The following is a 55,127-nucleotide window of genomic DNA, read 5'->3' as shown; positions in this document are numbered from 1 at the left end:
GCCGCCGGAGACCTGCTGGCGGTGCGATCCGCCGGGGCCTACGGCTTCACCATGAGCTCCAACTACAACACCCGTCCCCGGCCCGCGGAGGTGATGGTGGACGGGGACCGGGACTGGCTGATCCATCGCCGCCAGACCCTGGACGAACTCCTGGCCGGGGAAACGCTGCTGCCCGGTTGATCCTCCACATCGACGACCAGAAGGAATCTCCCATGTCCCGTGAAATCATCGCCACCGACAAGGCTCCGCAGGCCATCGGTACCTATTCCCAGGCCGTGAAGGTGGGGTCCACCGTCTACCTGTCCGGCCAGATCCCCCTGGTGCCCGAGACCATGGATATGGTGGAAGGCCCCATCGAGGCCCAGATCCGCCGGGTGTTCGACAATCTGCAGGCCGTGGCCGAAGCCGCCGGCGGCACCCTGGACGACGTGGTCAAGCTCAATGTCTTCCTCACCGACCTGACCCATTTCCCCACCGTGAACCAGGTCATGGCCGAATACTTCCACGAGCCCTATCCGGCCCGTGCCGCCATCGGCGTTGCCAGCCTGCCCAAGGACGCCCAGGTGGAGATGGACGGGATCATGGATCTGTCCTGACGGAATCCGGCGGCCCCTCCTCCAGGGGGGGGGGGAGGGGCCATCATGGCCAGGGACATGGCATCATCGGGAAAGGAATCAAGCGGATAGCGTCATGACCGAACCCGTCACCACTCTCAAGGGCGTCGGCCCGAAACAGGCGGCCCGGCTGGAAAAGCTGGGCATCCATACCCTGACCGACCTGCTGTTCCATCTGCCCCTGCGTTACCAGGACCGTACCCGGGTCCTGCCCGTTGCCGGTCTGCGCCCCGGAGACGAGGCGGTGGTGGAAGGGGAGATCGCCCTCGCCGAGGTTCAGTCCCGCGGTCGGCGCATGCTGATCCTGCGCCTGGCCGACGGCACCGGCGCCCTCAATCTGCGGTTTTTCCATTTCTCCGCCGCCCAGCAGCACAACCTGGTGCGCGGGGTGCGGCTGCGCTGTTTTGGTGAAGTGCGCGGCGGCCGGCAGGGGTTGGAGATGGTGCACCCGGAGTACCGGGTGATCCAGGATGACTCGGCTCCGGTGGAGGATTGCCTCACTCCCGTCTATCCCACCACGGAAGGGCTGCATCAGATCAGTCTGCGCCGTCTCACCGACGAGGCCCTGGCCCGCCTGGAACACCTGCCGGACTGGCTGCCGCCGGGGGTACTGGATCCCGCCGGCCTGCCGGATCTGGAATCGGCCCTGCGCACCGTGCATCGGCCGCCACCGGATGTTTCCGTGGCGGCACTGCTGGCGGGCCGTCACCCCGCCCAGCGGCGTCTGGCCTTCGAGGAACTGGTGGCCCATCACCTGAGCCTGTACCGCCTGCGCACCCGCACCACCGCCCGGCCCGCCCCGGTGATACGGGTGGACGGCAATCTGCTCGGTCGTCTGCGCCGGTCCCTGCCGTTTGCACTCACCGGCGCCCAGGACCGGGTGATCCGGGAACTGGAACGGGACATGGCGCGGCCCAGTCCCATGCTGCGTCTGGTACAGGGGGACGTGGGTTCGGGCAAGACCCTGGTGGCGGTGGCCGCCTGCCTGCACGCGGTGGAGGCCGGTCATCAGGCTGCGGTGATGGCCCCCACGGAGATCCTGGCGGAACAGCATCACCACAACTTTCGCGCCCTGCTGGGGCCATTGGACATTCCGGTGGCCTGGTTTTCCGGCAGACAGGGGGTGCGCGCCCGCCGGGAGTCCCTGGCGGCGCTGGCCGAGGGTACCGCCCGGGTGGCGGTGGGCACCCACGCCCTGTTCCAGGACGAGGTGAGCTTCGAGGACCTGGCCCTGGTGATCGTGGACGAACAGCACCGATTCGGTGTGCATCAGCGCATGGCCCTGCGGGAGAAGGGTGCCCGGGACGGCCGTCTGCCCCATCAGCTGATCATGACCGCCACCCCCATTCCCCGCACCCTGGCCATGACCGCCTACGCCGACCTGGACTATTCGGTCATTGACGAGTTGCCCCCGGGGCGTACCCCGGTGAAGACGGTGGCGGTGAGTGATGCCCGTCGGGCGGAGGTGGTGGAACGCATCCACCATGCCATCGGCCAGGGGCGGCAGGCCTACTGGGTCTGCACCTTGATCGAGGAGTCCGAGGCCCTGCAGGCCCAGGCGGCGGAGGACACCCATGCCCTATTGCGGGAGGCCCTGACCGGTATCCGGGTGGGGCTGGTGCACGGGCGCATGAAGCCCCGGGAGAAGGAGACGGTGATGGCCGCTTTCAAGGCCGGCGAGCTGCAATTGCTGGTGGCCACCACGGTGATCGAGGTGGGGGTGGACGTGCCCAATGCCTCCCTCATGATTATCGAGAACGCGGAGCGCCTGGGTCTGGCTCAGCTGCATCAGCTGCGGGGCCGGGTGGGGCGGGGAACGGCGGAAAGCGCCTGCGTGCTGCTCTATCATCCCCCTCTGTCCGACACTGCCCAGCGCCGCCTGGAGGCTCTGAGGGCCACCACCGACGGGTTCGAGATTGCCCGCATCGACCTGGAGTTGCGGGGGCCGGGGGAGGTGCTGGGCACCCGGCAGACGGGGATGATGCAGTTTCGCATTGCCGAGATTGTGCGTGATCAGGATCTGCTGGATACGGTGAAGGCGGCGGCGACCCGGCTGATGCGGGATTACCCCGACCATGTGGAGCCGCTGATCCGGCGCTGGCTGAGCGGGGCGGAGGAATATGGTCGCGTGGGTTGAGACGGCCCCACGCGACCGGTGGATCAGAACCGGTAGGACACGCCCAGGCTCAGGACGGGCCAGTATTTGAAATCCTTGAGTTCGTCCTTGAGGTCCTGCTCTTCCTGCCTGAGGTCGTTACCAAAATCCAAAGCTTCCTGGCTATCATCTCCTTTGTACTCACCCCTCAACCGTACATCCGGCGATCCTGTGAACATCACCCCGGCATCCATGGCGAAGGACCAGCGGCTGCCGCGGATGGCGTTGCCGTAGCCGATCCCCACATAGGGGGCAAAGGAACGCCAGTCGATGGTGGCGTCGAGGCTGGCGTCATAAGTGTTATCACCGATGTCCAGGCTGCCGTCCGCCTTCCCCTTGAGTTCGTTGCCGTTGTGATAGGCCCCGGCGCTCACCCGGAAATTGCCGCCGAAGGGATGCCAGTCCGCCAGCAGGGCCGCGCTGCGCAGTTTCAGGTCACCGTCGTAGTCGATGCCTTCCTCTTCGAAGTCCTTGCTGTAGTCAAAGCCGTACAGGCCGGCTCGCAGGTTCACCCGCTCGCTCAGCCCGACCGTGCCTTCCAGGCCCAGGCCGGTAGTCCCCACCTTGGCCGCCATCCCGAAGCGGGAGTCGGCCGCGGCCGTCGTGCCGGCGGCGAGCAGTGCCATGGCCAGGGTGCCGGCCAGGATGGGACGGGACATTCCTTGGTTGTGCATGTGTTTCCCCCAAATCTCTTCTTGACTTGTGTGTGCATGGAACGAATCGGTGCAAAATGACACCAAACCCCTTCAGGAACGGATCACGATGTTCAGCGGATCCTTCCTGTCCTTCAGTGTAGTGCCCACGGACCCGGAGGGGGCGGCATTCGTCGGTGATATGCGTCCGTCGGTTCCGCCGCCCCGCCGTTTCGTGGTCAATGCCTTCACAAGATCCAATAAGGAGACTCAGATTCATGCAGTTCAACAGCCAGACCCTGCTTTTCGGCGGTACCACCCCCGCTTCCGCCCTCGCCGATGCGGGCATGACGGTGCTGCGGGTGGCGGCCGGCCTGATGATGGCCTTCGGGCATGGCCTGGACAAATTGCCCCCGTCCGCGGGCTTTGTGGGGTTCGTGGAGAGCCTGGGGTTTTCATCCCCCCTGTTCTTTGCCTGGCTGGCGGGACTGGCGGAGGCGGTGGGGGGGCTGTTGCTGGCGGCGGGACTGCTGACCCGGGCTTCGGCGGCCGCCATCCTGGGCGCCATGATGGTGGCGGCCTTCATCGCCCATGGGGGTGACCCGGTCTTTGCCGCGGGTGGTTCCGGCAAGGAGCTGTCTCTGCTCTACGGCGCGGTGATGGTGGCGTTCCTGTTTGCCGGTGCCGGGCGTTTCAGTGTGGACAGCGTGTTTCGGCGGTAATGTCCGTGGCCTGCCCGTTCGCGGGCAGGCCCGCTCCCACAGGAGTCCATGCATAGGGGAGTGCCCTATGGTCGGTCCTTGCCACCGGGTTCATTGAAATGTCATCTACATCGGCGTTAATGGCGGCGCTTATTGACCATTGGATGAACGGTGATTCATGAAAGAAAGTCTGGCGATCCAGCCTGCGGCCCGCGTGGTGCGTGATCTGGCTCGAAAGTATCTCGATCAGGCCGCCCAGGCCGCCCAGCGGCTGTCGGACCCGCAGGATACGGAAGCCCTGCATGATTTTCGCGTGGCTCTGCGGCGATTGCGCAGTCTGCTGGCGGCGCACAAGACCTTCGTGAAGTCCTGGTTACCGAAAAAACTGCGTCGCCGGGTGAAGGAACTGGCCGCCGGGACGGGTCCGGCCCGGGACACGGAGGTACAGATTGCCTGGATGGAACAGCAGCGCGGCCAGGTGAAATCCCACCAACGGCCCGGCTACCAGTGGATGATGGGACGCCTGGAGCAGCGGCTGCAGGAAGAGTATCAGGATCTGCACGAAACCCTGCCCGATGCCCTTGGGCGCCTGCACAAGCGGATGCATGAGCGGCTGGACCTGATTCGTGATGATGAGAGTCCGCCCTTTGGTGCCGTCACCGCCGCACGGCTGCTGGAGTCTGCGGAGGATTTTCGTCGGCACCTGCTGCGGGTGGCGGGGGATGACGGTGAGGCGGACGAGGCGGTGCATCAGGCCCGTATCAAGGGCAAGCGCCTGCGCTATCTACTGGAGCCGGTGGCGGCGGAACTGGACGGGGGCAAGGAGCTGATCCGTGAACTCAAAGACATGCAGAACCTGATGGGGGAGATCCATGACATTCAGGTTTTTTCCCAGGAGTTGGGTCAGGCCTCCGAGGAGGCCGGGGCCGAGCGGCTGCGACGACTGATCGACCTTTCACTCACGCTGAGTCCCGACCATCCGGACGTGGAAGCCGCCCGCCGTCAGGATGAGAGGGCCGGACTCATGAGCCTGGCCCGGGAGCTTCACGATCGACATGAGCACCTGATGTCCCGGCTGCGGGCGAAGCTCACGGAAGGAGAGGGCGCCCGTTTTCTGGAGCATCTGGCCGCCGCCGTGGCCCAATTGCAGCAAATCAGCGCCAATCCCGCCGCGGATGACTAAGGAATTCGGCGTTTGGGGATGACCCGAATAAGTCATTCCCGCCCAAGCGGAATTCCAGGACGGTGGTAATGCAGCCCTGATCGAATCGCCGTCATTCCCGCGCAAGTCGGATCCAGCATGTCCCGGAAGTGCGAGCCCGATCAAATTGTCGTCATTCCCGCGCAAGCGGGAATCCAGTAACAGACTGAAAATCCTGGACTCCCGCATTCGCGAGCATGGCGGCAAGGGGCTTTTTCAGCGCTTTCCCGGATTGCTTCCCATACAGTTCCGCCATGTCGGGCAAGGTGCTGATGCCGACCGATGTCAACGGAATCTTACTTCAGCGTGAAAATCCTCCTGCGGTCTATGCTATCTTCGGGAACGGGCTTGGCCGGCTGGGACATGGCGGTCTCTCGGGATGGCCCAGAAGATCTCAAACCATCAAGCAAGACATCCCAGGTAGCCCTCGAAGGTTGCCCATACTCCCAGGAGGAGTGTTGCCATGTTGAGAAGTTATTTCCGCTGGGCGGGTGTTGCCGCCCTGAGCTGCATGCTGATGACCGCGGGAGCGGTATCGGCACAGGATCGTACCGGGTGGCCGAATTCGGTCAACATCGGCACGGCATCCCAGGGTGGGACTTACTTCATCTACGGTGCCGGTTGGGGCGGCCTGATTCAGGAAATGGTGGGCGTCAACGCCTCCGCCGAAGTGACCGGCGGTCCGACCCAGAATATGGTGCTGGTGCACCAGGGTCGCCTGGAATTCGGCATGACCACCATGGGTCCGGCCCGCGAAGGCTGGGACGGCGAGCTGGAAGTGGCCCGTGGTCTGCAGACCCGTGATGTCCGCGCCCTCTTTCCCATGTACCAGACCCCCCTGCAGGTGGTGGCGCTGAAGCGCTCCGGTATCAGCAGCATCGCCGATCTGGACGGCAAACGCGTTGGCGTGGGTCCCCGCGGCGGTACCGCCAGCGTGTTCTGGCCTCGTTTCTTCAGTGACCTGGGTCTGAACGTGCGCGTCCGTTACGGCGGCGCCGCCGACCAAGTGGGTCAGGTGCAGGACGGCATGCTGGACGCCTTCGCCTTCGCTGCCGGTGTGCCGATCTCCGCCTTCAGCCAGATTGAGGCCCAGCAGCCGGTGAATATCTTCTCCCTCAATGAGGAAGAGATCGCCAAAATCACCGAGAATCATCCGGTGAGCCGCTTCGTCATCCCTGCCAACACCTATCGCTCCGTGACTGAAGAGCAGCCCACCGTGGCCCTGTGGAACTTCGGTATTGCTAGCAAAAACATGCCGGAGTCCTTCGTCTATGAGGTCATGAAGGCGGTGCTGGACAACAACGATCGCATGGTGACCATCCACCGCTCTGCCGAGGAAACCCTCGCCGAGAACATGGTGCACAACACCTTCATGTGGTTCCACCCGGGTGCGGTGCGCTACTACAAGGAAAAAGGCATTGAGGTGCCCGAGCACCTGATTCCGCCCGAGTACAAGGACTGATCGAGGACTGATCGAGAACCCGGAAAGGTTCACTGCTTTGGGCCGCGCCGAGCGCGGCCCAAAGTGTTTTATCCGGAAAACCGGCTGACTCAACCTGTACGTTCAGAAGATCCTCCCCATGACGAGCTCCGAAAAATCGGGCCCTATTGATGCTGCGTCCCTTGCCGATGCCGAAGAGGGCATGTCATCCCAGCGCAATCTCACCCGCTGGCAAAAGTTGCTGTTGTTCCTCCTTGGTCTGACCTATACCAGTTTCCACCTCCTGGTTCTCAACGTCATCCCGATGGAAACCTGGGCTTTTCGCATCGTCCACGTGGCGGGTGCCCTGGTGATCGGTTTTGCCATCGTGGCTGCCTGTGTGCCGCCGGCAGATCCGCGAAAACGACGATGGGTCCTGGAACTGCTGCCCATGGTGCTCACCGTGGGGTTAGCCCTCTATGCCCTGGTGGCCATGGCCATCGCGATGTATATGAAACTGCGCCTGGGCCACGACACCTACAGTCTGCCTGAGTGGATATTCCACACCTTTAGCTGGGCGCTGTTGGCCAGCGTTGTGCTGGGGATTGTCTTTGCGTGGATGTTCAAGCCCCGTTCCGACCGCATCGGCTGGTATGACTGGTCTCTGATGGCGGGGAGCATCTCGGTCTGTGCCTACCTGCTGTTCAATCTGGATGTCCTGCAGTTCCGCATGGGCGTGATGCCTGCGCAGACCGATTTCTGGGTGGCCACGGCCGGTATCCTGCTGATCCTGGAACTGACCCGGCGGGTGGCCGGCATGGCCTTGGTGGTCATCGCCGGTATCTTCATCCTCTACGGTTTCGTCGGTCCCTGGCTGCCGGGTGTCCTGGAGCACAGCGGCTACGATGCCGACCGTTTCATCACGTACATCTATACGGACAACGGTATTCTCGGCCCCACCACGGCGGTGTCCTCCACCTATATCGTGTTGTTCATCGCCTTTGCCGCCTTCCTGCAGGCCTCAAAGGTGGGTGACTACTTCGTGAACTTCGCCTTTGCCGCCGCCGGTCGTGCCCGCGGTGGTCCGGCCAAGGTGGCGGTGTTTGCCAGTGGTCTGATGGGCATGATCAACGGCACTTCCGCAGGTAACGTGGTGGCCACCGGCTCCCTGACCATCCCCCTCATGAAACGGGTGGGCTACAAGCCTCGCAGTGCCGGTGCCATTGAGGCGGCGGCTTCCACCGGTGGCCAGATCATGCCGCCGGTGATGGGGGCGGGGGCCTTCATCATGGCGGAGGTGACGGGGATTCCCTACACCGACCTGATCATTGCCGCCCTGATCCCGGCCCTGCTGTACTTTGCCTCCGTCTACTTCATGGTGGACATGGAAGCGGCCAAGACCGGCATGAAGGGTCTGCCCTCCAAGGACCTGCCCCAGATCGGCAAGTTGCTGCGGCAGGTCTATCTGTTCGCTCCCATCATCATCCTCATCGGTGCCCTGTTCATGGGGTACTCGGTCATTCGCGCCGGCACGGTGGCCCTGATGAGTGCCGTGGTGGTGAGCTGGCTGACTCCGTTCCGCCTCGGGCTGTTCGGCTCCGCCCGCGCTCTGGAACTGGCGGCCCGGATGTCCATCCAGTTGATTGCCGTCTGTGCCTGCGCCGGGATCATCGTCGGTGTGATCGGCCTGACCGGGGTCGGTCTGCGGTTCTCCTCGCTGCTCCTGGGCGTAGCCGAGAACAGCCAGCTGCTGGCCCTGCTGTTCGCCATGTGCATTTCCGTGCTGCTGGGCATGGGCATGCCCACCACGGCGGCCTATGCCGTGGCGGCATCGGTGGTGGCACCGGGCTTGATCCAGATGGGCGTGGCCCCGCTGGTGGCGCACTTCTTCGTGTTCTACTTTGCGGTGATGTCCGCCATCACGCCGCCGGTGGCCCTGGCGGCCTATGCGGGGGCAGCCATCGCGGGCTCAGAGCCCATGCGAACCTCGGTGACCGCCTTCAAGGTGGGCCTGGCCGCCTTCATTGTGCCGTTCATCTTCTTCTATCATCCGGCCTTGCTGATGGAAGGCGAATGGACGGAGATTGCCCAGAGCTTTGCCACCGCGATGGTGGGTGTATTCATGCTCGCGGGTGCGGCGCAGGGCTGGTTCTTCGGGGCGGCGGGATGGCCCGTCCGCGTGCTGCTGTTTGCCGGTGCGCTGATGGCCATCTCCGGGGATCTGCTTACCGACCTGCTGGGTCTGGGGCTGGCCGTGGTTCTGTTCCTGTGGCAGCGCAGGATGGCGAAGGGCAAGCCGCCTGAGCCAGCCGTCGACGCCTGAGTCGTTTTGCCAAGGATCGGCCCCCTCCCGGGGGGGCCGGCCCTTGGTCACGGAGGAGGCGGTGTTGCGCTGAATCGAAAAAAGGAGGTGCGCGATGGTGGACAGGGCCTATCTGGTGGCCGTGACCGGCAAGCCCATGGAGGGCGTGGATGTGGCCACCGTCAAGGCCAGGTTGGCGACCCTGTTCCGGGTGCCGGAAGCCCGGGTGGAGGGGATGCTGGCCGGCAAGCCGGTGGTGGTCAAGAAAGGGGTGGATGAGGCGACCGCCCGGCGTTATCTTGAACTGCTGCGCGAAGCCGGTGCGACGGCCCGGATCATGGCGTGTGCCGCCGAACCGGCGGCCGATGCGCTGGATGACACCCCTGCTGCGATGATCGGGCTTGCGTCCACCGCCATCCAGGCACCGGAGCTGACCCTGGCGCCGCCGGGGACCGATCTGAGTGACCGGGTGCCGACACCGGACCTGGATGTCGACTTGTCCGGCCTGACCCTGGCTGAGCCCGGGGCGACCCTGGGTGAACCCCGTGATGTGCCCGAGCCACGGATTGATACCCGTCACCTGAGTCTGATTCCAGGCCCGAAGCCAAAGTCAGAACCTGAGTCCCCGGATCCTTTTTGAGTGGCCGCTTGTTTTCCTGAGTAAAAATATCAACTATGATGCGGCATATCCCGTTCCCGAGGTGTGCCGAGATGTTTTCCTTTCTGCGCAAGACCGCCCTACCTGCGCCGGAGCAGGCCCTGCCAGGACGGCAGGAGGCCATGCCGGTACCCGAACACCACCATGTCCTGGGCACCCCCCTCAAGCCCCCTTTCCCCGAGGATATGGAAACGGCCCTGTTTGGCATGGGCTGTTTCTGGGGTGCTGAGCGCCGGTTCTGGGGGCTGGCCGGCGTCTACAGCACGGCGGTGGGCTATGCTGGCGGCTTCACGCCCAACCCCACCTACCGGGAGGTCTGCAGCGGCATGACGGGTCATAACGAAGTGGTTCAGGTGGTCTTTGATCCCGCCCGGATCAGTTATGCCGATCTGCTCAGGACCTTCTGGGAATCCCACGACCCCACCCAAGGCATGCGCCAGGGCAATGACCTGGGCACCCAGTACCGCTCGGGCATCTATACCCATGGCACCCGGCAGGCGGAGCCGGCGGAACACTCCCGGTCCGTGTTCCAGGCGGCCCTCAAGGCCCGCGCCCTGGGCGATATCACCACCGAGATCCTGTCTGCTCCGATCTTCTATTTTGCCGAGGCATATCATCAGCAGTACCTGGCCAAGAATCCCGATGGCTATTGTGGTCTTGGCGGCACCGGGGTGACATGCCCCCGTTGGAACTCCTCTGACCTTGAGCGGGCGGTTTAGGACTCAGGCTGTCCGTGGGCCGGGTCCGCGCACCGGGTCACTTCCAGAATTGCGACACCTCGTTCCTCCGTCAACGGCCGATCCAGGATTGCCACCGACCGCAGCGGCCCGCCGCACCCCCGGGCCGCCAGGCGGCGGGCGGCCTCCATCCAGCCCATGCCCAGCGCCAGTTGCAGCAGGTACTGGGCGGCGCCTGCATGTCCCAGCACGGCCCCCAGGTCCATGATGGGAGGCAGGAGTCCGTCGGGTATGGGATGCTCCGGCCCGGTCGATCCCTCGGGGGGGTGGGTATTCCTTAGCGGCCAGACCCTGGCGTGGCAACCGTACCATTCCATGGCGGCATGCCTGTCCGGATTGCCCGGCAGGACCACGCCGTCCAGTGCGAAGGCATCCAGGCTTGCCTGTTCCAGGCTGCTGTGCAGGGCCATGGCCCAGGCCAGAAATTCGCCACCCTCGGGATCGACATCGCGGGGCTCGGGGCATGTATCCCAGGCACGGACCTGGTGACCACCCGCAGACAGGGAGACGGGCATGAAGATCGCCGCTTCTCCCGGCACCAGGCCATCGGCTTCGTCCCAGGCCGGTGTTCTGCCTGCTGCCGGGAGCGCCGACAGCATCTCCGGTATCAACAGGCTGTCCACGCAACCCAGTACCCAGTGATGGTCCGGTTCCTGGTGCAGTGCTGCCAGTGCCCTGTCCATGAGGCCTACGGCGGAACCTTCCAGTAACACGATCTGCAGCCGGGTTCGCGGGTGCCGGAGTGCCGCCTTGCCCATCCAGTCCCAGATCCGTTCCGGCGCCAGCCAGGGATGCTCCAGGGTGTCGGGTCGGCAGGGCCAGAGCACCGTGCAGTCCGCCGGCAAGGGATCTTGCAGCGCGTGCGCCAGCATCCGCCGGACACGGTCACGGCTGTCCGGCATGCCCTCAAGGGCCGGAGATACCCGTATGCGTCCCCGGGGGTGATCCCCGCCGGCCATGAGTGCCGCCAGGTGATCGGAAAACTGCTGTGTCCCCATCCCGGCCCGTGCCGCCGCCCACAAAGCCAGGTGATCTCCACCGGCGGCCGTCCACAGGCGAGGGGTGTGCAGTCGCAGGTAAAGGTGCTGGGGCTTGCTCATGCTGCGGGCGTCCGGTGCAGGGGATGGTCCCGATGTCCCACCAGGATCCAGCCCCGGCCGCCATCGACGGCATCGGCAGGTATCCCGGCCCGGTGAATGTGATGCACCAGGCCGGCATCCCCGTCCAGCCAGAGGGTGTCGCAGACCGGGGTCAGGGGCTTCATGCTCCGACCTCGAACCCACCATGCACCGATGGTCTCGGCCGGCAGCCTGAGTCTGAAGTGCTCGGATTCCGTACCGTCCGGGATCGGTTGCAGCGTCAGGGTTTCATGGCCCGTAAGGGGTTGCGCCAGTCGTTGATCGAGCGGTGCCTGATTGAAGGTATCGGCGGGCAGAGGTCCCTGAAAGGGCAGGGTCATGAGTCGGGTCGGCAGGGGTGTCAGTCCGAGCAGCGTCCGGGTCTGAGGGGCGGCGTGGCCGGGCACGGGACCCGGCCCCGGGGCGTGCGATGCATGCCCGGTCCAGGGGCGTAGCCAGTCACGGCGCCGGGACTCCGGCCGCTGTCGGTGCAGGGTCTTGTCCAGCAGTACCCGGCCTTCACGGCTCAGGAGCAGCCTCAGCGCGCGTGCGCCCCTGCCACCCAGGAGTCCGTCCAGGCCGGTGATCAGGACATCGGTCCCCTGTTTGAAGGGGACGGCCTCCGTGGCCCGCAGCAGGGGGCTGTCGCCCGGCTCACCCTGATAGGTGTCGGCGGTGATCAGCGGGGCAGGGGGATGCAGGGGTTCCGGCTCTTCCCGTGAAGAAAAAAACCGGTGAGTACGCTTGATGACCAGGGTATACCGGCCCTTTCCGTCGCGGTCCCAGCCGGGGAACAGGCCTGCGGCCCAGGGACTGTGGTTGCACAGTTCAAGCATGGGCGCGGACCTGTCTCAGGGTCTGTCGCCGCCGATCCTGCCAGCCATCCTGTGGCATGCCTACGGGGCGGCCCAGGCCCAGCGACAGCAGCAGCTGCGGGCCGTCCAGCGCCTGTCCGGTATGGTCTTCGAGCCAGTCCAGCAGCTTCCCATGGCTGCGTGGCCGCCCCTGCCACAATGGGTGCGCGGCCAGTCCGGCGCGGTGGACCTGTCGCCACCAGGCCATGGCTTGAGCATGGGGAGACGGTGTGGACAGGGGGCGCGGACCTTGGGTCCCGGGTAGTGTCAGGCCGCTTAGCGCCTCGAAGGCCGGCAACGCGTGGGGCAGGGTCCGGGGATCGGCAAGGGCGCTGATCAGGGCTTCCGTGGCGGTATGGGTCCCGTGCAGCGCCAGCCCCCAGGCGGCGGCCGGGTGTTCGGGCAGGGCCTCCAGCAGTCGAGGCAGGACCTGCGGCAGACCGCCGGCTCCCAGCAGATGCAGTCCCGGGGTGGATCCGGCCAGCACCGCCGCGTGAGCCTTCACCAGCGACGGTGCAAGCAGGCCTCGAATCAGACCGCCGCGCAGTTGCCAGCAAAGGGCTTCGGGCGGCAGACTCGTATCCAGGTTCCTGAACCAGGTCTCCGGTGCCCATGGGGCGTCGGCGCCCCAGCGCAGGGCCGCCAGGGCCTCATCAGGATCCTCAGGGGCGCGGGCCGGGCAGAGTTCCGGGGCGGGTGTGACCAGGTGTGCGGCCACCCGCCAACGCCGGTGACTGAGGGGCGGACATGCCGCCAGGGCCTCAAGCCAGGGGCGAGGTTGTTCCGGCGGCAGGTGTTCCAGAAGCCAGCCCCAGGGATGCCCGGGATGATCCAGCAATGACCGACAGACTTCTTCCGGTGCGGGCGGCCACCGGGAGAGCCAGCGGGCGGCGCAGCGGGTGAAGTGGGCCTGGTCGCCGTGATCGTCCGGGCAAACCGACGACGGGTCCTGTGCCAGCAGCATCCAGTGGGCCAGCAGACGCCGCTCCAGACGGGCCAGGGGCGTGGCCGGGGTGCAGGCCAGGGCACGGTAATGGCGCAGCATCCGGTAGCACTGGCCGGCCAGCCGTTCATGGTCATGCCAAAGGGGGCAAGCCATGGTGATGACTCAGTTGAAATGAATGCGGGCCGCGAGGAAGTGCATCACCCGCGCCATGATGCCGTGCAGCTCCCGCCCGCGCATCTCCATGCGTCCTTCCGGGTCGAGACTGATGGAGGCGGCGCCGCAGCGTAGGTAGAGACCCTGTTCCGCACGCAGATGGACCCGACCGTCCCGTTCCGTGAGCCCGGTACAGGGGGGGGCTTCACCATGACGCCGCAGGCGGTCGAGGACGATGGGGCCGGTGGTGGTCTGGGTCAGGACCAGGACCCGGTCCCCCGGCCGTAGGGCGGGTACGCCCTGCGCATGGGCCATGGGGGCCAGGGTGGCGCCGTCCGGACATTCCACCCAGCGGGCTTCACCGGACTGGGCCTCCAGGACCCGGGCGAGAATGAAGGGGCCGACCGGCTCCATCGTGGCCGGCACCATCGGCCGGGTGGGGTTCACCTGAGCTGCCTCCATGGCATCTTCTCCCTGTGATGACGGTCATGCCGCCGAATACATCCATGGGTTCAATCTTGGACCCGGTGCCGGCCAAGATCAAGGGCCGCCGGCCCCGGCGGCTGCCACCAACCCCCGGAACAGGGCCTGATGCCGGTCCTTGTGGGGCAGGAACTCCGGGTGCCACTGTACCCCGATCAGCATCGGCTCGCCTCCGACCTCAATGGCCTGGACCACGCCGCTGGGTTCCCGGGCGGCGATGATGACCCCTGTTCCCAGCCGATCCACCGCCTGATTGTGCAGGGCATTCACCGCCAGAGGGGTTGGACCCGCCAGCTGTGCCAGGCGGCAACCCGGCTCCAGGACCACCTGTTTGCGGGGCAGGATGCTGCGCACCTGCGGGCACTCCTGGTAGAAACCGCTCAGTTCCTGGTGCAGCGTGCCGCCATGGACCACATTCAGCAGCTGCATGCCTCGGCAGATGCCCAGCAGCGGCAGGCCGCGCTCGCGGGCCATTCGGATCAGGGCTTCTTCCAGCCGGTCTCGGCCCTGATCTTCGCCTTCCAGACGGGTGAACAGGGTTCGCCGCAGCAGCCACAGCAGGGGATAGAGGACGAACCCCAGTAGTCGCTGTCGTCCCCTGCGTTCAGTGGCCTCGATTTCCTTCATCAGACTCAGCGGATCCTGACCGTAAAGGCCCGGATCCACGTCGGCGCCGCCGCCGATCACCAGGCCATCCAGCTCGCTGCCGTCATGGGGACGGGTGGGGGTGATCCGCACCGGTCGGCCGCCGGCGCGCAGGATGCACCATGCGGTCATCAGCCAGGCTGCCATGCCCCCTTGGTCGGGACCAGTGACGCCGATGCGTGGTTTTCGTGCCATGTTTACCTCCTCAGCCAGTCGCTCACCTGGGTGGCCCAGCGGCGCCCCTTATCCGCCAGGGTTTCATCCGGTCGGTCCAGGTACGCCCGGGCCACGGCCATGAGTCGCTGCGGATCTGCCGCCAGACGTTCCACCGCCACCCAGCCGTTCCAGGGCATGCTTAGGTTCCAGTCCGGCTCGTCGATCCGGCAGTCCGGCAGGCGATAATGGAAGGTGGGCCGGGGCCGGATCAGGTGGTGTTCCACCGGTGCGGCCTCGATCCGCCCTGGGGACAGATGGGCGAACAGGGGGAGCATGTCCAGGGGACGGTTGCGGGTGGGGTTGTCCGTGAGGTAATCGTCGATGAGCTGTTCAAGATCCGGGGCATAGTCCGGCCGTAGGATGCGTTGCCCCCATTTCGCCGGAAACGGTTCCACGAAAGGCGTCAGGCGTCGGGAGAGGTCGGTCTGTGCCTCTTCCAGCAGCCAGTCATTAAGCAGCAGGAAGGCCTGCAGGTGTCGCAGGATATAGTCTGCATCATGCCGGGCCAGTTCCAGATTGAGCTGCAGGCCGAAGGCATAGACCAGGGAGGCGTGTGTGCCCTTGGCCCCGGCCGCCTGCAGACGTGCCCGCAGGTGGTCCAGTTCCGGCAGGGTATCGTGGGGGATGGGCGGGGCGACCACCTCGTGAGGGACGATGAGGCCCGCCACCCCGGCCAGGGTGTGTTCCAGGGTGCCGGGTTCCGCGTCCCGATCCACCGACACACCCATGTTTTCCAGATAATCCAGATATTCACGGCGCTTGAGCAGGCTGCTGTCCAGCTCCAGCTGGAAGTCGCCGAGGCGGGTACCGGTGATCTCATGCTCGAACGGGGAATGGCGGTGCTGTTTGCCGCCGAAACAGTCGATGATGATCGCGGCGATGGCATCCAGAGAGATGTCGGCCATCTCCAGTTCGACACCGACCCGGCGCAGACTGCCGTCCGGGGTCTGGCGGTGAGGCAGGGGGGCGAATGCAGTCATGGGAAACTCCCTCGATCCGGGCCTTTTTACAGGGTGACAAAATTGAGGGCGGGCGTCACCTTTTTGCCCTGCTCAAGTGCTTCCCAGCAGCCCGACAAGCCTTTAATCTCACCACCATGATGATCCGATTCACGAAAATGCATGGCCTGGGCAACGACTTTGTCGTCATCGATGGTGTGCGCCAGCAGGTCAGTCTCACGCCGGACCACGTCCGGTTCCTGGCCCATCGACGTCTGGGCGTAGGCTGCGATCAGGTGCTGATGGTGGAACCGCCGTCCGATCCGGGCCGGGCGGCCTTCCGCTACCGCATCTTCAATGCCGATGGCAACGAGGTGGAGCAGTGCGGCAACGGCGCCCGCTGCTTTGCCGTGTTTGTCCGGGACCAGGGGTTGACCCGGGAGACTCGGGTTCCCGTGGAGACCGCCGCAGGAATCATTACCCTGCAGGTGGAGGCGGACGGGCAGGTGACCGTGGATATGGGCCCCCCGCGGCTGGCGCCCTGGGAGATCCCCTTCGAGGCCGACAAGGCGGCGCCCTGGTACAGCCTGGCAGTGAATGATCAGACCCTGGAAATCGGCGCCGTCTCCATGGGCAATCCCCACGCGGTGCTGCGGGTGGATAACGTGCAGACCGCAGCGGTGGCCCGGCTGGGGCCAGCCATTGAGGGACATCCCCGATTTCCCCGGCGAGTGAATGCCGGTTTCATGGAGGTGGTGTCTCCCACCCATGTTCGCCTGCGGGTCTACGAGCGTGGTGCCGGTGAGACCCTGGCCTGCGGCACTGGCGCCTGTGCCGCAGTCGTGGCCGGTCGTATCCAGGGTCTGCTGGAGGCCCGGGTGGACGTGGATCTGCCGGGCGGCCGGCTTGTGATACAGTGGGCGGGTCGCGAAGACGACCCGGTCTTCATGACCGGTCCCGCCACCTCGGTCTTTACGGGTACCATCGAACTATGAGCATATCCGACAAGGGGGCTCTCGCGAGCGAGGCCCTGTCCGACGAGACCCTGTCCGAAGCGGTCGTTGAGTCCTATCTGATGGCCCGTCCTGATTTCTTCGAACGTCACCTTGCCCTGCTGGAGGTGATGCGTGTACCCCACCCCTGCGGGGACGCGGTCTCCCTGATCGAGCGTCAGATCGGGCTGCTGCGGGAGCGTAACCGGGGGTTGGAGCGCAAGCTCATGGACCTGGTGCAGGTGGCGCGGGAAAACGAGCGCCTGAGTCAGCGCCTGCATCAGCTGGCCCTGGGGCTCATGGAGGCGGACAGCCTGGATGCGGTGCTGGCCACCACCCAAGAGCAGTTGCGCAACGAATTCCGGGCCGATGCGGTGGTGGTGCGCCTGTGCGGTGATCCGCAGAAGGGCCTGCACTTCACGGCCTCCGATGATGCGGCCATGCGCAGCTTCGACAAGCTGTTCGAGACCCGTCGTCCCCTGTGCGGACGCCTGTCCGCTGTCCAGTTCAAGGCCCTGTTCCCCGAGGATGAGGATCTGTCCCTGCAGTCCGCCGTTGCCGTACCCCTGATGGAGGGTACCCGCCCCCTGGGCGTGCTGGGACTGGGCAGTCAGGATGGCGCCCGCTTCCATCCCGGCATGGGTACCCTGTTCCTGGATTATCTGGGCGAGATCCTCTCCCATGCGGTGGGTCATCGTTTGGCCACGGGATGAACGCCCCCGAGGCCGCCCTGACGGATCGCCGTATCCAGGCCTATCTGGGCCATCTGGCCCGTGAGCGGGCCTATTCCCCCCATACGGTGAGCAATTATCGCCGGGACCTCATGGTGCTGCGGGGGTATGTCCCTTTCCACGGTGCCGAGCCGGACTCGGACTGGTCCCACGTGACCGTCCATGACATTCGTGCCCTGGTGGCGGCCCGCCATCGGGCCGGGGCCTCCGGGCGCAGTCTGCAGCGGCTGCTGTCCTCTGTGCGGGGGTTCTTTAATTACCTCATCCGCGAAGGTGTGGTGGGGGCCAATCCGGCCCAGGGGGTGAGGGCGCCCAAGACCCCTCGCAAGCTGCCCGAGGTGCTGGACGTGGAGGAGGTCGGACGGTTGGTAGAGATTCCCGGCGACAGCCTGCCGGCGCTACGGGATCGGGCAATTCTGGAACTGTTCTATTCCTCGGGGCTGCGGCTGTCGGAGCTGACCTCTCTGGACTGCACCCAGCTGGATCTGGCCGACGGCATGGTGCGGGTGCTGGGCAAGGGCCGCAAGGTGCGCCAGGTGCCGGTGGGCCGCAAGGCCCGGGAGGCGCTGGCGGCGTGGTTGCGGGTACGTGCCCAGTGGGCCGCGGTGGACGAGCCGGCGCTGTTCGTGGCCCGCCATGGACGGCGCCTGACCCCTCGCGCCATTCAGAAGCGCATGGCCCGCCGTGCCCTGGCTCAGGGGCTGGAGCGGCATGTGCATCCTCACCTGCTGCGCCACTCCTTTGCCAGCCACATGCTGGAGTCGTCCCAGGATCTGCGGGCGGTGCAGGAACTGCTGGGGCATGCGGACATCGGTACCACGCAGATCTACACCCATCTGGATTACCAGCACCTGGCCCAGGTCTATGATGCCGCCCATCCCCGGGCGCGGCGCCAAAAGCAAAACTCCTGACCGGCCGTCTCCCCTCGCGCCCGAGTTCCGTTACAATGCCCCCTCAGTCGTCGGCATCAAGACGTGAGGAGTTTCCCCTTGGAACAGTTCCGCGGTACCACCATCGTCTCCGTGCGCCGTAATGGGCAGGTCGCCCTCGGTGGGGATGGTCAGGTCTCTCTGGGCAATACCATCATGAAGGGCAATGCCCGCAAGGTCCGTCGCCTACACCATGATCGGGTGGTGGCCGGTTTTGCCGGGGGCACCGCCGATGCCTTCACCCTGTTCGAGCGTTTCGAGGGCAAGCTGGAAAAATACAGCGGCAACCTGCTGCGGGCCGCCGTGGAACTGGCCAAGGACTGGCGCACCGAGCGTTCCCTGCGTCGTCTGGAAGCCCTGCTGGCGGTGGCCGACAGGGACAACTCCCTGATCATTTCCGGCAATGGTGACGTGATCGAGCCGGAAGACGGCATCATCGCCATCGGCTCCGGCGGCCCGTTCGCCCAGTCCGCTGCCCGTGCCCTGTACGAGAATACCCAGCTGTCGGCCCGGGAGATCACTGAAAAGTCTCTCAGCATCGCCGCCGATATCTGCATCTACACCAATCATCACCTGACCATCGAGGAGCTGTGATCAGGCCCCGTCCGATCACAGCCCCTTTGTCAGCGTAAAGAGATGTGCCATGACTGAAATGACCCCCCGCGAAATCGTTCAGGAACTGGACCGTTTCATCGTCGGTCAGGATGCCGCCAAGAAGGCAGTGGCCATTGCCCTGCGCAACCGCTGGCGCCGCCAGCAGCTGCCCGCGGCCCTGGCCCGTGAGGTCACCCCCAAGAACATCCTCATGATCGGCCCCACCGGCGTGGGCAAGACCGAGATCGCCCGCCGTCTGGCCCGCCTGGCCAATGCCCCTTTCATCAAGGTGGAGGCCACCAAGTTCACCGAGGTGGGCTACGTGGGCCGGGACGTGGAATCCATCATTCGCGACCTGGTGGACGCCGCCGTGAAGATGCTGCGGGAGCAGGAGATGGACAAGATGCGCCACCGGGCCGAGGAGGCCGCCGAGGAACGCATCCTGGACGCCCTGCTGCCGCCGCCGCGCGGCAGCGGCGGCTTCATGGCCGACGACACCCCGTCTCGCGGTGCCGATTCCGAGACCCGGCAGAAATTCCGCAAACGCCTGCGGGAAGGCAAGCTGGACGACAAGGAGATCGAGATCCAGGTCCAGGCCCTGCCGCCGGGGGTGGAGATCATGACCCCGCCGGGGATGGAAGACATGGCCAACCAGCTGCAAGGCCTGTTCCAGAACCTGGGCGGGCAGCGTACCCGCACCCGCAAGCTCAAGATCGCCGAGGCCTTCAAGCTCATCACCGACGAGGAGGCCGCCCGTCTGGTGAATGAGGACGACATCAAGCTGCGGGCCGTCTCCCATGTGGAGCAGAACGGCATCGTCTTCCTCGACGAGATCGACAAGGTGGTGCGCCGCGGTGAATACAGCGGTGCCGACGTCTCCCGGGAAGGGGTGCAGCGGGACCTTTTGCCCCTGGTGGAAGGCTGCACCGTCTCCACCAAGTTCGGTTCAGTGCATACCGACCACATCCTGTTCATCGCCTCCGGTGCCTTCCATCTGGCCAAGCCCTCGGACCTGATTCCGGAGCTGCAGGGGCGCCTGCCCATCCGGGTGGAGCTGGAGGCCCTCACCACCGAGGACTTCGTGCGCATCCTCACCGAGCCCCGTGCCTCCCTCACCGAGCAGTATGCGGCCCTGCTGGCTACCGAGGGTGTCACCGTGGAATTCACCGAGGACGGTGTGCGCCGTCTGGGCGAGATCGCCTTCCAGGTGAACGAGCGTACCGAAAACATCGGTGCCCGCCGCCTGCACACGGTGATCGAGCGGGTGCTGGAGAAGATCTCCTTCGAGGCCCCGGACTGCAGCAGCCCCCTGGTCATCGATGCCGCCTATGTGAGTGAGCGCCTGGGTGAACTGGTGCAGGACGAGGATCTGAGCCGCTATATCCTGTGACGACCGCGGGAGGAACGCGCCCATGAAGCATCGCCCGACCGATATCCGCCTGCATCGGCAGGCACGAATGCTGGAAATGGTCTACGCCGATGATGAGGCCCATCGGCTCAGCTGCGAATTCCTGCGGGTACACTCCCCTTCCGCCGAGGTGACCGGCCATGGTCCCGGGCAGGAGGTCCTGCAGGTGGGCAAGGAAGACGTGACCATCACCGGCATCGAACCGGTGGGCAACTACGGTATCAAGCTGGTGTTCTCGGATGGACACGACACCGGCATCTACGACTGGAATTACCTCTATCATCTGGGCGTCGATCAGGCCCGGATGTGGCAGACATATCTGGAGCGACTGGAGGCTGCCGGCCACCAGCGCCAAGGCTGACAACGGGAGCATGCATGTCCGACGACAACACCACTGATTTCGGCTACGAACGTGTGCCGGTGAAGGACAAGGTCAAACGGGTGGGACAGGTATTCCATTCCGTGGCCGGCCGCTACGACCTCATGAATGACCTCATGTCCATGGGCATTCACCGGGTCTGGAAGCGTTTCACCATTGAGGTGGCCGCCGCCCGCCCCGGGCAGAAGATCCTGGACCTGGCCGGCGGCACCGGCGACCTGACCTCTCGTTTCTCCCGTATCGTCGGCCCCACCGGGCAGGTGGTACTGTGCGACATCAACGCCTCCATGCTGTCCTGTGGCCGCGCCCGGCTAGTGGACGAGGGGCTGGTGGGCAACATCAACTATGTCCAGGGCAATGCGGAATGCCTGCCCTATCCGGACGACTATTTCGATCTCATCACCATCGCCTTCGGGCTGCGCAATGTCACCGACAAGAATGCCGCCCTGCGCTCCATGCTGCGGGTGCTGCGCCCCGGCGGCAAACTGCTGGTGCTGGAGTTCTCCCAGCCCACCACCAAGCCGCTGCAGTCGGTCTATGACGTCTACAGCTTCAAGGCCCTGCCGCTGATGGGCAAGATGGTGGCGGGGGATGCGGACAGCTACCGTTATCTGGCGGAGAGCATCCGCATGCACCCGGATCAGGAGACCCTGAAGCAGATGATGCAGACGGCCGGTTTCGAGCGCTGCGATTACCACAACCTGACCGGCGGCATCGTGGCGCTGCACAAGGGCTACAAGCTCTAGCGCCGCGGGTCCGGCCCCACGGGAGAGATGCCCATGCCTACACCGCCGACCCTGGTCACGGCCCTGCTGGAGCGGGCCATCCGTCGTTACCTGGCGCTGGATCCACATAGCGACGAGCGCCTGACAGCCCTGCGGGGCGGGGTGGTGGCGCTGCAGGTCACCGGCGTTGATCTGTGCCTTTACTTCGTGCCGGCACAGGAGTACCTGCAGGTGCTGGGGCAGTATGACGGTGAACCGGGGGTGACCATCAGCGGCGCTCCCGCCACGCTGGCGATCCTGATGGCGGGCGAGCCCGGCGCCCGGTTGCCGGAGGGGGTCAACGTGATCGGCGACCCCCAGCTGGCCCGCCGGTTCAGCGACCTGCTGCGTCAGGTGGATCTGGACTGGGAAGAGCTGCTGTCCGGCATCACCGGGGATCTGGTGGCCCACCGTGCCGGTGAGGCGTGGCGCGGACTGTCGGTCTGGCTGCAACGCAGCCGTGAATCCCTGCGCCTGGATGTGAAGGAATACCTGCAGGAAGAGACCCGCAGCCTGCCCACCCGGGGCGAGGTGGAGGTCTTCATGGACGAGGTGGACCGTCTGCGCAGCGACGCAGACCGCCTCCAGGCGCGTATCCAGCGCCTGGAACAAGCCCGGGCACGGGCCCAGCGATAAGAACACTCAGGACACTCGATGCGTCACCTGCACCCCTCCCAGTTGCTTCGACTGATTACCATCAATCGCGTCCTCATCCGCCATGGGCTGGATGACGTGGTGCTGACGATCCGTCTGCTGCGCTCCGTGCGCTTTTTGCGCTATCTGGGCCCGTGGAACTGGTTCCGTACCGTGCCCTACGGTCGCGGCGAGCGGATTCGCCGCGCACTGGAAGATCTCGGCCCCATCTTCATCAAGTTCGGCCAGATGATCTCCACCCGGCGTGACCTGCTGCCCGAGGATATCGCCATGGAGCTGGCCAAGCTCCAGGACCGGGTGCCGCCGTTCCCCAATGAGCAGGCCCGGGCCATCATCGAGAAATCCCTGGGGCGTCCCATCGAGAGCCTGTTTGCCGCCTTCGAGGAGGCCCCGATGGCCTCCGCCTCCATCGCTCAGGTGCATGGGGCGGTGCTTCATGACGGCCGCCGGGTGGTGGTCAAGGTGGTGCGGCCCAACATCGAGAAGGCCATTCGTCGGGACGTGGAGCTCATGTACGTCATCGCCGAGCTGACGGAGCGCTACTGGCCCGAGGGGAAGCGGCTGCGCCCGGTGGAGGTGGTCGCCGAGTACGAGCAGACCATCCTGGACGAACTGGACCTGCTGCGGGAGGCCGCCAATGCCTCTCAGATCCGTCGCAACTTCGAGAATTCCAACGTCCTTTACATGCCCGAGGTGTTTTGGGATTACTGCCGCAAGGACGTGATGGTGATGGAGCGCATCCAGGGGGTGCCGGTATCCGACGTGGCCACCCTCAAGGCCCTGGGGGTGGACCTGAAGCTGCTGGCGGAGCGGGGCGTGGAGATCTTCTTCACCCAGGTGTTCCGCCACAACTTTTTCCATGCGGACATGCACCCGGGCAACATCTTCATCGATGTCTCCGACCCGGCGGACCCCAGCTATCTGGCGGTGGATTTCGGCATCGTCGGTACCCTGTCGCCGGCGGATCAGCGCTATCTGGCGGAGAACTTCTACGCCTTCTTCAATCGGGACTATGCCCGGGTGGCGGAGCTGCACGTGGAGTCCGGCTGGGTGCCGCCGGATGTGCGGATCACGGAGCTGGAGGCGGCCATCCGCACCGTGTGTGAACCCATTTTCGAAAAGCCCCTCAAGGACATCTCCTTCGGTTACGTACTGGTGCGCCTGTTCCAGACCGCTCGGCGCTTCAACATGGAGGTCCAGCCCCAGTTGGTGTTGCTGGAAAAGACCCTGCTCAACATCGAAGGCATGGGCCGGGATCTCTATCCGGAGCTGGACCTGTGGCAGACCGCTCGCCCCTTCATCCAGCGCTGGATGGACGAGCAGGTGGGGGTGCGGGCCCTGGTCAAGGGCCTGCGGCGCAATCTGCCCCTGATCCTGGAAAAGGCCCCGGACATGCCGGGTCTGATCCATGAGGCCCTGCGACTTCAGGCCCGCGGCGTGGGGGTGCGTGGCATGGACAAGACCCAGTTCAAGGCCCTGCGGGCGGAGGTCAGGGAGGGTAACCGGGCCGCCATCCTCGCAGTGGCCGGGGGTAGTTTGCTGATCTGCGCCGTGCTGGTCCTGACCCTGGCGCCGACGCTACCGGCGGTGATGGGCGCGCCCTGGCTGGCCTGGCTCACCGGCGTTGCGGGGTTGGGGATGCTGTCGCTGGCCTGGCTGCGCCAGGCCTGAGACACGGGCAAGGTGGTTGTTCCGCCCCTGACCGGTGAGGGGCGGGGCAGGTAGGGTTTGAATGATGTGCCTTACCATGTCGGCAAATCTGCTAAGGTAAATTCGTGGTTCCCTCTTAAGGTGGATCTCTCTTGGCAACCCCGGTGAACGCCTCGTTCGACGCCGAAGACAGCAAACCGACGGATTCTTCCGGCCTCCCAGCGATGCTGGACGAGATACTCCGGCTGTCTCCGGCCGTGGTTTATTACACCGAAGCCGTCCCTCCTTACCGCATCGAGTACATTTCACCCAATCTACGCCTGTTCCTGCGTATCGATGACGAGAAACTCACCGCCTCCGGGGGGTGGTTCCATCTTGTGCATCCCGATGACGTGGCGCCCACCCTGGCTCAATTCGAGGTCTGGCTACAGGGGGATTCAACCCGGGATCTTAACCGTCGTTATCGGATCATGACCCACGAAGGCAGTTACATCTGGGTTGAGGATACCTGCCGCAAAGTCTTCAAGGAGGGGCGGCTAAGGCACATTGCCGGTGCCGCGCTGGACATCACCCGACAGCAGAAGGTGGAAGAAACATTGCGCAAGATCGCCGAGGTGGCGCCAGGCATGATCTATCAGTTTGAACGCCGTGCCGACGGGCGTTATCGCATACCCTATGCCAGCCATCAGATGCGGGATCTCTTTGGTGTCGATCCCGGGGATGTGGAGAATGATCTGGACAGGCTGCTGAACGTCTTTCATCCCGATGACGTCGAACGGGTGATGCAGAGTGTCGAAGCGTCGGAGCGTACGCAGACGTTCTGGAGCGTTGATTACCGGGTCTGCGTGAACGGAGATGTTCGCTGGCTGCATGGGCAGTCCACCCCGGAACGGACCCCTGAAGGGGGAACCCTCTGGCATGGTCTGGTCATGGACATCACCCGCCAGAAGCAACTGGAACAAGAACTGCGGGAAATGAGCATCCGCGATGCCCTGACCGGTCTGTTCAACCGGCGCTATTTTTTCGACGTGGTATCCCGGGAGTTGGACCGGTTCGGCAGGACAGCCTCCCCGTTCTGCCTGATCATGGTGGACCTGGATAAGTTCAAGGCCATCAACGACCGGCACGGTCATGCCAAGGGCGATGAGGTCCTGATCGCCTTCGCAGGCATCCTTAAAGCGCGTTTGCGCCGCACGGATGTCTCGGCGCGTCTGGGGGGCGAGGAGTTCGTGATCTTCCTGCCGGATACCTTGCTGGACCAGGCTTTCTGGCTGGGGGAGGAGATCCGGGCGGACGTGGCGGCCATCCGGCTGAGCGGTGCGAGGGATGTCCCGTTTGGTGTTACGGCCAGCTTCGGCCTGACCCATTGTCAGTCTTCGGATCGTCATCCCGATGATCTGTTGCGACGTGCGGACCTGGCCCTATACCAGGCCAAGCATCAGGGAAGAAACCAGGTTGTCAGCATTCCTGCCATCACCTGAGATTCGTCCGGGCCTGTTATTTCAGGGGCAGTTATGCACAGGCTTGCCATGGTTGGCCTTGGCTCGGGATCGCCTTTCCCGCGGTCGGAAGTCTTTGAGTGTTGAGTGGTTTAGTCTTTTTAAATCAATGCTATATTTTTTTGTTCTGTTTACTGTCATGGCGTCGGTGCCCGAAGGTGATCAGGGTATCGACATGACATCCACAGTTTTGTCCACAGTTTAGGGGGCGGCTCAAGTACCTGTCCTGTGCCGACACTCCCGCGAAAGCGGGGTCGAGGATTCTCGATCAGTGCCTGGATTCCCGCGTGCGCGGGAATGACGCATGAATCCGGGTTCGTCCACAGACACTCCCTTCTCCCCTTGGGGGAGAAGGGTTGGGGATGAGGGGAGAGGGGCTGGAATGGCCCGGGCAGGTATTTCAGCCAGGCTGGCTAGCCCCCTGCCGGAGCAGGGCTTCCAGTCGGGCCACCTCGGTCCGGGCATTCACCAGGTCGGTGACGTCATACTGCACACCCAGGAAATAGATCAGTCTGCCGGAGGCGTCGAACAGGGGCCGGATGTTCAGGCGGTTATGGAACAGGGTGCCGTCCTTGCGGTAATTGCGCAGGGTGACTTCCACCTCCCGTCTTTCCGTCAGCGCCTTGCGGATTGCCTCGATGGCCGGCTGCTCCCGGTCCTCCCCCTGCAGAAAACGGCAGTTATGACCAATGATTTCCGCCCGCGTGTAGCCGGTCATGTGCTCGAACACCGTGTTGGCGTAGACAATGGGGTTGTCAGGTAGATCCGGGTCCGAAAGGGTCACGCCGTTGACGCAGGTATCCAGAATCTGGGCGAGTACGGAAGGGATCAGGCCGGAGGCGTCTTTTTCAGGAATGAAGTCCATGGGGCGATGACTCTGAAGGTTGAACAGGGCAGGTTTCAGGCCGCTGAGGGGGAGGGGGCCTGGGGCTCGATTTCCGCCTCGACCAGCCCCTTGAGATTGCGTACCGTCCGCTCGGTGCCTTCCTGCACCGCCAGGCGGATGAGTTTCTCGAAGGGGCGCAGGGGCAGGCTCAGTTTCCCCAACTCAAAACTGAAGTGCAGTTCGGTGTGCTGGTCCCGGGGTTCGAACCGGTAGTCAATGCGATAGGGATCATTCAGTCCACGAAAGGTCACCTGCCGGCCCGGTTCCAGCGCGATCACCCTGAAGTCGGACTCGGTGCGTCGCCCCTGATCCACCCGTACTTGACGGCCGGTCCAGCCCACTTGCACGGGGCCATCGGTGAGCACCCGCAGACTTTTCACTTCGGGCGACCAGCGCGGGTAGTTGGTGACGAAGTCTTCGACAACGAAACGAAAGACTTGCTCCAGGGGGCGTCTTATCAGTGTGCGCGTCTGGGCCTTGACCATGGCCGGGCGGTCTCCGGAAACCCTTGTCCAAGGTGAGTATAGCTGCTGGCATCACAAAGGTTCGAGGCGGGCATTCCTTCAGGCCGCCAGGTCGAATACCAGCACCTCGGCCGCGTCGCCGTCACTCAGCACAAGCTGTGTCTCCCCGGACAGGAGCAGGGCGTCCCCACTCTCCAGGCGATGGGCATTGGCGGCGAGCGAACCTTTGACCAGATGCACGTAGTATCTGCGTCGCGGGTCCAGGTCCAACTCGGCGTGTTCCGCCCCGTCGAACAGCCCTGCCAGCAGGCGTGCATCCGCGTGGAGGGTCACGGCGCCCTGGGCGCCGTCCGGTGAGGCCAGCAGGCGTAGCTGTCCGCGCTTTTCCTCGTCAGTAAAGTGTTTCTGTTCGTAGCTGGGCGGGATGCCCTTGCGGTCGGGGAGGATCCAGATCTGCAGCAGGTGGGTGGCCCGGTCCGGGGCGTGATTGAACTCGCTGTGACGGATGCCGCTGCCGGCACTCATGCGCTGCACATCGCCCGGGGGAATGGCGGTGCCGTTGCCCAGGCTGTCCCGGTGGGCCAGTTCACCGCTGATCACGTAGGTGATGATCTCCATGTCCCGGTGTCCGTGGGTATCGAAACCGCCGCCCGCCGCGATATGGTCTTCGTTGATGACGCGCAGATTGCCCCAGCCCATCCACGCCGGGTCGTGGTAATCGGCGAAGGAGAAGGCGTGACGGGACTGCAGCCAGCCGTGATCGGCATGGCCGCGTTCATGGGAACGTCTTGTCTTGATCATCACCGGATGCTCCGTGAGGGACTCTCTGGTTTGGCAGGCGTGTCTTTTGTTGGTTCACGGTGATTTGCAATGGCCTCTGACGGCGCTATTGTGTGCCATTGCAGATGGGATCCCGTCCCGCAGGAGCAGCTGATATGGGACTTGCCGGTCAGGGCAATGACACCAGACGGCAGGAAAAGCCTGTAACACCCCGTGCAAGGGTGCGTCGCCGGTGGCGCGGCCTGGGACTGCGACCCCGGTTGCTGATGGCGTTTCTGCTGGTGGCCCTGGTTCCCCAGGGATTGCTGTTCCTGGCGCAGTACCACCATACCCGTGCGCTTACCCTGTCCCTTGCGAAAGCGGGCGTGGAACGTGTCGCCCAGGTTCAGCAGCGGCGGCTGAACCTGGAGTTCGAGCGCATGACCGATCACCTGGAACTGGTGGCCAGCCGCACCCAGATGCGCCTGAGCCTGCAGGCTTATCTGCAGACCGGAGAACCCGTCCATCGCGGCCTCATCGAGCGCATCCTGCGGGATGCCCTGGCGCCCGTGGACAAACTCGGTGGGATCTGGATTCGTGATGCCCAGGGCGATCCCGTGACGGGGGTGCGCCATGCCGGGCGCCTGGATGAGGTCGACATACAGCCGCCTTATCTGCAGGGCTCGGCGATCAGTATCGAGGTCTTCCGGTCGGACAAGGGCGGCCCACCCAGGCTCTGGGTTAACGGCCCCCTGGTACTTAATGACAACGAGATCGGCAGCTTGCACCTGCTGGTGTTGGCGGACGATCTGCTGACCCTGCTGGAAGACTTCCCTTACGAGGACCTGGGTGGAAAAACCCTGTTGCTGTTGCGCAGCGGTGTGGAAGGCACTCGTATCTTCGGCATCGATTCCGACCAGGATCTCGATATCTGCGGTGCGCTAGGCGAGATTCCGTCCGTCACCGGTGCCGGGCCGCTCCGTGTCTGTGACCATCTGCTGATAGCGTTGCCCCTGACGCATGATCTGGGGGAAGTGGTGGTTTACGTGTCCCTTCAGGTTTTGAAGGCCGCGTTCAGGGAACAGATGCGGTTGCTGCTGATGATGGTGCTGTTTGTTCTGCCGCTCTGTCTGCTCATGGCTCTGGCGTTCACGCGCATGATCTCACGGCCGGTGAGTCTGCTGACCCAGGCTACACAGGCTCTGCGAAAGCATCAGGGCAACGTCTTCGTGAAGGAGCCATTATGGGGGGAGTTCACTGATCTGGCTCGCTCCTTCAACTTGGCCGCCGGCATCATCATCCGTCGCACCCAGGACCTGAGCCGGGAGGTGGCGGATCGTCGCCGCACACAGCAAAAGCTGGCCGACCTTGCCAATAATGACGCGCTCACCGGACTGATAAACCGGCGCCGGTTCATGGAAGTGCTGGAGCGCCATATGGAGAGAAGTCGCGAAAAGGACGGCAATCTGACGCTGCTCTATCTGGATCTGGATGGGTTCAAGCCTGTCAATGACCGTCTCGGGCATGAGGCGGGAGACATCGTGCTGCAGGTGGTGGCGGAGCGCCTGCGTAACCTGGTGCGTGGTGAGGATATCGCGGCCCGCCTGGGGGGGGACGAATTTGCCCTGCTGCTTTCGGAAAGCGATGGCAGAAGGCCCGATTCCCGCAAGCTGGCCTTGCGGGCGGAAGAGCAGATCTCCCTGCCCATTGAGGCCAAGGGACACATGGTGAATGTGGGCTGCAGCGTCGGCGTGGCGAGGGCCCGGCCCGGAGATAAGCCCCAGGATTTGCTCAATCGGGCCGATGAGGCCATGTATCGCATCAAGGTGACGCGTCGCGAGCGACCCCGGGATCAGAGGTGATCTGCCAGCATCCGGCCGATATCCACCCGTGCCCGCAGCTGCCTGCACAGCATGAAGGTACCCATGAATTTGCGGTGCAGGAACAGGGCGCCGGGGACTGGTGTATTGCGGAAGCGGTCGTCCAAGAACAGTTCGCGGCCGCGGTGATAGACCCGCTCGAACAGGTCCGAGGCACCAAAATCATAAGGCCCTGGGTGGCGCATGCCTCGTGCAGGGTATCCCGGTCATCTTCCAGCGCCGCCCGGTGGGCGCTTCAATGCCGACAGGCCCCCTCCAGTGGCTGCGGCAGGGGCTCTCCTGCCAGCAGACTGCGCACCGCGGAGGTCGGGTCCGTGGCGCTGGTCACGTGTACCCGAATACCCTGAGCCGCCAGGCGCCGCATGAAGCCGGGGCCGGCCCCCTGGGTGACCAGATCCGTGAGCCCCAACTCGAAGAGCGGATGCGATTGTCCCCGGTGTTCGTGCAGGGCCATCTCCATGGGCAGATCCAGGCGTTGCAATTCCTCCGGGGCATCCGCCGCGCCCGGTCCGAAGACCAGAAAGCGCCGGCACTTGCCCGCATGACCGGTGATGGTGCGAAAATTCTGGCTCGTCACGGCAATGCGCATATTGGTTTCTCCATCATGATTCGTGGCCAATTATGCGCATATGACCATAATAGATACAAGCATCCATCACGGAGCAGCCCATGCCAAGGCCACGCGGTCCACGCCGGATCACCTGTCGTCCCGACTGTACCTACTTCAAGCCGGCCGGCATCCCGCTGCGGGATCTGGAGGAAGTCGTGCTGGCGCTGGAGGAGGTGGAAGCCCTGCGTCTGGCGGACCTGGAAGGCCGCTATCAGGCGGATGCGGCGGACAGTATGGGGGTGTCCCGCAGCACGTTTTCCCGCATGCTGGACTCTGCCCGCAAAAAGGTCTCCGAGGCCCTGCTGCAGGGCAAGGCCATCCGGATCGAGATGGCGGATGTCCCGCAGGCAGGGCCGCCGGAATGAGGTGCCGGATCATTCCTCGACGCAGATCTCCCGGCGTCTGATCGCGATGCCCGTGCGGATCAGCAGGGCGCCGATGATGAAGGTGAGCACGCCGATCATGACCACGCCGATCACGTAATGGAAGGGATCGCCGGTCAGGCCGTGCATCTTGATGGCCGCCAGGGTCATGGCCGCCATGGGGAATGAATAGGCCCACCAGGAGATGAAGAACTTCAGGCGTCCGAATCGACCCACCAGGGAGAACAGCAGCAGGGTCAGGAACAGGCCGGTGTAGAACAGCACCCGGGCAAAGGGATCCAGGCTGTCGGTCAGGCTCAGGTAGGAAATGAAGCCTACGGCCGGCGGCGCCACCAGGATGAACAGGGTGGGGACCAGCCTCTCCGGCAGCGGATCGTGGAAGATCACCCGGTAGAACACGATGGTCAGCAGCACGATCCAGAACACCAGACCGATGCTGAAGAACAGCCAGGAAATTTCCGGGCTGGCATGGTGCACTCCGGCGACCGGCACCAGGATGTTACCCACCACGGGGATGAACCAGGCCGGGTTCATGTGCTGGATCTGAAAGCTGTTGTGATTGATCCATACCGACATCACGTACAGGGTGAACGCCAGGTGCAGTGCCGCGCCCGCGGACCAGAGCGCCAGGGAGAGGCGGGGCGCATCCTCCAGAAAGGCGATGGACAGCAGGATCAGGCTGATGGAGATGGTGGCGAAGAAGTTGCGCTTGACAGGGTGGTTGAGTTCCTTGATTACGGCCTCCCGGTAGCGAACCAGCTTGGTCAGATAGAGCGCCGCCACCGCCAGCATGGCCGCCACTGCAAGCATCCTCAGGGCATCACCGATGACCGGGGGGACGGCCAGCAGGGCATCGGCCCGGTCCCAGACGATGGCGAAGCCCAGCAGGCCCATGATCATGGCGAACCAGGCGACAGGGAAGTGCGGCAGTCTCGGTTGTGATGTCATCGGATGGCCCGTGGGTTGTTGATCCGGCGGCGCCCGAAGCCGAACTCCGGCGCCCATGAAACGCGGCTTACTTTAAAGGAAGCGGGGAATATTAGCCATTTCTTAATTTCAATATTTCAATGCCGAGGCCTCTGTCCGGTAGCCTTTCAGGGGCTCGCGTGTAAGCCCCTGAAAATAAGCCCGGATTCATGTATACTGCGCGGGTCTTTGGCATAACGACGGGCACCAAGGCCTGTCAAGCGGCATCAAGATCGCCTTGCCCCACCTTATCTGCGCTGCACCGGCAGACGCACGACCCCATAGCACTGGCCCCGTGGGCCGAGCTGACATTCACTCAGGCCGGGCACCCGTAATTCCCTCATTCGTCCTGCCTGACAGAAAAGAGGTACCCCTATGTCCAATAAGGAAGATCTCATTGAGATGGAAGGCACCGTCACCGACGTGATGCCTGATCAGCGTTTTCGCGTGGAACTGGAGAACGGCGTGCAGGTGCAGGCCTATGCCTCCGGCAAGATGCGCCGCTACCGCATTCGCGTGGTCAGCGGCGACAAGGTCAAGCTGGAGATGTCTCCCTACGACCTCACCAAGGGCCGCATCAGCTACCGCTACAAGCACTGATCCGGTCGCGGGGGCGTCAAGCGCCCCCAATCCCCGCACGGGTGCCTACCGGGCCGCCATGAAGGCCCCGTCCAGGGCCCGGCGCAGCGCTTCGGCATCGGCCGGTGCCGGCAATTGTTCCACCAGTGCGCCCTGGGCTGAAAACAGCAGCACGGCCCCGTCGCGTACCCCATGTCGATTCGCCAGGCTGCGACCGTCGGGCGTGCCCAGGTTGGCCACCAGGAAGTGGACCTGCGGCATGTAGTCATCGCGGATCTCGTCCATGTAGCCCATCACCCGCATGCCGGACAGGAACGAGGCGTCATAGGTGAGTACCAGGGCAGGGCGCCCGTCGCCGATGCGGTTCAGGTCCGTGGAGTAGGCCCCCTTGGGCAACTGGCTCCAGATCAGGGCGGCGGCCACCAGCAGGATCAGGGGTGTCATCAGCAGCCTGGCCCAGCGGGGCAGGCCCTTGCGGGATGGCTTGGCAGTGTCTTGGCTCATCGTTTCTCCTCGTGCCTCCAGGGGTGTTTCGGTGATCCGGCCGGGTCTCAAAAGCCGCTGCGCCTCAAGGTCCAGAGCAGCCAGCCTCCAAAGCAGAGGGTCATGGCCAGCGCGCCCAGGTACACATGCCAGCCCAGTCCGTGATACAGGAATCCCGGCAGGAAGGACCCGGTGGTACCTCCCGCATAGTAAAAGGCAATATACAGTCCGTTGACCACCCCCCGTTGCTCGCCGCTGGCCTGATTGAGCACCCCCGGTGCCAGGGAATGGATCAGGAACATGCCGGCGCAGAGCACGAACATCCCCACGAACATCACCCACACCTGTGAGCCCGTGAAGAACAGCAGGGCGGCCAGAAATACCGCGCTGCCCAGCAGCATGGTGTTCACGGTGCCGCCGATATGATCGGCGATGCGCAGGGAGAGCAGGGAGGTGACGACGCCCATCAGGTAGCCCGCATACATGAAGGCAATACCGGTCTCGTTCAGCCCTGTGCCCAACTCCATCAGGCGGAAGGGCAGGAAGTTGAGCAGCGAGGCGAAGGCGCCGAAGGCGCAGAACACCACTAGGTAAAGCCGCAGAAAGCTGGGTTGCCGCAGGACCTGCAGGATGGTGCGCGGGTCCAGGCGCTGGAAGCTCACTGGCGGGTCCGCCTTCAGGCGCTGCAGCAGCAGGGCGCACAGGGCGATGGCCACGGCCAGGAACAGGAAAGACCAGCGCCAGCCGAACTGGGTGGAGATCAGCCCGGAGATCATGCGTCCCAGAAAGCCCCCCAGCACACTGGCGGCAATGTAGATGGCCATCACCCGGGCGATCTGACCCGGCGCGGCGCTGGCGGCCAGGTAGGTCATCAGCGAGGTGAGCATGGCGGGAATGATCAGCCCCTGCGCCAGGCGCAGGGCCAGCAGCAATTCAAAGCTGGTGACCAGATATACCGCCACCTGGGTGACGGCCAGCAGCCAGGTGGCGCCGATCAGCAGGCGTCTGGCGGACAGTCGCTGCAGCAGGAAACCGTAGGCCACCGGGGCGATGGCCAGGGGCAGCAGGGCCACGGTAATCAGCAGCGAGGCCTTTGCCTCGCTGACGGCAAAGGCTTCCGCCAGCACGGGCAGCAGCGGCTGGGGGGCATACAGGGAGGAAAAGACCAGGATCGCGCAGTACTGCACGATAAGGAGATGGCTGATATGCAAGAAAAGCTCCTGACGCAGGCGCAAGGCCGCTGGAAGGGCGATGGGGCTGTCCCGCCATTGTACTGCAAGCCCCGGCTTTTCCTGATTGGCAAAAGACAATTGCCGATGATCCCCCATGCCGTGGCAGCGGGTGCCCCGCACCATTCACGTGACACCGGCAACAACTGTGCGACAATCCATACAACCGGTGCCATGTCAGGGTGGACTGGCGCGCCGAGACAGCAAAGAGCCACGTCCTGCACGAGAGAGATACGATGAAGCTGAGCAAGATCCTGTTTGCCACCGACCTTTCCGCCGGCGCTGACAACGCCGGCCGACGTGCCCTGCAGCTGGCCGCTTCGGAAGGGGCCCGGCTGCGGGTGGTCAACGTGATCCATGCACCCATGCTGGACGAGGCCGTCCTCAAGCGGGTGCGGGGCGATACCGACCTACTGATGGAAGATCTGGTTCAGGCCACGGAGCAGGCCATGGTCGAGCGCATGACGGCGCTGGGTGCCGCTGACGACCTGGACATGGAAGTCTCCTGCGTGCGGGGTCAGGGGCACAAGCAGATCCTGGCGGAGGCCCGCGAGTTCGGGGCGGACCTGATCGTGGTGGGCTCCCACGGCCAGCGCAGTTTCAAAGAGATCCTGCTGGGCACCACCACCCAGAATCTGGTCCACCATGCCGATCGCCCCATCCTGGTGGTGAAGAAGCCGGTACAGGGGCCTTACCGCCATATCGTGGTGCCGGTGGATTATTCCGAGCGGACCCGTAGCGCCCTCCGCCTGGCCGCGGCCCTTTCACCCGACGAAACCCTGCATGCGGTGCATGCCTACAATATGGATTCCCTGGACCAGGTGCTGCGTAACCGGGTGGTGGCCAGCGAGGTGGCGCGGATCAAGCAAGAAGTGCGCGCCGAGCAGGAGCAGGAACTGAAGGATTTCCTGGCCGGCTGCGGCCTGTCGGCGGAGCAGCTCTCCGCCGAGCTGCGTCTTGGGTATGCGCCCGACGTGCTGGAGCGGGCCGTGCAGGAATTCAAAGCCGAACTGGTGGTGATGGGTACCCACGGCCGCAACCGCCTACAGGATGCCCTGCTGGGCGGTGTAGCACGCCGGGTCGTGCATCAGATTCAGGACGCGGACGTGTTGTTGGTCCGGGGCTGAGTGGGTAGCGCGAACCGGCCGCGGGCTTAGCCGGTGCCGGTTCGCCGGCCCGGCTCCGTCGGCGCCGGGAATCCCTCCCGGAACTGCAGGGCGGCCAGCCGGGCGTAAAGGCCGCCCTGGGCCACCAGCTCATCGTGGGTACCGACGGCTGCGATCCGGCCCTGGTCCATGACCACGATCCGGTCCGCCTTGCGCACTGTGGCCAGGCGGTGGGCGATGATTAGGGTGGTGCGCCCCTCCATCAGGTGTTCCAGGGCCTCCTGGACGAGTCGTTCGCTTTCCGCATCCAGGGCGCTGGTGGCCTCATCCAGCAGCAGCAGGGCCGGGTCCCGCAAGATGGCGCGGGCAATGGCGATACGCTGGCGCTGGCCGCCGGACAGCCGCACACCCCGTTCTCCCAGATGGCTGGAAAAGCCCTCCGGCAGGCGGTCCAGGAACTCGCTGGCATGGGCCGCGTCCGCTGCCTGCCGAATCTGCTCCCGACTTACCCCCTCCATGCCGAAGGCGATGTTTTCCCAGGCATCGGCGCCGAAGATGATCGCGTCCTGGGGCACGAGGGCCATGCGTCCCCGCAACTGGCCCGGGTCGGTTTCCCGAAGGTCTACCCCGTCAAAGCGGATGTGGCCGGATTCGGGATCATAGAAACGCAGCAGCAGTTGCAGTACGGTGGACTTGCCGGCACCCGAGGGGCCTACCAGGGCGACTTTCTCGCCGGGATCAAGGGTCAGCGAGACCCCATCCAGGGCCGGTGGTTCAGGGCGGGAGGGATAGCGGAACATCACCCGTTCCAGCTCCACCCGGCCCACGGCCGGGGCGGGTAGCGCCCGTGGCCGGGTGGGCGGAGTGATGGCGGGTTCCGTATCCAGCAGTTCGATCAGGCGTTCCGCCGCCCCGGCAGCCCGGAACAGCTCGCCGATGACTTCGCTGATGGCGCCCACGGCACCGGCCACCAGCACGGCATAGAACACAAAGGCCGCCAGTTGCCCATTGCTCATGCGACCGGCCAGTACGTCGTGTCCGCCCACCCACAGCACCAGGCTGATGCTGGTGAACACCAGCAGCATCACCGTGCCGCTGAGCAGGGCACTGAAACGGGTGCGCCGGATGGCGGTGTCAAAGGCCTGTTCCACCTGGCGGCCGTAGCGCAGTATGTCCACCGCTTCATGGCAGAAGGCCTGGACGGTGCGGATGCCGTAGAGGGTTTCGTCAATGTAGGCGCTGATGTCAGCTACCCGGTCCTGGGACTGGCGGGAAAGGCGACGCACATGGCGGCCGAGTATCCAGACGGGCACCGTGATCAGCGGCACCCCCAGCAGCACCCCCAGGGTCAGTTTGGGGCTGGTGATGAACAGCATGACCATGCCGCCGCAGAACAGCAGCAGGTTACGCACCGCGATGGCCAGGGTGGAGCCCACCACCACCTGTACCAGGGAGGTGTCCGTGGTCAGGCGGGAGATGACTTCACCGGTGCGGGTGACCTCGAAAAAGGCAGGATCCAGGCGCAGCACCTTGTTGAACACTGCCCGGCGCAGATCCGCCACCACTCGTTCGCCGATCCAGGTGACCAGGTACATACGCACCGAGACCGCGGCAGCCATGAGCAGCACCACGCCAAGCAAGAACATCAGGGCCTGATCCAGGGCGGCGGCATCGCCGGCGGTCAGTCCCTGATCGATCACCAGGCGCAGCACGGCCCCGAATGCCAGCACGGCTCCGGAACCCGCCACCAGTGCCACGACTGCGGCCATGATGCGGCCCATGTGGGGTCTGGCAAAGCCCAGCAATCGCCCCAGCACGCGCAGATTGCGGCTGGTGGGGCGATTGCTCAGTTCGGTTTCATGTTCGGACACGACCCTGTTCCTTGACTGACCTTGAGGCGGGCCTATCTTAAACCTTTCTCGCCTCATCAAAGCTCTGAAAAGACTATGGATAAGTCGTCTCAGATCACGCCGCGCTCCGCCAGCGACACCAGTTCGTCGCCGACGATGATGTGATCCAGTACCCGCACGTCGATCAGTCCCAGGGCCTCCTGCAGGCGCCGGGTGATGGCCTCATCCGCCCGCGAAGGTTCGGCGATCCCCGATGGATGATTGTGGCTCAGGATGACGGCCGCCGCATTGTGGGCCAGGGCGCGCCGCACCACTTCCCGGGGGTGGACGCTGGCGCCGTCGATGGTGCCCCGGAAGAGTTCCTCAAAAGCGATGACCCGGTGGCGATTGTCCAGAAACAGGCAGGCAAAGACCTCGAAGGGATAATCCCGCAGGCGGGCGCTCAGATAGCGCCGGGTATGCTCCGGGCTGGTGATGGCATCGCCCCGCTGGAGCGTCTCGGACAGGTGTCGTCTTCCCATCTCCAGTACGGCCTGGAGCTGGGCATATTTGGCTTCTCCCAGGCCGTGGGCGGCACAGAAGTCCTTGCGCTCCGCCTGCAGCAGGGCGCGCAGGCCCCCAAAGCGGGTGAGCAGATCCCGGGCCAGGTCCACGGCGGTGCGGCCCGCCACGCCGGTGCGCAGGAAGATGGCCAGCAGTTCGGCGTCGGAAAGGGCGGCGGAGCCCCGGGCGATGAGTTTTTCCCGGGGGCGTTCGGATGCGGGCCAGTCGGTAATGGGCATGCTTGACCTCCTTGTGCGGATCGGACAGTCCGGTGTCCTGGGGGAGCAGGCATCATGACCTGCCCCGGCGGATGCTGTCCATCCGTATCAGGCCCTCGGATCCGCTGCCTCACGCCTTCACTCGTTGACCCGGGTCAAGCTTTTGTGAGTCTTGAGTCTTTCCTGGGCTTCCGCCTGTATCGAAACCTTGACATCCCGCCGCGTCAGCCTAGACTTACACCCTGACTACGGCCCCTGCCATGCAGGTCAGCCATGCAGGATTATCGGGACTGACGGAGCGTTGGATTCGGGAGAGCGAGTCTTACGGTTGGTTTCAAGGATCCGGTTTCCGGCCCTGAACCGTGACGGGGCTGCATCGGAAGTTGATGTTTGCAAGAACGTTCGGATCTCGAGAGGGATCCGTGCTTAAACCAAGAGGGTAATATCAATGAGCGAATACAGAGCAAGCAAGCCCAGCAACCCCAAAGACGACTGGAAGCTGTGGCTGGTGGTCAATCCCGGCACCTGGCTGATGCCCATTCTGATGGCTGTTCTGGTCGTTGCCCTGGCTGTCCACGCCTTCGTGTACGCCAACGACAGCTACAACCCGCTGACCTTTGACGCCAGCGCCGTCGAAGCTTCCGAGTAAGAGAGGACTAGATCATGAATGACAACAGCATCTCCGGTCTGACCGAAGAACAAGCCAAGGAATTCCACGAGCAGTTCAAGACCACCTTCACGGTGTTCATGGTTCTGGCTGCCGCCGCTCACTTCCTGGTGTTCATGTGGAGACCCTTCTACTAAGAAGGTCTTTGCAGTAGCGGTACTGCACTAGCAGTGCAGGTGGAGGAGTACCTGTCGGTTCGATCGACGAATGATTGTGACTTTTGCAGAGGCCAATCATTCGGAGAACCGCCAGGCTCCTCCACCTTCCGTTTGGGAGTCTGGATCTAATACTGACCAATTCTCTCGGGTATTGCAACCCCCTTCCTGAACATTTTTATCGTCCGCGGTCTGTGCGGTCGGTCATGTCACTTCTTCCCTGATGCATTCTCTTCCCGGCCGGCCGCCTGCTCCGCCCCCGGTCCTGCGATGACGATCCGATTACGGCCCTGATTCTTGGCTTGATAAAGCGCGGCATCGGCCCGTCTCATCAGTGCCTCCGCATCTTCTTCGGGCTCAAGCATGGCGATACCGATACTGACACCGAGCCGATGGTCCAGCCCGCTGGGACGAAGCTCCCAAGTACTTGCCCGGATGCGTTCTGCCACCGCCGCGGCTACGTGGCGATGGGCGTCAAACATGTAAAGTCCGAATTCCTCTCCCCCCAGTCGCCCGGGCAGGTCTGAAATCCTGACCAGCGCGCGCAGCAGCTCCGCAAAGGCGGCCAGCACCGCATCACCGGTGGAATGACCGAAACTGTCGTTGATCTGCTTGAAATGATCCAGGTCCATCATCAGGATGGACAGGGCATGCTGGCGACTCTGAGCCTGGACCACGCCCTGTTGAAGGCGCTCCATGAAATACCGGCGATTGGCCAGGTGCGTCAGCGCGTCGGTGCGGGCCAGTTGCTGATTCAGCTCGTTGGCCATGGCCAGGTCGTGATTGGCCTTGCGAAGATCCCTGACCAGGCGGGACATTTCCAGCGCCAGGCTGCCCATGCGGCCGATCACGTCGCTGTCTTCCGTCTTGGCTGGCTCCCCGATCAGTAGTGTGTGGGCGTTGAGCGGATAGGCATGGAACAGGTAGTTTTCTCCCCCCATGACGGTATTGAATATCCGGGCGATGGCAGTGCGGTGGGCAAGTCCCGGTTCGATGTCGGGGATCTCGTCGCCGCTGGCCAGGAACCGGGACAGGGATTCGCCGCGCACATCCGCAAACCCGGCAAAGCGGGAGCGGAACGTGACATTGGCATCCCTGATTCGGCCGTCACTGTCCACTTCCACTACCACCAGGCGACCGGATTCCATGACATAGCTGTGAAGTGCTCGGGCCAGTTCAGGCTGCAGGGTGGGGTCAAGTACTGGTGGGTTCATCGGTTTCCGCCTCCAGGGTTCGTGCCCATCGGACCGCCGCATCACAACTTTCCAGGAGAGCATCCGCCCCCACGGATGCGGCCAGGCGGGGGGCCATGAGAAATGCCTGCCCACCGATCAGGATGCGGGTGGTGCTGCCATGTCCAAGGGCCTGCCGCAGGTATTCGATGGTACATCGGGCTTCATGGATGTTGCTGATCAGGGTCACCGAGAGGGCCACAAATCTGGGGCGTTGCTGCACCGCCGTCGTGATCAGATGTTCCCGGGGTGTATCGCCGCCCAGCAAGGTGATGTCCCACCCATCCAGTTCCAGGCTGGTTGCCAGCATCCAGGCGCCCATTTCGTGAAACTCATTTGAAACGGGGCTGACCAGGGCGTGTCCGCGATGGATGTCGGGAAAGGGTAGATCATGGTAAAGGGAAGACAGGATGCCGTAGGCCATGGCGGTGGTCTGGTGCTCCATGGACACTGAAATCTCACCGTCTTCCCATCGTGCCCCGACATCCACCATGGCGGGATAGAACAGTTCCTGCAGGATGTCGCCGTAGGACATGCCGCGGCTCAGCAGTTCTCTGCAACGGCGGATGATATCCGGGTAATTTCCCTGGAGCAGGTTGGCAGTGATGTAGGTGTATTCCTCCCGGTACCGGTCGGGGACGTGGAGCCTGCGTGCCTGATGAGACAGGGCGGCCTTGATGGTCGCGGGATGAATGTCGGCCATCCAGCGGTACACGGGCAGGAGATGTTCCGCATCGTCTTCGCTGAGCGTGAGGCGAATGGCCTGCGTCCAGGCTTCGAACTGGGCGGGAAAATAGTCAAAATGCACGCCCTGGTGATGGTAGGCGGCATACACCCAGGGCAGGGTCTCCGCCAGCAGCTGAAAGTCATTGGCCGTCAGCACCTCGGCCATGAAGGCCGCGTGATTGCGATGATTGCATTCCAGCAAACGCACGCCGTGCCCGCCGCTGAATTCATCATGTCGGGGATGCATGGCCATCGTGCGTGAAACCAGGCTGGCGATGCGGTTCCTGTGACGCCGATAGCGGTCCGCGGTGCCTTTGGGAACCTGTGAGCATGGTATCGGCGGCATGGCTGGAGTGGTCGGCATGGTGAGGGTTTTCCGGGCCTGAAGATCATGCCTTGGTCAGTGTTGACGGGATCGGGGGCGACAGGATCGTATGCCTGATTATAGTGCGCTTGCATGCGCGGGCTTCAAAAAGCCGGCGCCGCCGATGGCCGGTGTCGGGCAAGCCGGGCATTGCCCCGTGGACCCCGACCCGCTAAGCTTACCCACCCGCTCCGGTCGCCCCGGCATTGCCCTTCACGCAGTACACTCGATCCATGTCCCATACCTACGACTACATCAAGGATGGCGCGGCCATCTATCGTAAATCCTTCGCCACCATCCGCGGCGAGGCCCGTCTGGACGGTTTCAGTGCCGACGAGGCCCGGGTGGTGGTGCGCATGATTCATGCTTGCGGCATGGTGGAACTGGCGCCCCAGGTGGTCTTCACGTCCGATGCCGCCAAGGCGGGAAGGGCGGCCCTGCTGGCGGGCAAGCCCATTCTTTGTGATGCCAAGATGGTGGCCCACGGCATTACCCGCGCCCGGTTGCCGGCGGACAACGAGATCATCTGCACTCTGGATGACCCCCGTGTCCCCGAACTGGCGCGGCGGATCGGCAATACCCGCTCCGCTGCGGCCCTGGACCTGTGGGGTGAGCGGCTCGACGGAGCCGTGGTGGCCATCGGTAATGCGCCGACCGCCCTGTTTCACCTGCTGGAGCTGATCGATGCGGGGGCGCCTCGGCCGGCCCTGGTGATCGGCATGGCGGTGGGTTTCGTGGGCGCCGCCGAGTCCAAGGAAGCCCTGGCCGGGTATCCGGGTCTGGAATCCGTGATCGTCCACGGTCGTTTGGGTGGCAGCGCCATGACCGTGGCGGCCGTCAATGCCCTGGCGAGTGAGCAGGAATGAGTGGTTCCGGCACCTTGTTCGGCATCGGCTTGGGTCCCGGTGACCCGGAGCTCATCACCCTCAAGGCCCTGCGTCTGCTGCAGGCGGCGCCGGTGGTGGCCACCTTTGCCAAACAGGGTCGCACCGGCCAAGCCCTGGGGATCGCTGGCCCCCACCTGCGCCCGGAGCAGCAGATCCTGAGACTGGAGTACCCTTTCACCACCGAGGTCTCCATCCATGATCCCCGTTATGCCCGGGACATGAGCGACTTTTACGACCAGGCGGCGGCAGAGGTGGCTCAATGCCTGATGGGCGGGCGGGATGTGGCGGTGATCTGCGAGGGTGATCCCTTCCTCTATGGTTCTTACATGTACCTGCATGATCGCCTGTCCCATCGCTTCCCGGCGCAGGTGGTTCCGGGCATCAGCGGCATGAGCGGATGCTGGACCCAGGCCGACACCCCCATCACCCATGGCGATGACGTACTCACGGTGATTCCCGGCACCCTTTCGGAGGATGCCATGGTGTCTCACCTGGGTCGTACCGATGCTGCCGTCTTCATGAAGGTGGGCCGTAATCTTCCCCGTATCCGCGCCGCCCTGGCCCGGGCCGGTCTACTGGAGCGGGCCATGCTGGTGGAGCGGGGGACCATGGAAGGCGCACGCGTGGCACGCCTTGCCGAGTGCCCGGAAGACCAGCCTGCTCCCTATTTCACCATCGTGCTGGTACCCGGCAGACAGGGGGTTCGATGAGCGGTCGTGTGGATGTCATCGGGCTTGGCCCCGGCGCCGAGGACCTGCGTTGCCCTCGCGCCGCTCACGCCCTGGCCCAGGCCACGGACCTGGTGGGCTATGTCCCCTATGTGGAGCGGGTGGCCGCCGAGGGCGGCCAGCGGATCCACGCCTCGGACAATCGCGAGGAAATCATGCGCGCCCGCTTGGCCCTGCAGTTGGCCGCCGAGGGTGCGCGGGTGGCCGTGGTCTCATCCGGCGACGGCGGCGTGTTCGGCATGGCGGCCGCGGTATTCGAGGCCATGGATCATGGTGAACCCGGCTGGCGTGATCTGGAGGTGACGGTTCATCCGGGGGTGTCCGCGGTACTGGCTGCCGGTGCCCGGTTGGGGGCGCCGTTCGGGAATGATTTCTGCGTCATGTCCCTGTCGGACAACCTCAAGCCCTGGACCGTCATCCTGCATCGCCTGGAATGTGCCGCCCGGGGTGGTTTTGCCATGGCCTTCTACAACCCCATTTCCAAGGCGCGACCCTGGCAGCTGGGCGAGGCCCTGGCGCTGCTGCGTCGCCACCTGCCCGGGCATGTGCCAGTGATCTTTGCCCGAGCCGTGAGTCGTCCGGAAGAGCAGGTGGAAGTGACCACGCTGGCGCAGGCCAGACCGGATCAGGCGGACATGCGCACCCTGGTGATCGTCGGCAACGCCGAGACCCGGCTGATCCCCCGCACGGGCCGGGATCCCTGGATCTACACACCCCGTAGCGTGGGTCGGGAACGGACGTAGTGCGCGCCCAGCCAGCTCAGGGCAGCCTCCGGGTCCGGCACCTCGGCGGGGGCCGGCGGGACCCATGGGCGTTCCACCATGATCACTTCCACGCCGCACCGGCGTGCCGCCTCCAGCTTGGCGTAGGTGGCCTCGCCGCCGGAGTTCTTGGTCACCAGGGCGTCGATACGGTGCTGTTGCAGCAGGCGCAGTTCATCTTCCAGCCGGAAGGGGCCGCGGTCAGTGATGCACAGGCAGTCCGGTGGACGCACCGCGGGCAGATCCACGCTGCGGATGATGTAACGGTGCCGGGGCGCCTCGCAAAAGGGGGCCAGTTCCAGTTGCCCGATGGTAAGAAATACCCGCCGGGGCCGGGTACCCAGGGCCTGCACCGCAGCGACCATGTCCGGCACGCCGTGCCAGTGATCCTCCGGGCCGGGCATCCAGGCCGGGCGCCGCAGGGCCAGCAGGGCGACGCCTGTCCGTGCCGCGGCCACGACGGCGTGGGTGGACATGCGGTCGGCAAAGGGGTGGGTGGCATCCACCAGTACCTCGATGGCCTCCCTGCCCAGGTAGTCGGCCAGCCCGTCGGGGCCCCCGAAGCCGCCGCTGCGGCAGGGCAGGTCCGGCAGGCGGGGATTTTGCGTGCGCCCGGCCACCGAGTAGGTGGGGGCAAAGCGTGCATCACCTTCCAGGGCCCGGGCCAGTTGCATGGCTTCTCCGGTACCGCCGAGGATCAGGATGTGCAGGGGCATGTGAGTCATGGATCGTTTCAGACAGAACGGATGGATAGGCCCAGCCCCTTGGCCGGCGGAGCAGGGCGCGGGATGTTGCCGGGGCAGGGATTGCAATGACCGGTGAACACGTCCATCAGCCGGCCGGCGATCCCCCTGGTCCCTGGTTGAGCATCATAGGCCTGGGAGAGGAGGGCGTCGAGGCCATGAGCCCCGCTGCCCGCGCGCTGGTCGGGGCGGCCGTCCTGGTGGTCGGCGGCACACGTCATCTGACCCTGGCCGCACCCCTGATCCGGGGAGAGGCACTGTCCTGGGCCTCGCCCCTGTCCGACACCCTGCCCCGGATCCTCGCCCGGCGAGGACTGCCGGTGGTGGTGCTGGCTTCCGGTGACCCCTTTTTCTTCGGTGTGGGCACCACCCTGCTGCGGCATCTACCGGCGCGGGAGATGTGCTGCCTGCCTCACCCCTCCAGCGTGTCCTTGGCCGCCGCCCGCCTGGGCTGGGCCCAGCAGGACTGTACGGTGGTGTCCCTCACCGGCCGTCCCCTGGAGACCCTGCGGCCGGCCCTGCAGCCGGGGGCACGCCTGTTCGTGCTCACCGCCGACCAGGACTCGCCGGGGCAGATCTGCCAAGCCCTGACCCGGTGGGGTTTCGGTGAGTCCGCCGTGACCTTGTTGGAGGCCCTGGGTGGTCCACGGGAACGCCGGCGTCATGTCACGGCGCGGGATTTCGATCTCCAGGACGTCCAGCCCCTGAACCTGCTGGCACTGGAGGTACTGGCGGCGGCGGATGCCCCCATCATCCCCCTGGCCCCGGGGCTGCCGGATGAGTGGTTCGAACACGATGGTCAGATCACCAAGCGGGAGATCCGCGCCGTCACCCTGTCCAGTCTGCGCCCCCACGCCGGCGCACTGCTCTGGGACGTGGGGGCGGGTTCCGGTTCCATCGGCATCGAATGGCTGCTGGCCCACGCCGGCACCCGTGCCATTGCCGTGGACAGCCATCCGGAGCGGGCCGCCCGCGCGGCCCGCAATGCCGTCGCCCTGGGTGTCCCCCGGCTGGAGGTGCGTGTCGGTCGTGCCCCCGAGGTGCTGAAGGATCTGCCCCGGCCGGATGCGATCTTCATCGGCGGCGGTGCCCGCGACGAGGCCGTCATCGACCAGTGCTGGGCCGCACTGGCCCCCGGGGGGCGCCTGGTGGCGAACGTGGTGGTGCTGGAGACGGAGCAGGTCATCCAGCGGTCCTGGCAGCGTTACGGCGGCACCCTGACTCGTCTGTCGGTGGAACGTCTGGAACCCGTCGGCAGCCTGCACGGTTTTCGTCCTGCCATGCCCGTGGTGCAATGGGCGGTGGAAAAGAGGAACTGATTGATGACCGTACACTTCATCGGCGCCGGTCCCGGCGCGGCGGATCTGATCACCCTGCGGGGCGCGCGCCTGCTGGCCCGTTGTCCCGTGTGTCTCTACGCCGGCTCCATCGTGCCGGCGGAGCTGCTGGAACACTGCCCACCCGGGGCGCGGCTGGTGGACACGGCACCGATGGATCTGGATGCCATTGAGGCGGAATACGTCCGTGCCCACGAGGCCGGGGAGGACGTGGCCCGCCTGCATTCCGGCGATCTGTCCGTCTACAGCGCCGTGGCCGAGCAGATGCGCCGTCTGGATCGACGGGGCATTCCCTACACCCTCACTCCCGGCGTGCCTGCCTTTGCCGCCGCCGCCGCCGTGCTGGGGCGGGAACTGACGGTGCCGGAAGTGGCCCAAAGTCTGGTGATCACGCGCATGTCCGGCCGTGCCTCCGCCATGCCGCCCGGCGAGACCCTGGAAAACTTCGCCCGCACCGGTGCCACCCTGGCCATCCATCTGGCCATCCACCGTCTGGAGGACGTGGTGGCGGCCCTGATGCCGCACTACGGCGAGGACTGCCCGGTGGCCATCGTCGCCCGTGCCAGCTGGCCGGATCAGACGGTGCTGCGGGGAACCCTGTCCGGCATCGTGGCCATGCACCGGTCCGATCCCATCGAGCGTACCGCCCTGATTCTGGTGGGGCCGGCCCTGGGCAGTGAGGATTTTCGCGAAAGTGCCCTGTACAACACGGACTATGTCCGCCGTTATCGCCCCGGTTACGGGTCGTGAGCGGACAGCCCCGGAGCATTCTGATGAACGAAGTCTCACCCGCTCGCCCCCTGTCCCCGGAGGCCGCCCTGGACACCCTGGGGACCCTGCTGCCCGGCATGCCCCGGCTGCGGCAGGGGGAGGTGTGGATCGTCGGGGCCGGCCCCGGTGATCCCGGGCTGCTGACCCTGCACGCCCTGTCGGCCCTGTTGCAGGCGGACGTGCTGGTGCATGACGCCCTCATCGATCCCCGCACCCTGGCCCTGGCCCGTCCGGATGCGGTGCGCATCTTTGCCGGTAAGCGTGGCGGCAGGCCCTCCACCCATCAGGACGACATCACCGCCACCCTGGTGGATCAGGCTCGGCGGGGCTTCCGGGTGGTGAGGCTCAAGGGCGGGGATCCCTTCATCTTCGGTCGTGGCGGCGAGGAGGTGGCCGAACTGGTGGCCCAGGGCATCCCCCATCGGGTCATCCCGGGGCTGACCTCGGGGCTGGCGGGGCTGAGCGCCGTGGGCATCCCGGCCACCTGCCGCGGAGTCAACCAAGCCCTGTTCCTGGCCACCGGCCATGGTGCCGGCAGTCGGCCCACGCCGGACGGCATCGATTGGACCCTGGTGGGGCGCCTGAATCAGCCGGTAATCCTGTACATGTCCCTGCGCAACCTGCCCTTCATCCTGGACGGTCTGGGGCAGGGCGGGATGGCCGACACGCTCCCGGCGGCGGTGGTCGCCTCCGCCACCACCCTGGAGGAGCGGGTGGTGATCACCACCAAGGGCGAGTTGCTGGAGACCATCCGCCGCGAGGGGCTGGAGGCGCCGGCCATCGTGGTGCTGGGCGAAATCGTCCGCTGTCATCACACCCTGCGGCAGGTGGTGACCCAGGCGGTGGAAACCGCCTCCGATCGGGCGTGAGTTCCCGGCGGGAAGCCATTGTCATTCCCGCGCACCCTGGAATCCAGGGGCCTTGGTGGGCATAAGCACGTCGCCGATGCCGTCATTCCCGCGCAAGCGGGAATCCGGTGGGATCAAGATTCTGGGCTCCCGCTTTCGCGGGAGTGACGGCAGAGGATTTTCGCGGGAGTGACGGCAGAGGGCTTTCGCAGGAGAGTCAACCGTCAATGGGAATCCGTCATTCCCGCGTAAGCGGGAATCCAGGGCGGTGTCCGGACAAGGATTAAATCTGAGCCCCGACAAGGAAAGGCTTGCCCACGGCATGCCGCCGTTCAACAATCAGTGCCGGCCCAACGCATCCAGGAGATCCCATGAGCGATATCCGCAACCGCCTCTCCGCCCTGCAGCGTCGTCTGGATGAATTGCAGGTCGCCGTCGGTGACGGCAATCCCGAGGCCAATGCTCTCATCGTCGCCCTCAGGGACGATCTGAACCGCCTGTCGGCGGACATGGTCGGTGAAGCCGTCATCGAAGACAAGGCCGGCGCAAGTTCCGAGACCCTGGAGCAGGAGGGGGATGCCCTGAAATGCCCCCGTTGCACCCTGCGGGGACTGTACGCGGTCAAGGGGCGGCTGCGGGAACGGGCTGAGGGTGCCGGCCGCGAAGCTTTGCACCATTGCTGGAGTTGCGGCTACGAGGTGTGGCGGCCGTCATAGGTATCGAACGGCATGTGAGTACTTACTCTTTATCCGTTTCTTTACCCGCGGTTCCGGGTCCGTGGTGTTGCTCCATGGCACGGCGCAGCAGTGCCGCCCCCCGGTAGGCTCCGTGCACGAACTTGCTGTAGGGCACCAGCAGGAAGAAGCCCAGTACCGTACCCAGGTGCAGGGCCAGCAACAGACCCATGGTCGCGGTCTCCCGCAGGGCCAGCAGCATCAGGCCGGTGGCGGCCACCGCGAACAGCAGGCCCAGCAGGGCGTAGTCCGCCGGCAGGGTTTCCGCCGCCGTGGGCGCCGGATCCCCTCGCCGTTTCACCCACACCAGCCCGGCCGCTCCCACCATCATGCCCATACCGCCCAGCGTGCCCAGCAACACCGGTAGGCTAAAGACGGGGTAGGGTGCCTCCCAGGCGAGAAGGTGATGATAGCCGGCCGCCACCGTGGTGGCGGCCAGGCACAGCAGGAAGCCGTAGAACAGGGCATGGTGAAAGCCCCGTCGCCATTGGGTAAAGCGCCCGTCCACGTCATTGCAGCCGCCCCCCCCGCCGTCCAGATTGCGCAGGGTGAGCAGGTCCGCCGCCGCCCGGGGCAGCGCCCGCCACCAGGATGAGGCCGGTGGTGCGCCCCGGCCGATGTCCCGCCGGAAACGGGCTACCCCGATCCCCAGGGCCAGCACCGATGTGCCCAGGGTGACCAGGGCCACGGTGGTCATCACCCCCCAGGGGATCACCTGATAGAAGGCCCCAGCCTCCCGGTGTACGGCAAACAGGGTGTCCCAGGGTACCAGTATCAACGTGAGCAGCGGGATCAGCAGGGTGGCGACCAGGCTCACCATGAGGGTGGCCGGACCGCTGCGGGCCAGCAGGGCGGCGAAGGCGCTGGGCCAGGTGTAACGGCGATAGCTGTCGTGGCGAACCCGGGCCAGGGTGGCGGGCACGTTGATGGCGAATTCGTGGGGCGGGGCATACTGGCAGGCATACCAGCAGGCCCGGCAGTTGTGGCACAGGTTGGCCAGGTAATGCAGGTCGTCCCGGGTGAGGTCCGGGCGCTGTTCCGAGGCGTGGAACACGGCGCAGTAGCCGGTGCAGTAGCTGCAGACGTTGCACAGGTTCATCACCCGGCGGGCCTCGGCGAGACTTGCGGAAGAATCCGGGGGGCTCAATTCAGACACTTTTCTGCCTCGGGGTGCAGTTTCAGGACCCGGTGGGCGGCTTCCTTCCCGGCGATGCGGCCAAACACGGCACCCACAGTCAGGGCGGCGCCGGCCACATAGCCGGTGCCCAGGACGCTGGGCGCCATGATCATGCCCGCCGCATACAGGCCATCGCAGGGTTCACCATCGGCCATCAGGATACGGGCCCGGGTATCCACCTTCAGGCCGTGGCAGGTGAAGGTGATGCCGGGGGCCATGGTCCAGGCATGGAAGGGCGGGGTGTTCAGGGGCAGGGCGCAGCGCGTCTTGGGTGGGTCCAGGCCCTCGGTATGGCCGTCCTCCGGGCCATCGGGCCGCAGGGCGCCATGGTAGCGGTCGACCGTCTCCCGCAGGATATCCGGGTTCAGGTCCAGTGCCCGGGCCAGCCCCTCCAGGGTATCCGCCCGGCGGGTGGGATAGATGGCGGGCGGGGCCCGGCGCAGTCCCGCCGTGTCCAGGATCAGGTGAGCCCTGGCACCGGGCAGCCGGGCCACCCGGCGGCCCCAGAAGGAATAGCGGCGCGGGGTGATCTCCGCCCCTTCATCCTGAAAACGGCGTCCGTCCCGATCCACCACCAGGCCCCAGGGCATGCCGTCCACCCGGGTGACGATACCGCCGTCGGCGGCGGGGGCCATGGCATTCACCGCCACCAGATGACAGGCCCCGGGGACACCGGCGGGCAGGGCACCCTGTGCCAACAGGGACAGCAGGATCTCACCCCGGACATGGGGCGTACCCCGGACCAGGAAACCGGCGGCCGACTCGCCCCAGGTGCGGGACAGGGCCGCGGGGTTGGCCTGATAGCCGCCGCTGCAGATCACTACGGTGCGGGCCGACAGGGTCAGTGATTCATGTCCTCGGCGGGCCGGGAGGTGATGGGTATCGGCGGCCTGGAGCTGCACATCCAGCACTTCCGTGTCATGCAGGATTTCCACACCCAGGTCCTCGGCGGTGCGGCCGAGGGCGTTGATCATGGCCTTGCCGCCGCCCAGGAAAAAGGCGGTCTTGCAGGACCAGGGGATCATGCCGCCACTGGTGGGCTGGAATCCCACCCCCTGGGCCTGCAGCCAGTCGGGCAGTTCCCGGGAGCGTTCCGCCATCAGGCGGGCAAGGTCTTCATCCATGTGGCCGCCGCTGACCCGGCGCAGGTCGGTGAGAAACTCCGCCGCGGTATAACGACCCGGGAACAGGGGAGAGGGCGTGTCGTGGACCAGGCGCAAGTTGCGGGAGTGACGGGCGTTGCCCCCTCGCAGGTGACGGGGGGCGCTGTCCACCAGTTGCACCGAGGCACCGGCCCGGCGGGCGGCGAGGGCGGCACAGAAGGCGGCGATGCCGCCACCGATGACCAGGACGTCGTTCATGGCGGGGGTGGTGCGCCCATGGGGCGGCTGATGTTCCAGAGTTGATCCAGGTTCAGGTCCTCCTCCAGCTGCGCCGCCAAGGCGTCCAGGGTGGCCTGGGTCTGTCGGGCGTAGTGCAGGTCGCCGGCCGCGCCCCCCATGCGCTTGAGCCAGTGGCTGCGGAATCCGTCCCCGGCAAAGAGGCCATGCACATAGGCCCCCATGACCCGGCCATCGGCGGACTCCGCCCCCTCCGGCCCCTCATCCAGCATAAGCCAGGGTCGGGCCAGTCCCGGCCCCGTGGTGCGTCCCATGTGCATCTCGTAGCCCTGCACCCGCTGGCCGCTGCGCCGGTCCAGCCGATCCAGGTCCAGCAGGCGCTTGTCCGGGGTGATGGTGGTCTCCAGATCCAGCAGTCCCAGGCCTGGCGTGTCGCCGGGCGGACCTTCCAGACCCTGGGGGTCCCGCACCACCCTGCCCAGCATCTGGTAGCCGGCGCACAGCCCCACCACGCCGCCCCCCTGGCGCACGTGGGCCAGGATGTCGATGTCCCAGCCCTCCCGCCGCAGCATCCCCAGGTCGGTGCGGGTGGCCTTGGAGCCGGGCAGCAGGATCACGTCCGCGGCCCGGGGGATGGGCTCGCCGGGGTTGACCCAGCGTAGGTTCACCCCCGGCTCTGCCGCCAGCGGGTCCAGGTCGTCGAAGTTGGCGATGCGGGACAGCCGGGGCACGGCGATCAGCAGACCCGGCCCCGGGCGGGCATGGCGCTGCTCCAGGGCCAGGGAATCCTCCTGGGCCAGCCGGGCGGCGCCGTCGAACCAGCGTACCAGGCCCAGGCAGGGCCAGCCGGTAGCCCCGGTCATGTCCTCGCGGGCGGGATCGAAAATCCGCGGGTCGCCACGGAAGCGATTGACGATGTAGCCGCTCACCCGGCCCCGTTCCGAGGCGGTCCACAGCAGGTGTGCCCCCAGCACCGAGGCGGTCATGCCGCCCCGGGCGTCCTCCCCCAGCAGGGCCACGGGGATATCCGCCGCTTCCGCCAGCCCCATGTTGGTGATGTCCCGGGCGCGCAGATAGCGTTCGGCGCCGCTGCCGGCCCCTTCCACCAGCACCAAGTCCGCCTCGGCGGCCAGACGTTGCAGGCTGTCGAGGACGGCGGGCATGAGGCCGGGCTTGAGGTCCTGGTAGTCCGCGGCGGCCCAGTTCCCGAGCACATGGCCGCGCAGCACCACCTGACTGGTCAGATCGCTCTGGGGTTTGAGCAGGACCGGATTCATGTGCACCGAGCAAGGGGCGCCGCAGGCCAGGGCCTGCAGGGCCTGGGCACGGCCGATCTCCCCTCGGGCGGGGCCGCCGCCCGGGTCCGGCGGGGCGTCCGCATCGATGGTGACGGCGGCGTTGTTGCTCATGTTCTGGGCCTTGAAGGGCCGCACGGTCAGGCCCCGGCGGGTGTAGGCCCGGCACAGGCCCGCCACCAGCAGGCTCTTGCCCACGTCGGCGCTGGTGCCCTGGATCATGAGGATGCGGGCGCGGGCCGGGCTGTCGCCGCAGGGAGAAAAATGGATTTTTGGCATCCGCTGGATTGATTGTCCGTCAGTGATGGCCGGAGCATCCGGAGTTTGATGATACCTGATGGTACCCAAACGGGCGCCGTGTGATGAAGTGCGCTTTTGCCTTTATCGATCGGTTGCCGCAGTATCGCCGCTGCAGGGCATTTGAGTTTTCAATCATCAGGTACCGATGATCGCTCGGGTCACGGCCTTGGAAAGCTGACATGGACATCCCGACACTATTCCTGATCATTGCACTGACCAACATTCTGCTGGCGGTGGCCATGGTGTCCATGGCCGATCGGCCCGGACACGCCGCCATGGGACCTTGGTCCCTGGCGGCGCTGGTCAATGCCGGTGCCTACCTGGGCTTCATCTGGCATGCCCATGCCGGTCACCCCCTCCTGCTGGTGGCATCCAACGTGATGGTGGCCGCCTGGCTGGCCCTGGTTGGCGAGGGGTTTCAACGATTCTATCAGCGACCATTGCCCCGCTGGATCCTTTGGGTTCCGCTGCCCATCATGCTGATGGGGCTTTTGTCCCTGCTGGACAACCTTCCGGGCCGAGTCATCCTGGTGGCCATACTCCTGTCGTGTCAGACGGTCGTGATCCTGTTCATGGTGCTGCGCAATCGTCACGATACACCGGGGCGCGGACAGGTCATCATCGTCATCGGCCTGGCGGTACTCCTGGTTCTGCTCGGCATCCGGGCGATCATGGCGGGCCTGGGGAGCATGGACAGGATGACAAGCATCCTGCAGGCCAACGCCTTGCAAGTGCTGACCTTTCAGGCGGGGTTGCTGGCCATGATCCTGCTGGCCCTCGGCGTGATCGTGATGACTCACGAACGCACGGGGCAGATCCTTGCCGCCAGTGAGCGTCGCTTTCGCATCCTGTTCGAGGAATCCCGTCAGCCGCTGACCCTGATGGATCAGGCCGGTTTTTTCACCGCGGCCAATCCGGCGGCTCTGGCGTTGTTTCACCTGCAGCAACCCGAGCAGCTCATCGGTCGACCGCTGACCGATTTCACGTCGCCGACGCAACCCGATGGCCGTCCGTCCATCGACCACGCCAGGGACATGCGACGTCAGACCCTGACCCTGGGCGGGCATGAATGCGAATGGCAATGTCTGCGTGGAGATGGGCAGCCCTTCGACGCCCTGCTCATGCTGACGGCCATTCAGTATGAGGAACGACCGCTGCTGCATGTAACCTGGAACGACATCACCCGGCGCAAGGCCGCCGAGACACAACTGCGCATCAACGAGGAGAAATTCCGGACCTTCGTCGAGGACGCCAACGACGTCATCTATACCCTGAATCTGGATGGTATTTTCCAGTACCTTTCACCCAACATCCGCGAGCTCCTGGCACAGGAGCCGGAAGATTTCCTGGGCGGCCATTTCTCGGCCATCGTGCATCCCGACGACCTGCCTGCCTGTCAGGCCTTTCTGGAGCGGCTGCTGGCCACCCGAAGCAAGCAGAGCGGGCAGGAATATCGGGTACGGTATGGTGCCGGTGCCGCCGACTGGCGCTGGCATGTCACCAATGCCTCTCCCCTGTTTGACAAGGACGGGACCATCATCGGCATGCTGGGTATCGCCCACGATATCACTGTGCGCAAGCAGGACGAGGTCAGGATCATGCACATGGCCCATCATGATGGGCTCACCGCCCTGCCCAACCGGGCCTTGCTGTTCAGTCACCTGGACCAGGCCATGGGCAGGGCACGGGACGTGGGCAGGATGCTGGCCCTGATGTTCCTCGATCTGGATAAGTTCAAGCCGATCAATGACACCCATGGCCATGCCGTCGGCGATCTGGTGCTGCAGCAGGTGGCGCGCCGTCTGGTGTCCTCCGTGCGTGAAGCCGACATGGTGGCCCGTATCGGCGGCGACGAGTTCATCGTCATGCTGCCGGAGATCCGGCAGATGGAGCATGCCCTGATGGTGGCGGAAAACATCCGGCAGTCCCTCCAGGAACCGTTCCACATCAACGGGCTGGAGCTGAGTGTCTCCACCAGCATCGGCATCGCCTTTTATCCCGAGCATGGCGGGGACAGCCGGGAGCTGGCGCAGCATGCCGACATCGCCATGTACCACGCCAAGCAGGGTGGCGCCGATCGGGTCCGGGTATATGCCCCGGATCTGAGCGCGCCAGGGGCTTGATCCCGGATTTTATCCGGCCAGGGCCAGCAGGGCATCCAGGTCCAGGTTCTCCTCGCAGTGATCCGCCAGTGCCTCCAGGGCCGCTTCCACCCGCGCCTCGTAATCCAGGGCGGAGGCCTGGGCGCCCACCCGTGACAGCCAGGCGGCACGGAAGCCGTCATCCCCGAAGATGCCGTGGACATAGCCGCCGGTGACCCGGCCGTCGGTGGACACCGCGCCTTCCGGGCGTGGGCTGCCGGTGCCGTCGTCCAGCATCAGCCAGGGCCGTTCCAGACCGGGGCCGTGGGTACGCCCCATGTGCATCTCGTAACCGGTGACCCGGCAACCGCTCAGGGTGTCCCGGGCGTCCAGTTCAATGAGCTTTTTCTCGGCGCCGATCTCCGTTTCCACGTCCAGCAGGCCCAGCCCGGGGGTTTCTCCCGGTTCACCCTCGATGCCCCGGGGGTCCCGCACCACCCTGCCCAGCATCTGGAAGCCGGCGCACAGGCCCACCACCCGGCCGCCCTGGCGCGCGTGGGAGAGGATGTCGATGTCCCAGCCTTCCCGTCGCAGTACCTCCAGGTCGGCGCGGGTGGCCTTGGAGCCGGGCAGGATGATCACGTCGGTATCCCGGGGGATGGGATTGCCCGGCTTCACCCAGCGCACGCTCACCCCGGGTTCCGCCGCCAGCGGGTCCAAGTCGTCGAAGTTGGCCACCCGGGAGAGCTGGGGGACGGCGATGTTGAGACCCCGCCCCTCCCCGTCGGCGGGGCGTTCCAGGGCCAGGGAGTCTTCCGCCGGCAGGCGGGTGGCTCCCTCGAACCAGCGCAGCACCCCCAGCGAGGGCCAGCCGGTGCGCTCGGTCATCAGTTCGCAGGCGGGCTCGAACAGGGAGAGGTCGCCCCGGAACTTGTTGATGATGTAGCCCACCACCCGGGCCTGCTCGGATTCGTTGAGCAGGGCATGGGTGCCGACGATGGCGGCCAGGGCGCCGCCCCGGTCGATGTCTCCCAGGATCACCACCGGCAGATCGGCCAGCTGCGCCAGCTTCATGTTGGTGATGTCGGACTTGCGCAGGTACACCTCGGCGCCGCTGCCGGCCCCTTCCACCAACACCAGATCCGCCTGGGCGGCGGTGCGGTGGAAACTGTCCATCACCGCCGGCAGCAGTTGGGGCTTCATCTTGTGGTAGACCTTGGCCCGGCAGTTGCCCAGCACCCGCCCCCGCAGCACCACCTGGGAGCCGATCAGGGTCTGGGGCTTGAGCAGTACCGGATTCATGTGGATGGAGGGCTCCACGCCGCAGGCCCGGGCCTGCAGGGCCTGGGCGCGACCGATCTCTCCGCGGGGGATCTGTCCGTCAGGCCCCGGCGGCAGGTCGCTGTCCCGGGTGACGGCGGCGTTGTTGCTCATGTTCTGGGCCTTGAAGGGCCGCACATTCAGGCCCCGGCGGGTATAGGCCCGGCACAGACCGGCCACCAGCAGGCTCTTGCCCACGTCGGAGCTGGTGCCCTGAATCATCAGCGCCCGGGCCTTGCGGGGACCGGCATCGGGCATGGCGGGGAAATCGATGGGGGCGGTGGGATCTTCGATCACGGGGGATACCTGGGCAGTGACGGTAAAGGCAATGG

General features: G+C 65.2%; 57 protein-coding genes (1 of these 57 running past the window's edge). 33 read left to right on the top strand and 24 right to left on the bottom strand.

Annotation, left to right across the window (positions count from 1 at the left end; translation table 11 throughout):
* The 3 genes in view from lysA to recG are tightly spaced (at most 32 nt apart) and all read left to right on the top strand, a layout consistent with a single transcriptional unit that may run on beyond the window.
* On the top strand, positions 1–180 hold the end of the coding sequence (lysA, locus tag LQ952_RS00700) for a diaminopimelate decarboxylase (protein ID WP_238617116.1). Its footprint begins 1,068 nt before the window's first position; the window shows 180 of its 1,248 coding nt (coding positions 1,069–1,248); the start codon falls outside the window, past its left edge; its stop codon occupies positions 178–180.
* Positions 181–212: 32 nt separating this feature from the next.
* Positions 213–596, top strand: a complete 384-nt coding sequence (locus LQ952_RS00695; protein WP_238617115.1) for a RidA family protein — start codon at positions 213–215, stop codon at positions 594–596.
* A gap of 4 nt (positions 597–600) precedes the next feature.
* Positions 601–2,751, top strand: coding sequence for an ATP-dependent DNA helicase RecG (gene recG, locus LQ952_RS00690; protein WP_430733749.1), 2,151 nt, complete (start codon positions 601–603; stop codon positions 2,749–2,751).
* 23 nt (positions 2,752–2,774) lie between these two features.
* Here the strand turns inward: recG and LQ952_RS00685 are convergent, their stop codons facing one another.
* Positions 2,775–3,443 (bottom strand): hypothetical protein, encoded by a 669-nt coding sequence (locus LQ952_RS00685; RefSeq protein WP_238620623.1) that lies wholly within the window; start codon positions 3,441–3,443, stop codon positions 2,775–2,777.
* Positions 3,444–3,679: 236 nt separating this feature from the next.
* Between LQ952_RS00685 and LQ952_RS00680 the strand changes: the two genes are divergently transcribed.
* The 6 genes from LQ952_RS00680 to msrA all read left to right on the top strand — a co-directional run bounded on the left by LQ952_RS00680 (position 3,680) and on the right by msrA (position 10,402).
* A complete protein-coding gene (locus LQ952_RS00680) occupies positions 3,680–4,123 on the top strand; it encodes a DoxX family protein (RefSeq protein ID WP_238620622.1) in 444 nt (147 codons plus the stop codon).
* 157 nt (positions 4,124–4,280) lie between these two features.
* Positions 4,281–5,285 (top strand): CHAD domain-containing protein, encoded by a 1,005-nt coding sequence (locus tag LQ952_RS00675; RefSeq protein ID WP_238620621.1) that lies wholly within the window; start codon positions 4,281–4,283, stop codon positions 5,283–5,285.
* Between the two features lie 481 nt (positions 5,286–5,766).
* Positions 5,767–6,765 carry a TAXI family TRAP transporter solute-binding subunit gene (locus tag LQ952_RS00670; RefSeq protein ID WP_238620620.1) on the top strand — a complete coding sequence of 333 codons (999 nt, stop codon included), beginning with the start codon at positions 5,767–5,769 and terminating at the stop codon, positions 6,763–6,765.
* A gap of 118 nt (positions 6,766–6,883) precedes the next feature.
* Complete coding sequence (locus LQ952_RS00665) at positions 6,884–9,046, top strand: TRAP transporter permease (RefSeq protein ID WP_238620619.1); 2,163 nt, start codon at positions 6,884–6,886, stop codon at positions 9,044–9,046.
* 94 nt (positions 9,047–9,140) lie between these two features.
* Positions 9,141–9,665: a hypothetical protein gene (locus LQ952_RS00660; RefSeq protein ID WP_238620618.1), complete on the top strand. Its 525-nt coding sequence runs from the start codon at positions 9,141–9,143 to the stop codon at positions 9,663–9,665.
* Between the two features lie 71 nt (positions 9,666–9,736).
* Positions 9,737–10,402, top strand: a complete 666-nt coding sequence (msrA, locus tag LQ952_RS00655; protein ID WP_238620617.1) for a peptide-methionine (S)-S-oxide reductase MsrA — start codon at positions 9,737–9,739, stop codon at positions 10,400–10,402.
* Here msrA and LQ952_RS00650 read toward each other — a convergent pair.
* From LQ952_RS00650 to LQ952_RS00625, 6 genes are all read right to left on the bottom strand, one after another.
* Positions 10,399–11,520: a hypothetical protein gene (locus LQ952_RS00650; protein ID WP_238620616.1), complete on the bottom strand. Its 1,122-nt coding sequence runs from the start codon at positions 11,518–11,520 to the stop codon at positions 10,399–10,401. The two genes, msrA and LQ952_RS00650, sit on opposite strands and share 4 nt — an antisense overlap.
* Positions 11,517–12,374: a DUF2169 domain-containing protein gene (locus LQ952_RS00645; RefSeq protein ID WP_238620615.1), complete on the bottom strand. Its 858-nt coding sequence runs from the start codon at positions 12,372–12,374 to the stop codon at positions 11,517–11,519. The genes LQ952_RS00650 and LQ952_RS00645 overlap by 4 nt, the downstream gene beginning before the upstream one ends.
* A complete protein-coding gene (locus LQ952_RS00640; RefSeq protein WP_238620614.1) occupies positions 12,367–13,491 on the bottom strand; it encodes a hypothetical protein in 1,125 nt (374 codons plus the stop codon). The genes LQ952_RS00645 and LQ952_RS00640 overlap by 8 nt, the downstream gene beginning before the upstream one ends.
* A 9-nt stretch (positions 13,492–13,500) precedes the next feature.
* Positions 13,501–13,953: a hypothetical protein gene (locus LQ952_RS00635; protein WP_238620613.1), complete on the bottom strand. Its 453-nt coding sequence runs from the start codon at positions 13,951–13,953 to the stop codon at positions 13,501–13,503.
* A 78-nt stretch (positions 13,954–14,031) separates the two neighbouring features.
* Positions 14,032–14,814 (bottom strand): gamma-glutamyl-gamma-aminobutyrate hydrolase family protein, encoded by a 783-nt coding sequence (locus LQ952_RS00630; RefSeq protein WP_238620612.1) that lies wholly within the window; start codon positions 14,812–14,814, stop codon positions 14,032–14,034.
* A 2-nt stretch (positions 14,815–14,816) separates the two neighbouring features.
* Complete coding sequence (locus LQ952_RS00625) at positions 14,817–15,815, bottom strand: amidoligase family protein (protein ID WP_238620611.1); 999 nt, start codon at positions 15,813–15,815, stop codon at positions 14,817–14,819.
* A 116-nt stretch (positions 15,816–15,931) separates the two neighbouring features.
* On the opposite strand from LQ952_RS00625, the gene dapF reads away from it, so the two are divergent.
* The 10 genes from dapF (at position 15,932) to LQ952_RS00575 (ending at position 25,355) form a co-directional block, all read left to right on the top strand.
* Complete coding sequence (dapF, locus tag LQ952_RS00620; protein ID WP_238620610.1) at positions 15,932–16,768, top strand: diaminopimelate epimerase; 837 nt, start codon at positions 15,932–15,934, stop codon at positions 16,766–16,768.
* Complete coding sequence (locus LQ952_RS00615; RefSeq protein ID WP_238620609.1) at positions 16,765–17,478, top strand: DUF484 family protein; 714 nt, start codon at positions 16,765–16,767, stop codon at positions 17,476–17,478. The genes dapF and LQ952_RS00615 overlap by 4 nt, the downstream gene beginning before the upstream one ends.
* Positions 17,475–18,407, top strand: coding sequence for a tyrosine recombinase XerC (xerC, locus tag LQ952_RS00610; protein WP_238620608.1), 933 nt, complete (start codon positions 17,475–17,477; stop codon positions 18,405–18,407). The genes LQ952_RS00615 and xerC overlap by 4 nt, the downstream gene beginning before the upstream one ends.
* Positions 18,408–18,485: 78 nt before the next feature.
* Positions 18,486–19,019 carry an ATP-dependent protease subunit HslV gene (gene hslV / locus LQ952_RS00605; protein ID WP_238620607.1) on the top strand — a complete coding sequence of 178 codons (534 nt, stop codon included), beginning with the start codon at positions 18,486–18,488 and terminating at the stop codon, positions 19,017–19,019.
* A 49-nt stretch (positions 19,020–19,068) separates the two neighbouring features.
* Positions 19,069–20,409, top strand: a complete 1,341-nt coding sequence (hslU, locus tag LQ952_RS00600) for an ATP-dependent protease ATPase subunit HslU (RefSeq protein WP_238620606.1) — start codon at positions 19,069–19,071, stop codon at positions 20,407–20,409.
* Positions 20,410–20,431: 22 nt separating this feature from the next.
* Complete coding sequence (locus LQ952_RS00595; RefSeq protein ID WP_238620605.1) at positions 20,432–20,788, top strand: gamma-butyrobetaine hydroxylase family protein; 357 nt, start codon at positions 20,432–20,434, stop codon at positions 20,786–20,788.
* 14 nt (positions 20,789–20,802) lie between these two features.
* Positions 20,803–21,552, top strand: coding sequence for a bifunctional demethylmenaquinone methyltransferase/2-methoxy-6-polyprenyl-1,4-benzoquinol methylase UbiE (ubiE, locus tag LQ952_RS00590; protein ID WP_238620604.1), 750 nt, complete (start codon positions 20,803–20,805; stop codon positions 21,550–21,552).
* Positions 21,553–21,585: 33 nt separating this feature from the next.
* Positions 21,586–22,206 carry a ubiquinone biosynthesis accessory factor UbiJ gene (locus tag LQ952_RS00585; RefSeq protein ID WP_238620603.1) on the top strand — a complete coding sequence of 207 codons (621 nt, stop codon included), beginning with the start codon at positions 21,586–21,588 and terminating at the stop codon, positions 22,204–22,206.
* A gap of 18 nt (positions 22,207–22,224) precedes the next feature.
* Entirely contained in the window at positions 22,225–23,895 is a 1,671-nt protein-coding gene (gene ubiB, locus LQ952_RS00580; RefSeq protein WP_238620602.1) for a ubiquinone biosynthesis regulatory protein kinase UbiB, read from the top strand.
* Positions 23,896–24,026: 131 nt separating this feature from the next.
* Complete coding sequence (locus LQ952_RS00575; RefSeq protein WP_238620601.1) at positions 24,027–25,355, top strand: sensor domain-containing diguanylate cyclase; 1,329 nt, start codon at positions 24,027–24,029, stop codon at positions 25,353–25,355.
* A gap of 418 nt (positions 25,356–25,773) precedes the next feature.
* Here the strand turns inward: LQ952_RS00575 and LQ952_RS00570 are convergent, their stop codons facing one another.
* From LQ952_RS00570 to LQ952_RS00560, 3 genes are all read right to left on the bottom strand, one after another.
* Complete coding sequence (locus LQ952_RS00570) at positions 25,774–26,238, bottom strand: PAS domain-containing protein (RefSeq protein ID WP_238620600.1); 465 nt, start codon at positions 26,236–26,238, stop codon at positions 25,774–25,776.
* Between the two features lie 35 nt (positions 26,239–26,273).
* Positions 26,274–26,744, bottom strand: a complete 471-nt coding sequence (locus tag LQ952_RS00565) for an SRPBCC family protein (RefSeq protein ID WP_238620599.1) — start codon at positions 26,742–26,744, stop codon at positions 26,274–26,276.
* A gap of 78 nt (positions 26,745–26,822) precedes the next feature.
* A complete protein-coding gene (locus LQ952_RS00560; RefSeq protein ID WP_238620598.1) occupies positions 26,823–27,524 on the bottom strand; it encodes a pirin family protein in 702 nt (233 codons plus the stop codon).
* A gap of 134 nt (positions 27,525–27,658) precedes the next feature.
* Between LQ952_RS00560 and LQ952_RS00555 the strand changes: the two genes are divergently transcribed.
* Positions 27,659–29,344 (top strand): GGDEF domain-containing protein, encoded by a 1,686-nt coding sequence (locus tag LQ952_RS00555; protein WP_238620597.1) that lies wholly within the window; start codon positions 27,659–27,661, stop codon positions 29,342–29,344.
* Here the strand turns inward: LQ952_RS00555 and LQ952_RS00550 are convergent.
* Both LQ952_RS00550 and LQ952_RS00545 read right to left on the bottom strand, forming a co-directional pair.
* Positions 29,335–29,547, bottom strand: a complete 213-nt coding sequence (locus LQ952_RS00550; protein ID WP_347402032.1) for a hypothetical protein — start codon at positions 29,545–29,547, stop codon at positions 29,335–29,337. The genes LQ952_RS00555 and LQ952_RS00550 overlap by 10 nt on opposite strands.
* A gap of 50 nt (positions 29,548–29,597) precedes the next feature.
* Entirely contained in the window at positions 29,598–29,951 is a 354-nt protein-coding gene (locus LQ952_RS00545; protein WP_200171391.1) for a NifB/NifX family molybdenum-iron cluster-binding protein, read from the bottom strand.
* Positions 29,952–30,031: 80 nt separating this feature from the next.
* Between LQ952_RS00545 and LQ952_RS00540 the strand changes: the two genes are divergently transcribed.
* Positions 30,032–30,337 (top strand): DUF134 domain-containing protein, encoded by a 306-nt coding sequence (locus LQ952_RS00540; protein ID WP_238620596.1) that lies wholly within the window; start codon positions 30,032–30,034, stop codon positions 30,335–30,337.
* A 9-nt stretch (positions 30,338–30,346) separates the two neighbouring features.
* Here the strand turns inward: LQ952_RS00540 and LQ952_RS00535 are convergent, their stop codons facing one another.
* A complete protein-coding gene (locus LQ952_RS00535; RefSeq protein ID WP_238620595.1) occupies positions 30,347–31,303 on the bottom strand; it encodes an SLAC1 anion channel family protein in 957 nt (318 codons plus the stop codon).
* 393 nt (positions 31,304–31,696) lie between these two features.
* Between LQ952_RS00535 and infA the strand changes: the two genes are divergently transcribed.
* Positions 31,697–31,921, top strand: a complete 225-nt coding sequence (gene infA / locus LQ952_RS00530; RefSeq protein WP_008930796.1) for a translation initiation factor IF-1 — start codon at positions 31,697–31,699, stop codon at positions 31,919–31,921.
* 45 nt (positions 31,922–31,966) lie between these two features.
* Here the strand turns inward: infA and LQ952_RS00525 are convergent, their stop codons facing one another.
* Together LQ952_RS00525 and LQ952_RS00520 are read right to left on the bottom strand one after the other, a co-directional pair.
* Positions 31,967–32,404 (bottom strand): hypothetical protein, encoded by a 438-nt coding sequence (locus LQ952_RS00525; protein WP_238620594.1) that lies wholly within the window; start codon positions 32,402–32,404, stop codon positions 31,967–31,969.
* Between the two features lie 47 nt (positions 32,405–32,451).
* Positions 32,452–33,738 (bottom strand): MFS transporter, encoded by a 1,287-nt coding sequence (locus LQ952_RS00520; protein WP_347402031.1) that lies wholly within the window; start codon positions 33,736–33,738, stop codon positions 32,452–32,454.
* Positions 33,739–33,848: 110 nt separating this feature from the next.
* Between LQ952_RS00520 and LQ952_RS00515 the strand changes: the two genes are divergently transcribed.
* Entirely contained in the window at positions 33,849–34,739 is an 891-nt protein-coding gene (locus tag LQ952_RS00515) for a universal stress protein (RefSeq protein WP_238620593.1), read from the top strand.
* Between the two features lie 26 nt (positions 34,740–34,765).
* Here the strand turns inward: LQ952_RS00515 and LQ952_RS00510 are convergent, their stop codons facing one another.
* Both LQ952_RS00510 and radC read right to left on the bottom strand, forming a co-directional pair.
* A complete protein-coding gene (locus tag LQ952_RS00510; protein WP_238620592.1) occupies positions 34,766–36,589 on the bottom strand; it encodes an ABC transporter transmembrane domain-containing protein in 1,824 nt (607 codons plus the stop codon).
* Positions 36,590–36,678: 89 nt separating this feature from the next.
* Positions 36,679–37,350 carry a RadC family protein gene (gene radC, locus LQ952_RS00505; protein WP_238620591.1) on the bottom strand — a complete coding sequence of 224 codons (672 nt, stop codon included), beginning with the start codon at positions 37,348–37,350 and terminating at the stop codon, positions 36,679–36,681.
* Between the two features lie 427 nt (positions 37,351–37,777).
* Between radC and pufA the strand changes: the two genes are divergently transcribed.
* Positions 37,778–37,978, top strand: coding sequence for a light-harvesting antenna LH1, alpha subunit (gene pufA / locus LQ952_RS00500; protein ID WP_238620590.1), 201 nt, complete (start codon positions 37,778–37,780; stop codon positions 37,976–37,978).
* A 14-nt stretch (positions 37,979–37,992) separates the two neighbouring features.
* Positions 37,993–38,133, top strand: a complete 141-nt coding sequence (gene pufB / locus LQ952_RS00495; protein ID WP_200171375.1) for a light-harvesting antenna LH1, beta subunit — start codon at positions 37,993–37,995, stop codon at positions 38,131–38,133.
* Positions 38,134–38,360: 227 nt separating this feature from the next.
* On the opposite strand, the gene LQ952_RS00490 is transcribed toward pufB, so the two are convergent.
* Positions 38,361–39,365 (bottom strand): GGDEF domain-containing protein, encoded by a 1,005-nt coding sequence (locus LQ952_RS00490; RefSeq protein WP_238620589.1) that lies wholly within the window; start codon positions 39,363–39,365, stop codon positions 38,361–38,363.
* Entirely contained in the window at positions 39,346–40,473 is a 1,128-nt protein-coding gene (locus LQ952_RS00485) for a cobalamin B12-binding domain-containing protein (RefSeq protein WP_238620588.1), read from the bottom strand. Before LQ952_RS00485 ends, LQ952_RS00490 begins: the two co-directional genes overlap by 20 nt.
* A gap of 233 nt (positions 40,474–40,706) precedes the next feature.
* Here LQ952_RS00485 and LQ952_RS00480 point away from each other — a divergent pair, with 233 nt between their 5' ends.
* From LQ952_RS00480 to cobJ, 3 genes are read left to right on the top strand one after another with little or no spacing between them, the layout of a single operon-like run.
* Positions 40,707–41,339 carry a precorrin-8X methylmutase gene (locus LQ952_RS00480; RefSeq protein WP_238620587.1) on the top strand — a complete coding sequence of 211 codons (633 nt, stop codon included), beginning with the start codon at positions 40,707–40,709 and terminating at the stop codon, positions 41,337–41,339.
* Entirely contained in the window at positions 41,336–42,070 is a 735-nt protein-coding gene (locus LQ952_RS00475; protein WP_238620586.1) for a precorrin-2 C(20)-methyltransferase, read from the top strand. Before LQ952_RS00480 ends, LQ952_RS00475 begins: the two co-directional genes overlap by 4 nt.
* Positions 42,067–42,831, top strand: coding sequence for a precorrin-3B C(17)-methyltransferase (cobJ, locus tag LQ952_RS00470; RefSeq protein ID WP_238620585.1), 765 nt, complete (start codon positions 42,067–42,069; stop codon positions 42,829–42,831). Before LQ952_RS00475 ends, cobJ begins: the two co-directional genes overlap by 4 nt.
* Here the strand turns inward: cobJ and LQ952_RS00465 are convergent.
* Positions 42,795–43,574 carry a cobalt-precorrin-6A reductase gene (locus tag LQ952_RS00465; protein ID WP_238620584.1) on the bottom strand — a complete coding sequence of 260 codons (780 nt, stop codon included), beginning with the start codon at positions 43,572–43,574 and terminating at the stop codon, positions 42,795–42,797. The genes cobJ and LQ952_RS00465 overlap by 37 nt on opposite strands.
* Before the next feature lie 86 nt (positions 43,575–43,660).
* Here LQ952_RS00465 and cbiE point away from each other — a divergent pair, with 86 nt between their 5' ends.
* From cbiE to LQ952_RS00445, 4 genes are all read left to right on the top strand, one after another.
* On the top strand, positions 43,661–44,911 hold the full coding sequence (cbiE, locus tag LQ952_RS00460; protein WP_238620583.1) for a precorrin-6y C5,15-methyltransferase (decarboxylating) subunit CbiE: 1,251 nt from the start codon (positions 43,661–43,663) through the stop codon (positions 44,909–44,911).
* A gap of 3 nt (positions 44,912–44,914) precedes the next feature.
* A complete protein-coding gene (gene cobM, locus LQ952_RS00455; protein WP_238620582.1) occupies positions 44,915–45,679 on the top strand; it encodes a precorrin-4 C(11)-methyltransferase in 765 nt (254 codons plus the stop codon).
* Positions 45,680–45,702: 23 nt separating this feature from the next.
* Positions 45,703–46,569, top strand: coding sequence for a uroporphyrinogen-III C-methyltransferase (gene cobA, locus LQ952_RS00450; protein WP_238620581.1), 867 nt, complete (start codon positions 45,703–45,705; stop codon positions 46,567–46,569).
* A 350-nt stretch (positions 46,570–46,919) separates the two neighbouring features.
* Entirely contained in the window at positions 46,920–47,264 is a 345-nt protein-coding gene (locus LQ952_RS00445; protein WP_238620580.1) for a hypothetical protein, read from the top strand.
* A gap of 22 nt (positions 47,265–47,286) precedes the next feature.
* Here LQ952_RS00445 and tcuB read toward each other — a convergent pair whose 3' ends face one another.
* From tcuB to LQ952_RS00430, 3 genes are read right to left on the bottom strand one after another with little or no spacing between them, the layout of a single operon-like run.
* Positions 47,287–48,438, bottom strand: a complete 1,152-nt coding sequence (gene tcuB, locus LQ952_RS00440; protein WP_347402030.1) for a tricarballylate utilization 4Fe-4S protein TcuB — start codon at positions 48,436–48,438, stop codon at positions 47,287–47,289.
* Positions 48,426–49,820, bottom strand: a complete 1,395-nt coding sequence (gene tcuA, locus LQ952_RS00435) for an FAD-dependent tricarballylate dehydrogenase TcuA (RefSeq protein ID WP_238620579.1) — start codon at positions 49,818–49,820, stop codon at positions 48,426–48,428. Before tcuA ends, tcuB begins: the two co-directional genes overlap by 13 nt.
* Positions 49,817–51,373 (bottom strand): cobyric acid synthase, encoded by a 1,557-nt coding sequence (locus LQ952_RS00430; protein ID WP_238620578.1) that lies wholly within the window; start codon positions 51,371–51,373, stop codon positions 49,817–49,819. The genes tcuA and LQ952_RS00430 overlap by 4 nt, the downstream gene beginning before the upstream one ends.
* A gap of 200 nt (positions 51,374–51,573) precedes the next feature.
* Between LQ952_RS00430 and LQ952_RS00425 the strand changes: the two genes are divergently transcribed.
* Complete coding sequence (locus tag LQ952_RS00425; RefSeq protein WP_238620577.1) at positions 51,574–53,517, top strand: sensor domain-containing diguanylate cyclase; 1,944 nt, start codon at positions 51,574–51,576, stop codon at positions 53,515–53,517.
* A 9-nt stretch (positions 53,518–53,526) separates the two neighbouring features.
* Here the strand turns inward: LQ952_RS00425 and LQ952_RS00420 are convergent, their stop codons facing one another.
* Positions 53,527–55,053: a cobyric acid synthase gene (locus LQ952_RS00420; RefSeq protein ID WP_238620671.1), complete on the bottom strand. Its 1,527-nt coding sequence runs from the start codon at positions 55,051–55,053 to the stop codon at positions 53,527–53,529.
* Positions 55,054–55,127 lie beyond the last annotated feature (74 nt).

This window comes from Ectothiorhodospira lacustris (genome assembly GCF_022227785.1).
Lineage (GTDB): Bacteria > Pseudomonadota > Gammaproteobacteria > Ectothiorhodospirales > Ectothiorhodospiraceae > Ectothiorhodospira > Ectothiorhodospira lacustris.
The sequence above is the reverse complement of the archived record's forward strand: the minus strand, read 5'-3'. Positions and strand labels throughout refer to the sequence as shown.

Coding starts and splice junctions, on each gene's coding strand:
- radC (WP_238620591.1), bottom strand. CDS start 37,350: ATGCCCATTACCGACTGGCCCGCATCCGAACGCCCCCGGGAAAAACTC.
- ubiE (WP_238620604.1), top strand. CDS start 20,803: ATGTCCGACGACAACACCACTGATTTCGGCTACGAACGTGTGCCGGTG.
- LQ952_RS00585 (WP_238620603.1), top strand. CDS start 21,586: ATGCCTACACCGCCGACCCTGGTCACGGCCCTGCTGGAGCGGGCCATC.
- LQ952_RS00640 (WP_238620614.1), bottom strand. CDS start 13,491: ATGGCTTGCCCCCTTTGGCATGACCATGAACGGCTGGCCGGCCAGTGC.
- LQ952_RS00625 (WP_238620611.1), bottom strand. CDS start 15,815: ATGACTGCATTCGCCCCCCTGCCTCACCGCCAGACCCCGGACGGCAGT.
- LQ952_RS00565 (WP_238620599.1), bottom strand. CDS start 26,744: ATGGTCAAGGCCCAGACGCGCACACTGATAAGACGCCCCCTGGAGCAA.
- LQ952_RS00650 (WP_238620616.1), bottom strand. CDS start 11,520: ATGAGCAAGCCCCAGCACCTTTACCTGCGACTGCACACCCCTCGCCTG.
- cobA (WP_238620581.1), top strand. CDS start 45,703: ATGAACGAAGTCTCACCCGCTCGCCCCCTGTCCCCGGAGGCCGCCCTG.
- LQ952_RS00515 (WP_238620593.1), top strand. CDS start 33,849: ATGAAGCTGAGCAAGATCCTGTTTGCCACCGACCTTTCCGCCGGCGCT.
- LQ952_RS00560 (WP_238620598.1), bottom strand. CDS start 27,524: ATGATCAAGACAAGACGTTCCCATGAACGCGGCCATGCCGATCACGGC.
- LQ952_RS00570 (WP_238620600.1), bottom strand. CDS start 26,238: ATGGACTTCATTCCTGAAAAAGACGCCTCCGGCCTGATCCCTTCCGTA.
- LQ952_RS00645 (WP_238620615.1), bottom strand. CDS start 12,374: ATGCTTGAACTGTGCAACCACAGTCCCTGGGCCGCAGGCCTGTTCCCC.
- pufB (WP_200171375.1), top strand. CDS start 37,993: ATGAATGACAACAGCATCTCCGGTCTGACCGAAGAACAAGCCAAGGAA.
- xerC (WP_238620608.1), top strand. CDS start 17,475: ATGAACGCCCCCGAGGCCGCCCTGACGGATCGCCGTATCCAGGCCTAT.
- LQ952_RS00660 (WP_238620618.1), top strand. CDS start 9,141: ATGGTGGACAGGGCCTATCTGGTGGCCGTGACCGGCAAGCCCATGGAG.
- LQ952_RS00520 (WP_347402031.1), bottom strand. CDS start 33,738: ATGGTGCGGGGCACCCGCTGCCACGGCATGGGGGATCATCGGCAATTG.
- LQ952_RS00525 (WP_238620594.1), bottom strand. CDS start 32,404: ATGAGCCAAGACACTGCCAAGCCATCCCGCAAGGGCCTGCCCCGCTGG.
- LQ952_RS00475 (WP_238620586.1), top strand. CDS start 41,336: ATGAGTGGTTCCGGCACCTTGTTCGGCATCGGCTTGGGTCCCGGTGAC.
- LQ952_RS00550 (WP_347402032.1), bottom strand. CDS start 29,547: ATGCGCCACCCAGGGCCTTATGATTTTGGTGCCTCGGACCTGTTCGAG.
- hslU (WP_238620606.1), top strand. CDS start 19,069: ATGACTGAAATGACCCCCCGCGAAATCGTTCAGGAACTGGACCGTTTC.
- LQ952_RS00490 (WP_238620589.1), bottom strand. CDS start 39,365: ATGAACCCACCAGTACTTGACCCCACCCTGCAGCCTGAACTGGCCCGA.
- LQ952_RS00665 (WP_238620619.1), top strand. CDS start 6,884: ATGACGAGCTCCGAAAAATCGGGCCCTATTGATGCTGCGTCCCTTGCC.
- LQ952_RS00535 (WP_238620595.1), bottom strand. CDS start 31,303: ATGACATCACAACCGAGACTGCCGCACTTCCCTGTCGCCTGGTTCGCC.
- LQ952_RS00670 (WP_238620620.1), top strand. CDS start 5,767: ATGTTGAGAAGTTATTTCCGCTGGGCGGGTGTTGCCGCCCTGAGCTGC.
- cobM (WP_238620582.1), top strand. CDS start 44,915: ATGACCGTACACTTCATCGGCGCCGGTCCCGGCGCGGCGGATCTGATC.
- LQ952_RS00480 (WP_238620587.1), top strand. CDS start 40,707: ATGTCCCATACCTACGACTACATCAAGGATGGCGCGGCCATCTATCGT.
- LQ952_RS00465 (WP_238620584.1), bottom strand. CDS start 43,574: ATGACTCACATGCCCCTGCACATCCTGATCCTCGGCGGTACCGGAGAA.
- LQ952_RS00675 (WP_238620621.1), top strand. CDS start 4,281: ATGAAAGAAAGTCTGGCGATCCAGCCTGCGGCCCGCGTGGTGCGTGAT.
- LQ952_RS00685 (WP_238620623.1), bottom strand. CDS start 3,443: ATGCACAACCAAGGAATGTCCCGTCCCATCCTGGCCGGCACCCTGGCC.
- msrA (WP_238620617.1), top strand. CDS start 9,737: ATGTTTTCCTTTCTGCGCAAGACCGCCCTACCTGCGCCGGAGCAGGCC.
- LQ952_RS00615 (WP_238620609.1), top strand. CDS start 16,765: ATGAGCATATCCGACAAGGGGGCTCTCGCGAGCGAGGCCCTGTCCGAC.
- LQ952_RS00680 (WP_238620622.1), top strand. CDS start 3,680: ATGCAGTTCAACAGCCAGACCCTGCTTTTCGGCGGTACCACCCCCGCT.
- infA (WP_008930796.1), top strand. CDS start 31,697: ATGTCCAATAAGGAAGATCTCATTGAGATGGAAGGCACCGTCACCGAC.
- LQ952_RS00595 (WP_238620605.1), top strand. CDS start 20,432: ATGAAGCATCGCCCGACCGATATCCGCCTGCATCGGCAGGCACGAATG.
- ubiB (WP_238620602.1), top strand. CDS start 22,225: ATGCGTCACCTGCACCCCTCCCAGTTGCTTCGACTGATTACCATCAAT.
- LQ952_RS00445 (WP_238620580.1), top strand. CDS start 46,920: ATGAGCGATATCCGCAACCGCCTCTCCGCCCTGCAGCGTCGTCTGGAT.
- LQ952_RS00555 (WP_238620597.1), top strand. CDS start 27,659: ATGGGACTTGCCGGTCAGGGCAATGACACCAGACGGCAGGAAAAGCCT.
- LQ952_RS00695 (WP_238617115.1), top strand. CDS start 213: ATGTCCCGTGAAATCATCGCCACCGACAAGGCTCCGCAGGCCATCGGT.
- LQ952_RS00485 (WP_238620588.1), bottom strand. CDS start 40,473: ATGCCGACCACTCCAGCCATGCCGCCGATACCATGCTCACAGGTTCCC.
- tcuA (WP_238620579.1), bottom strand. CDS start 49,820: ATGAACGACGTCCTGGTCATCGGTGGCGGCATCGCCGCCTTCTGTGCC.
- cbiE (WP_238620583.1), top strand. CDS start 43,661: ATGACCGGTGAACACGTCCATCAGCCGGCCGGCGATCCCCCTGGTCCC.
- LQ952_RS00420 (WP_238620671.1), bottom strand. CDS start 55,053: ATGCCCGATGCCGGTCCCCGCAAGGCCCGGGCGCTGATGATTCAGGGC.
- LQ952_RS00540 (WP_238620596.1), top strand. CDS start 30,032: ATGCCAAGGCCACGCGGTCCACGCCGGATCACCTGTCGTCCCGACTGT.
- pufA (WP_238620590.1), top strand. CDS start 37,778: ATGAGCGAATACAGAGCAAGCAAGCCCAGCAACCCCAAAGACGACTGG.
- LQ952_RS00425 (WP_238620577.1), top strand. CDS start 51,574: ATGGACATCCCGACACTATTCCTGATCATTGCACTGACCAACATTCTG.
- LQ952_RS00545 (WP_200171391.1), bottom strand. CDS start 29,951: ATGCGCATTGCCGTGACGAGCCAGAATTTTCGCACCATCACCGGTCAT.
- LQ952_RS00430 (WP_238620578.1), bottom strand. CDS start 51,373: ATGCCAAAAATCCATTTTTCTCCCTGCGGCGACAGCCCGGCCCGCGCC.
- dapF (WP_238620610.1), top strand. CDS start 15,932: ATGATGATCCGATTCACGAAAATGCATGGCCTGGGCAACGACTTTGTC.
- cobJ (WP_238620585.1), top strand. CDS start 42,067: ATGAGCGGTCGTGTGGATGTCATCGGGCTTGGCCCCGGCGCCGAGGAC.
- LQ952_RS00630 (WP_238620612.1), bottom strand. CDS start 14,814: ATGGCACGAAAACCACGCATCGGCGTCACTGGTCCCGACCAAGGGGGC.
- LQ952_RS00635 (WP_238620613.1), bottom strand. CDS start 13,953: ATGGAGGCAGCTCAGGTGAACCCCACCCGGCCGATGGTGCCGGCCACG.